General features: G+C 53.9%; 55 protein-coding genes, 5 tRNA genes, 1 other RNA gene, 4 pseudogenes and 1 riboswitch (1 of these 66 running past the window's edge). Of the genes and pseudogenes, 47 read left to right on the top strand and 18 right to left on the bottom strand.

Translation table 11 applies throughout. The features are described 5' to 3' along the window. The 18 genes from cydB to pnuC all read left to right on the top strand — a co-directional run. Positions 1–378, top strand: the 3' end of a protein-coding gene (gene cydB, locus J4685_RS10175; RefSeq protein ID WP_000568258.1) for a cytochrome d ubiquinol oxidase subunit II. 762 nt of this gene lie to the left of the window's left edge; only the last 378 of its 1140 coding nucleotides appear in the window; its start codon lies beyond the left edge, outside the window; its stop codon occupies positions 376–378. Between the two features lie 14 nt (positions 379–392). Continuing rightward, positions 393–506 carry a cytochrome bd-I oxidase subunit CydX gene (gene cydX / locus J4685_RS10170; protein ID WP_000270278.1) on the top strand — a complete coding sequence of 38 codons (114 nt, stop codon included), beginning with the start codon at positions 393–395 and terminating at the stop codon, positions 504–506. Between the two features lie 211 nt (positions 507–717). Then, positions 718–999 (top strand): cyd operon protein YbgE, encoded by a 282-nt coding sequence (gene ybgE / locus J4685_RS10165; protein ID WP_000875305.1) that lies wholly within the window; start codon positions 718–720, stop codon positions 997–999. Positions 1000–1227: 228 nt separating this feature from the next. Continuing rightward, positions 1228–1632 carry a tol-pal system-associated acyl-CoA thioesterase gene (gene ybgC, locus J4685_RS10160; RefSeq protein WP_001046240.1) on the top strand — a complete coding sequence of 135 codons (405 nt, stop codon included), beginning with the start codon at positions 1228–1230 and terminating at the stop codon, positions 1630–1632. Next, positions 1629–2321: a Tol-Pal system protein TolQ gene (tolQ, locus tag J4685_RS10155; protein WP_000131318.1), complete on the top strand. Its 693-nt coding sequence runs from the start codon at positions 1629–1631 to the stop codon at positions 2319–2321. Before ybgC ends, tolQ begins: the two co-directional genes overlap by 4 nt. A 3-nt stretch (positions 2322–2324) precedes the next feature. Beyond that, positions 2325–2753 (top strand): colicin uptake protein TolR, encoded by a 429-nt coding sequence (tolR, locus tag J4685_RS10150; RefSeq protein ID WP_000124676.1) that lies wholly within the window; start codon positions 2325–2327, stop codon positions 2751–2753. Between the two features lie 64 nt (positions 2754–2817). After that, positions 2818–3987: a cell envelope integrity protein TolA gene (tolA, locus tag J4685_RS10145; RefSeq protein WP_000030564.1), complete on the top strand. Its 1170-nt coding sequence runs from the start codon at positions 2818–2820 to the stop codon at positions 3985–3987. A 123-nt stretch (positions 3988–4110) separates the two neighbouring features. Continuing rightward, the gene (gene tolB / locus J4685_RS10140; protein ID WP_001562341.1) at positions 4111–5403 is read left to right on the top strand and encodes a Tol-Pal system beta propeller repeat protein TolB; all 1293 of its coding nucleotides are present in this window, start codon (positions 4111–4113) and stop codon (positions 5401–5403) included. Between the two features lie 34 nt (positions 5404–5437). Next, on the top strand, positions 5438–5962 hold the full coding sequence (pal, locus tag J4685_RS10135) for a peptidoglycan-associated lipoprotein Pal (RefSeq protein WP_001176621.1): 525 nt from the start codon (positions 5438–5440) through the stop codon (positions 5960–5962). Between the two features lie 9 nt (positions 5963–5971). Continuing rightward, on the top strand, positions 5972–6760 hold the full coding sequence (gene cpoB / locus J4685_RS10130) for a cell division protein CpoB (protein ID WP_000097553.1): 789 nt from the start codon (positions 5972–5974) through the stop codon (positions 6758–6760). A gap of 164 nt (positions 6761–6924) precedes the next feature. Further along, positions 6925–7000: transfer RNA gene (locus J4685_RS10125), tRNA-Lys, on the top strand. Between the two features lie 136 nt (positions 7001–7136). Beyond that, positions 7137–7212, top strand: a tRNA-Val gene (locus J4685_RS10120). 3 nt (positions 7213–7215) lie between these two features. After that, positions 7216–7291 (top strand) — tRNA-Lys (locus tag J4685_RS10115). Between the two features lie 142 nt (positions 7292–7433). Beyond that, positions 7434–7509: transfer RNA gene (locus J4685_RS10110), tRNA-Lys, on the top strand. 135 nt (positions 7510–7644) lie between these two features. Further along, positions 7645–7720: transfer RNA gene (locus J4685_RS10105), tRNA-Lys, on the top strand. Between the two features lie 128 nt (positions 7721–7848). Continuing rightward, positions 7849–7974, top strand: a non-coding RNA gene (locus J4685_RS10100) — RtT sRNA. A 294-nt stretch (positions 7975–8268) separates the two neighbouring features. Then, positions 8269–9312, top strand: coding sequence for a quinolinate synthase NadA (gene nadA / locus J4685_RS10095; protein ID WP_000115334.1), 1044 nt, complete (start codon positions 8269–8271; stop codon positions 9310–9312). 24 nt (positions 9313–9336) lie between these two features. Beyond that, complete coding sequence (gene pnuC / locus J4685_RS10090) at positions 9337–10056, top strand: nicotinamide riboside transporter PnuC (RefSeq protein ID WP_000345370.1); 720 nt, start codon at positions 9337–9339, stop codon at positions 10054–10056. On the opposite strand, the gene zitB is transcribed toward pnuC, so the two are convergent. Then, positions 10053–10991, bottom strand: coding sequence for a CDF family zinc transporter ZitB (gene zitB, locus J4685_RS10085; RefSeq protein ID WP_000951254.1), 939 nt, complete (start codon positions 10989–10991; stop codon positions 10053–10055). The two genes, pnuC and zitB, sit on opposite strands and share 4 nt — an antisense overlap. Positions 10992–11101: 110 nt before the next feature. Continuing rightward, positions 11102–11488, bottom strand: a complete 387-nt coding sequence (locus tag J4685_RS10080; RefSeq protein ID WP_000784380.1) for a YbgS-like family protein — start codon at positions 11486–11488, stop codon at positions 11102–11104. 319 nt (positions 11489–11807) lie between these two features. On the opposite strand from J4685_RS10080, the gene aroG reads away from it, so the two are divergent. The 3 genes from aroG (at position 11808) to J4685_RS10065 (ending at position 14868) form a co-directional block, all read left to right on the top strand. Next, a complete protein-coding gene (gene aroG / locus J4685_RS10075) occupies positions 11808–12860 on the top strand; it encodes a 3-deoxy-7-phosphoheptulonate synthase AroG (RefSeq protein ID WP_001109230.1) in 1053 nt (350 codons plus the stop codon). A 152-nt stretch (positions 12861–13012) separates the two neighbouring features. Further along, on the top strand, positions 13013–14092 hold the full coding sequence (locus J4685_RS10070; protein WP_000128342.1) for a FecCD family ABC transporter permease: 1080 nt from the start codon (positions 13013–13015) through the stop codon (positions 14090–14092). Then, on the top strand, positions 14092–14868 hold the full coding sequence (locus tag J4685_RS10065) for an ABC transporter ATP-binding protein (protein ID WP_001214712.1): 777 nt from the start codon (positions 14092–14094) through the stop codon (positions 14866–14868). Before J4685_RS10070 ends, J4685_RS10065 begins: the two co-directional genes overlap by 1 nt. A 90-nt stretch (positions 14869–14958) precedes the next feature. Here the strand turns inward: J4685_RS10065 and gpmA are convergent, their stop codons facing one another. The 8 genes from gpmA to modE form a co-directional block, all read right to left on the bottom strand. Beyond that, positions 14959–15711 (bottom strand): 2,3-diphosphoglycerate-dependent phosphoglycerate mutase, encoded by a 753-nt coding sequence (gene gpmA, locus J4685_RS10060; RefSeq protein ID WP_000301559.1) that lies wholly within the window; start codon positions 15709–15711, stop codon positions 14959–14961. Positions 15712–15934: 223 nt separating this feature from the next. After that, entirely contained in the window at positions 15935–16975 is a 1041-nt protein-coding gene (galM, locus tag J4685_RS10055) for a galactose-1-epimerase (protein WP_000931435.1), read from the bottom strand. Next, a complete protein-coding gene (gene galK / locus J4685_RS10050) occupies positions 16969–18117 on the bottom strand; it encodes a galactokinase (RefSeq protein ID WP_001049355.1) in 1149 nt (382 codons plus the stop codon). The genes galM and galK overlap by 7 nt, the downstream gene beginning before the upstream one ends. A 2-nt stretch (positions 18118–18119) precedes the next feature. Beyond that, on the bottom strand, positions 18120–19166 hold the full coding sequence (galT, locus tag J4685_RS10045) for a galactose-1-phosphate uridylyltransferase (protein WP_000187477.1): 1047 nt from the start codon (positions 19164–19166) through the stop codon (positions 18120–18122). A gap of 10 nt (positions 19167–19176) precedes the next feature. Next, positions 19177–20193, bottom strand: a complete 1017-nt coding sequence (galE, locus tag J4685_RS10040) for a UDP-glucose 4-epimerase GalE (RefSeq protein ID WP_001265459.1) — start codon at positions 20191–20193, stop codon at positions 19177–19179. A 222-nt stretch (positions 20194–20415) separates the two neighbouring features. After that, a complete protein-coding gene (locus J4685_RS10035; RefSeq protein ID WP_000885528.1) occupies positions 20416–21324 on the bottom strand; it encodes a DUF2167 domain-containing protein in 909 nt (302 codons plus the stop codon). A gap of 170 nt (positions 21325–21494) precedes the next feature. After that, positions 21495–22970: a molybdate ABC transporter ATP-binding protein ModF gene (gene modF / locus J4685_RS10030; protein WP_000096937.1), complete on the bottom strand. Its 1476-nt coding sequence runs from the start codon at positions 22968–22970 to the stop codon at positions 21495–21497. A gap of 67 nt (positions 22971–23037) precedes the next feature. Further along, positions 23038–23826, bottom strand: coding sequence for a molybdenum-dependent transcriptional regulator (modE, locus tag J4685_RS10025; protein ID WP_001147422.1), 789 nt, complete (start codon positions 23824–23826; stop codon positions 23038–23040). 128 nt (positions 23827–23954) lie between these two features. Between modE and J4685_RS10020 the strand changes: the two genes are divergently transcribed. The 4 genes from J4685_RS10020 to modC all read left to right on the top strand — a co-directional run bounded on the left by J4685_RS10020 (position 23955) and on the right by modC (position 26794). Then, the gene (locus tag J4685_RS10020) at positions 23955–24104 is read left to right on the top strand and encodes an AcrZ family multidrug efflux pump-associated protein (protein WP_000891513.1); all 150 of its coding nucleotides are present in this window, start codon (positions 23955–23957) and stop codon (positions 24102–24104) included. A 166-nt stretch (positions 24105–24270) separates the two neighbouring features. After that, entirely contained in the window at positions 24271–25044 is a 774-nt protein-coding gene (gene modA, locus J4685_RS10015) for a molybdate ABC transporter substrate-binding protein (protein ID WP_000951414.1), read from the top strand. Further along, positions 25044–25733 (top strand): molybdate ABC transporter permease subunit, encoded by a 690-nt coding sequence (modB, locus tag J4685_RS10010; protein WP_000604026.1) that lies wholly within the window; start codon positions 25044–25046, stop codon positions 25731–25733. The genes modA and modB overlap by 1 nt, the downstream gene beginning before the upstream one ends. Positions 25734–25735: 2 nt before the next feature. Beyond that, positions 25736–26794 carry a molybdenum ABC transporter ATP-binding protein ModC gene (gene modC, locus J4685_RS10005; RefSeq protein WP_000891710.1) on the top strand — a complete coding sequence of 353 codons (1059 nt, stop codon included), beginning with the start codon at positions 25736–25738 and terminating at the stop codon, positions 26792–26794. On the opposite strand, the gene J4685_RS10000 is transcribed toward modC, so the two are convergent. Beyond that, positions 26795–27613, bottom strand: coding sequence for a pyridoxal phosphatase (locus J4685_RS10000; protein WP_011233099.1), 819 nt, complete (start codon positions 27611–27613; stop codon positions 26795–26797). It abuts the gene before it with no gap. A 163-nt stretch (positions 27614–27776) separates the two neighbouring features. On the opposite strand from J4685_RS10000, the gene pgl reads away from it, so the two are divergent. Beyond that, entirely contained in the window at positions 27777–28772 is a 996-nt protein-coding gene (pgl, locus tag J4685_RS09995) for a 6-phosphogluconolactonase (protein ID WP_000815473.1), read from the top strand. Between the two features lie 143 nt (positions 28773–28915). Here the strand turns inward: pgl and J4685_RS09990 are convergent, their stop codons facing one another. Beyond that, entirely contained in the window at positions 28916–30199 is a 1284-nt protein-coding gene (locus tag J4685_RS09990; protein WP_001094776.1) for a putative acyl-CoA thioester hydrolase, read from the bottom strand. 237 nt (positions 30200–30436) lie between these two features. Here J4685_RS09990 and hutI point away from each other — a divergent pair, with 237 nt between their 5' ends. From hutI to hutH, 5 genes and pseudogenes are all read left to right on the top strand, one after another. Next, positions 30437–31660, top strand: coding sequence for an imidazolonepropionase (gene hutI / locus J4685_RS09985; protein WP_001249488.1), 1224 nt, complete (start codon positions 30437–30439; stop codon positions 31658–31660). Then, entirely contained in the window at positions 31657–32598 is a 942-nt protein-coding gene (hutG, locus tag J4685_RS09980) for a formimidoylglutamase (RefSeq protein WP_000195669.1), read from the top strand. The genes hutI and hutG overlap by 4 nt, the downstream gene beginning before the upstream one ends. A gap of 44 nt (positions 32599–32642) precedes the next feature. Continuing rightward, positions 32643–33368, top strand: coding sequence for a histidine utilization repressor (locus J4685_RS09975; protein ID WP_000287408.1), 726 nt, complete (start codon positions 32643–32645; stop codon positions 33366–33368). Positions 33369–33564: 196 nt separating this feature from the next. Beyond that, a pseudogene (gene hutU, locus J4685_RS09970) lies at positions 33565–35250 on the top strand (urocanate hydratase). 1 nt (position 35251) lies between these two features. Further along, the gene (gene hutH / locus J4685_RS09965) at positions 35252–36772 is read left to right on the top strand and encodes a histidine ammonia-lyase (protein ID WP_001095234.1); all 1521 of its coding nucleotides are present in this window, start codon (positions 35252–35254) and stop codon (positions 36770–36772) included. A gap of 84 nt (positions 36773–36856) precedes the next feature. On the opposite strand, the gene J4685_RS09960 is transcribed toward hutH, so the two are convergent. Beyond that, on the bottom strand, positions 36857–37333 hold the full coding sequence (locus tag J4685_RS09960; RefSeq protein ID WP_000767406.1) for a kinase inhibitor: 477 nt from the start codon (positions 37331–37333) through the stop codon (positions 36857–36859). 57 nt (positions 37334–37390) lie between these two features. Then, positions 37391–38680, bottom strand: a complete 1290-nt coding sequence (gene bioA, locus J4685_RS09955; RefSeq protein WP_000205501.1) for an adenosylmethionine--8-amino-7-oxononanoate transaminase — start codon at positions 38678–38680, stop codon at positions 37391–37393. A gap of 86 nt (positions 38681–38766) precedes the next feature. Between bioA and bioB the strand changes: the two genes are divergently transcribed. The 7 genes and pseudogenes from bioB (at position 38767) to slrP (ending at position 47805) form a co-directional block, all read left to right on the top strand. Next, positions 38767–39807 carry a biotin synthase BioB gene (bioB, locus tag J4685_RS09950; protein ID WP_000090727.1) on the top strand — a complete coding sequence of 347 codons (1041 nt, stop codon included), beginning with the start codon at positions 38767–38769 and terminating at the stop codon, positions 39805–39807. Next, entirely contained in the window at positions 39804–40961 is a 1158-nt protein-coding gene (bioF, locus tag J4685_RS09945; protein ID WP_000118932.1) for an 8-amino-7-oxononanoate synthase, read from the top strand. The genes bioB and bioF overlap by 4 nt, the downstream gene beginning before the upstream one ends. Further along, positions 40945–41700 carry a malonyl-ACP O-methyltransferase BioC gene (gene bioC / locus J4685_RS09940; RefSeq protein ID WP_000079919.1) on the top strand — a complete coding sequence of 252 codons (756 nt, stop codon included), beginning with the start codon at positions 40945–40947 and terminating at the stop codon, positions 41698–41700. The genes bioF and bioC overlap by 17 nt, the downstream gene beginning before the upstream one ends. Next, on the top strand, positions 41693–42379 hold the full coding sequence (gene bioD, locus J4685_RS09935) for a dethiobiotin synthase (RefSeq protein WP_000167216.1): 687 nt from the start codon (positions 41693–41695) through the stop codon (positions 42377–42379). Before bioC ends, bioD begins: the two co-directional genes overlap by 8 nt. Before the next feature lie 650 nt (positions 42380–43029). Continuing rightward, entirely contained in the window at positions 43030–45051 is a 2022-nt protein-coding gene (gene uvrB, locus J4685_RS09930; RefSeq protein ID WP_000042494.1) for an excinuclease ABC subunit UvrB, read from the top strand. A 307-nt stretch (positions 45052–45358) separates the two neighbouring features. Further along, the gene (locus tag J4685_RS09925; protein WP_011233098.1) at positions 45359–45532 is read left to right on the top strand and encodes a hypothetical protein; all 174 of its coding nucleotides are present in this window, start codon (positions 45359–45361) and stop codon (positions 45530–45532) included. A 7-nt stretch (positions 45533–45539) separates the two neighbouring features. Beyond that, positions 45540–47805 (top strand): annotated as a pseudogene (gene slrP / locus J4685_RS09920) (SPI-1 type III secretion system effector E3 ubiquitin transferase SlrP). A 94-nt stretch (positions 47806–47899) separates the two neighbouring features. On the opposite strand, the gene yvcK reads toward slrP, so the two are convergent. Further along, entirely contained in the window at positions 47900–48808 is a 909-nt protein-coding gene (yvcK, locus tag J4685_RS09915; RefSeq protein ID WP_001246033.1) for a uridine diphosphate-N-acetylglucosamine-binding protein YvcK, read from the bottom strand. Positions 48809–49072: 264 nt separating this feature from the next. Next, positions 49073–49217, top strand: a riboswitch (molybdenum cofactor riboswitch). On the opposite strand from yvcK, the gene moaA reads away from it, so the two are divergent. The 9 genes and pseudogenes from moaA to J4685_RS09875 form a co-directional block, all read left to right on the top strand. Continuing rightward, the gene (gene moaA / locus J4685_RS09910) at positions 49205–50194 is read left to right on the top strand and encodes a GTP 3',8-cyclase MoaA (RefSeq protein WP_000168180.1); all 990 of its coding nucleotides are present in this window, start codon (positions 49205–49207) and stop codon (positions 50192–50194) included. (Overlaps the previous riboswitch by 13 nt.) A gap of 21 nt (positions 50195–50215) precedes the next feature. Beyond that, a complete protein-coding gene (gene moaB, locus J4685_RS09905; RefSeq protein WP_000084599.1) occupies positions 50216–50728 on the top strand; it encodes a molybdenum cofactor biosynthesis protein B in 513 nt (170 codons plus the stop codon). 2 nt (positions 50729–50730) lie between these two features. Next, positions 50731–51216, top strand: coding sequence for a cyclic pyranopterin monophosphate synthase MoaC (gene moaC / locus J4685_RS09900; RefSeq protein WP_000080894.1), 486 nt, complete (start codon positions 50731–50733; stop codon positions 51214–51216). Next, on the top strand, positions 51209–51454 hold the full coding sequence (moaD, locus tag J4685_RS09895; RefSeq protein WP_000598583.1) for a molybdopterin synthase sulfur carrier subunit: 246 nt from the start codon (positions 51209–51211) through the stop codon (positions 51452–51454). Before moaC ends, moaD begins: the two co-directional genes overlap by 8 nt. A gap of 1 nt (position 51455) precedes the next feature. Beyond that, on the top strand, positions 51456–51908 hold the full coding sequence (gene moaE, locus J4685_RS09890; protein WP_000545200.1) for a molybdopterin synthase catalytic subunit MoaE: 453 nt from the start codon (positions 51456–51458) through the stop codon (positions 51906–51908). Positions 51909–51955: 47 nt separating this feature from the next. Then, entirely contained in the window at positions 51956–52660 is a 705-nt protein-coding gene (locus J4685_RS09885) for a Bax inhibitor-1 family protein (protein WP_000373608.1), read from the top strand. A 146-nt stretch (positions 52661–52806) separates the two neighbouring features. After that, positions 52807–53514 (top strand): Bax inhibitor-1 family protein, encoded by a 708-nt coding sequence (locus J4685_RS09880; protein WP_000529045.1) that lies wholly within the window; start codon positions 52807–52809, stop codon positions 53512–53514. Between the two features lie 23 nt (positions 53515–53537). Continuing rightward, a pseudogene (locus tag J4685_RS22540) lies at positions 53538–53771 on the top strand (hypothetical protein); the annotation flags it as partial. Then, positions 53698–53946: pseudogene (locus tag J4685_RS09875) on the top strand (hypothetical protein); the annotation flags it as partial. The pseudogenes J4685_RS22540 and J4685_RS09875, both read left to right, overlap by 74 nt. A 2-nt stretch (positions 53947–53948) precedes the next feature. Here the strand turns inward: J4685_RS09875 and J4685_RS09870 are convergent. Genes J4685_RS09870 through J4685_RS09860 form a run of 3 tightly spaced genes read right to left on the bottom strand, consistent with a single transcriptional unit; the run spans position 53949 to position 56907 of the window. Further along, positions 53949–54911, bottom strand: coding sequence for a YbhN family protein (locus J4685_RS09870; RefSeq protein WP_001129818.1), 963 nt, complete (start codon positions 54909–54911; stop codon positions 53949–53951). Next, positions 54911–56152, bottom strand: a complete 1242-nt coding sequence (gene clsB / locus J4685_RS09865) for a cardiolipin synthase ClsB (RefSeq protein ID WP_000649642.1) — start codon at positions 56150–56152, stop codon at positions 54911–54913. Before clsB ends, J4685_RS09870 begins: the two co-directional genes overlap by 1 nt. Further along, a complete protein-coding gene (locus J4685_RS09860) occupies positions 56149–56907 on the bottom strand; it encodes an endonuclease/exonuclease/phosphatase family protein (RefSeq protein ID WP_000192039.1) in 759 nt (252 codons plus the stop codon). The genes clsB and J4685_RS09860 overlap by 4 nt, the downstream gene beginning before the upstream one ends. Positions 56908–57016 lie beyond the last annotated feature (109 nt).

Here is a 57016-nt window from a genome sequence, read left to right as displayed (position 1 = left end):
TGGCTGGTGAACTTTAATAATGCTCCGATCCTGTGGTTGGTTCCGGCGCTGGGCGTGGTTCTGCCGCTGCTGACTATCCTGACTTCCCGTATGGAGAAAGGCGCGTGGGCATTCCTGTTCTCTTCGCTGACCCTGGCCTGCATTATTCTGACGGCGGGTATCGCTATGTTCCCATTTGTGATGCCGTCCAGCACGATGATGAATGCCAGCCTGACCATGTGGGATGCGACATCCAGCCAGATGACGCTGAATCTGATGACCTGGGTTGCGGCGGTGTTCGTACCGATCATTCTGATCTACACCAGCTGGTGTTACTGGAAAATGTTCGGTCGTATCACTAAAGAACATATTGAAAGCAACACCCACTCTCTGTACTAAGTAAGGAGCTTAAAATGTGGTATTTCGCATGGATTCTGGGAACGCTTCTTGCCTGTGCATTCGGGATCATTACCGCCCTGGCGCTTGAGCACGTTGAAGCGGGTAAAACCGGTCAAGAAGAAAGCTAATGATTCATATTGTCGCTATGCAATATACAAAATCATTTAAGTTGCATCGCGGCGGCAAGGCTGCGAATCCCCAGGAGCTTACATCAGTAAGTGACTGGGGTAACAAATCTGTCAGGAACAGATTTGAACGCTGCTTGCAGCGGCCCTGTAAGGGGGTGGCCCAGGGATGGGCCGACTAACAGCCGCAGCCAACAAAGAGGCAGCTTAGAGGATGAAGTATATTTATGCGGTAATGGACAAGCGCCCCTTAAGGGCGCTTTCCTTCGTGATGGCGATAGTGCTGGCAGGATGTATGTTCTGGGACCCGTCACGGTTTGCCGCCAGGACCAGCACGCTTGAAATCTGGCACGGATTATTGCTGATGTGGGCGGTTTGCGCAGGCATAATCCACGGCGTGGGTTTTCGCCCTGAATCCGTACACTGGCAAGGGATTTTTTGTCCGCTCCTTGCGGATATCGTCCTTATCGTCGGCCTGATTTTCTTCTTCTTGTGAATAAGAAACCTCCTTAAAAATATAGGGGCTTGCATAAGCCCATATATTTTTACTCTCCCTTAACTTCCCCCCATTCCCAAGCCTCATTCCCACGCGTATAGTAGCAACGTTTAAAAGCTCTACTTTTGTTGCATTACCGGGATGTAAAGTGAATACAAGGCGATATACAACGGCATTCTTGAGGCATTACGGCGGCAAGCGGATGACGCCAACAAAGAGGCTGCAGGGATGAATAAGTATATGTTTCGATGGCCAATTCGAGTTTATTACGAAGACACGGACGCCGGCGGTGTGGTTTATCACGCCAGCTATGTCGCTTTTTATGAAAGAGCGCGCACGGAGATGCTGCGTCACCATCACTTCAGCCAACAGGTGCTGCTGGCGGAGCGGGTCGCCTTTGTGGTGCGCAAGATGACGCTGGAATACTATGCGCCTGCGCGGCTCGACGATATGCTTGAAGTTCAAACAGAAATTACGTCAATGCGTGGCACCGCTTTGGTTTTCACGCAACGCATTGTCAACGCAGAGAACACGCTGCTAAATGAAGCAGAGGTTCTGATTGTTTGCGTTGATCCACTCAAAATGAAGCCTCGTGCGCTTCCTAAGTCTATTGTCGCGGAGTTTAAGCAGTGACTGACATGAATATCCTTGATTTGTTCCTGAAGGCAAGCCTTCTGGTTAAACTTATCATGTTGATTTTGATTGGTTTTTCAATAGCATCCTGGGCCATCATTATCCAGCGAACGCGTATCCTGAACGCCGCTGCGCGTGAGGCGGAAGCGTTTGAAGATAAATTCTGGTCCGGAATCGAACTATCGCGTCTGTACCAGGAAAGCCAGGGGAGACGCGATAGTCTGTCGGGCTCGGAACAAATCTTTTATAGCGGGTTCAAAGAGTTTGTCCGGCTCCATCGCGCCAACAGCCATGCGCCGGAGGCAGTGGTAGAGGGGGCGTCGCGTGCGATGCGCATCTCCATGAACCGAGAGCTGGAAACGCTGGAAACGCATATCCCGTTTCTTGGCACGGTAGGCTCTATCAGTCCTTATATCGGTCTGTTTGGCACCGTATGGGGGATTATGCATGCGTTTATCGCCCTGGGCGCGGTGAAACAGGCGACTCTGCAAATGGTTGCGCCGGGTATTGCCGAAGCATTGATTGCCACGGCGATTGGTCTGTTTGCCGCCATCCCTGCGGTTATGGCTTACAACCGACTGAATCAGCGCGTGAACAAGCTGGAACTGAATTACGACAACTTTATGGAAGAGTTCACCGCGATTCTGCACCGCCAGGCGTTTACCGTAAGCGAAAGCAACAAGGGGTAAGCCATGGCCAGAACGCGTGGACGAGGTCGTCGCGAACTTAAGTCCGAAATCAATATTGTACCGCTGCTCGACGTACTGTTGGTGCTGCTGCTGATCTTTATGGCAACCGCGCCGATCATTACCCAGAGCGTGGAAGTCGACTTGCCGGAGGCGAATCAGTCGCAGGCGGTCAGTAGTAACGACGATCCACCGGTCATTATTGAGGTTTCCGGAGTAGGGCAATACAGCGTAGTGGTTGATAAAGATCGAATGGATCAACTGCCGTCTGAACAGGTGATCGCAGAAGTAAAGCGTCATCTGCAGGCTAATCCGAAAACAGTCTTTTTAATCGGCGGCGCGAAAGAGGTGCCGTACGATGAAATAATTAAAGCGCTGAACTTGTTACACAGCGCGGGCGTAAAATCGGTTGGCTTAATGACGCAGCCAATCTGAAGTCTGCGTCCCGTTGGCTTGAAAGACGACGAGTAACAGGCGAACAGTTTTTTGGGAACCGAGAGTGTCAAAGGCAACCGAACAAAACGACAAGCTCAAACGGGCGATAATTATTTCAGCCGTGCTGCATATCATCTTATTTGCAGTGCTGATCTGGAGTTCGTTTGATGAGCATATAGAGGCTTCTGCCGGCGGCGGCGGCGGTTCCGCTATCGACGCGGTGATGGTCGATCCTGGCGCCGTTGTGCAGCAGTACAACCGTCAGCAGGATCAACAGGCCAGCGCCAGACGCGCGGAAGAAGAGCGTAAAAAGCTGCAACAGCAGCAAGCAGAGGAGCTGCAGCAGAAGCAGGCTGCCGAACAGGAGCGGTTGAAACAACTTGAGAAAGAACGTTTAGCGGCTCAGGAGCAGCAAAAGCAGGCTGAAGAAGCGGCAAAACTGGCGCAACAGCAGCAGCAACAGGCCGAAGAAGCGGCGGCAGACGCGAAGAAAAAAGCGGAGGCCGAGGCGGCGAAAGCGGCGGCGGACGCGAAGAAAAAAGCAGAGGCCGAGGCGGTAAAAGCGGCGGCGGACGCGAAGAAGAAAGCGGAAGCCGAAGCGGCGAAAGCGGCGGCGGACGCGAAGAAGAAAGCAGAGGCCGAAGCGGCGAAAGCAGCGGCGGAGGCGAAGAAGAAAGCGGAGGCCGAAGCGGCGAAAGCAGCGGCGGACGCTAAGAAGAAAGCGGATGCCGAGGCGGCGAAAGCGGCGGCGGAGGCGAAGAAGAAAGCGGATGCCGCGGCGGCGAAAGCAGCGGCGGACGCTAAGAAGAAAGCGGCTGCCGAAAAAGCGGCCGCCGCAGAAGGCGTCGACGATCTGCTTGGCGATCTCAGCTCGGGTAAGAATGCGCCGAAAACCGGCGGCGGCGCGAAAGGGAATGGTCAGCCATCGAAAGATAGCGGTACATCGGGCGCTAACGGTGGGACGGCAGGCGCTGATATCAGCGCCTACGCGAAACAGATTCAGGTCGCCATTCAGAGCCGTCTGTATGATGCGAGCCTGTATCAGGGCAAACAATGTGTCTTGCATATTAGCCTGGCGCCGGATGGCTCATTAAAAAGCATTACGTCTGAGGGCGGCGATCCGGCGCTTTGTCAGGCGGCGTTAATGGCGGCAAAAACCGCGAAAATTCCTAAACCGCCAAGCCAGGCTGTTTATGAGAAAATAAAGGATGCCAAACTAGACTTTAAACTGTAGATACTTTTCTTTATGGAAGTTGGAGCGGTTGAGTTGTTACTGGTCCTGGTGGTTTTGTGTATTTGAGTTTGTTAACATTCTGCTAAATTATCGTGGGTCGCAGGCCCAGGTATGGGAGATATGATGAAGCAGGCATTACGAGTAGCATTTGGTTTTCTGATGCTGTGGGCGGCAGTGCTGCACGCAGAAGTCCGTATCGAGATCACCCAGGGGGTGGACTCGGCGCGACCGATTGGCGTTGTGCCTTTTAAATGGGCCGGGCCGGGCGCTGCGCCTGAAGATATCGGCGGCATCGTGGCGGCAGATTTACGCAATAGCGGTAAATTTAATCCGTTAGACCGGTCCCGACTGCCGCAGCAGCCAGCCACCGCTCAGGAAGTTCAGCCTACCGCATGGTCTGCGCTGGGTATTGATGCCGTCGTCGTTGGGCAGGTAACGCCGAATCCGGACGGTTCCTACAATGTTGCTTATCAGCTGGTTGACACTGGCGGCGCGCCGGGGACTGTACTGGCGCAAAACTCTTATAAAGTGAACAAGCAGTGGCTGCGTTATGCAGGCCATACCGCCAGTGACGAAGTCTTTGAAAAACTGACGGGCATTAAGGGCGCGTTCCGTACTCGTATCGCCTATGTGGTACAGACTAACGGCGGTCAGTTCCCGTATGAACTGCGTGTGTCGGATTACGATGGTTACAATCAGTTTGTGGTGCACCGTTCTCCGCAGCCGTTGATGTCTCCGGCGTGGTCTCCGGACGGCTCAAAACTGGCTTACGTGACATTTGAAAGCGGTCGCTCCGCGCTGGTTATCCAGACGCTGGCAAACGGCGCAGTGCGTCAGGTTGCGTCCTTCCCGCGTCACAACGGCGCGCCGGCCTTCTCGCCGGATGGGACGAAACTGGCGTTCGCGTTATCGAAAACCGGAAGTCTGAACCTGTACGTCATGGATCTCGCCTCCGGCCAGATTCGTCAGATAACGGACGGGCGTAGCAACAATACGGAGCCGACCTGGTTCCCGGACAGCCAGACTCTGGCTTTTACCTCTGACCAGGCTGGACGTCCGCAAGTGTATAAAATGAACATTAACGGCGGTGCGGCGCAACGTATTACCTGGGAAGGTTCGCAAAACCAGGATGCGGATGTCAGCAGCGACGGTAAATTTATGGTAATGGTAAGCTCAAATAACGGGCAGCAGCACATTGCCAAACAAGATCTGGTGACGGGTGGCGTACAGGTTCTGTCGTCAACGTTCCTGGATGAAACGCCAAGTCTGGCACCTAACGGCACGATGGTAATCTACAGCTCTTCTCAGGGGATGGGATCTGTGCTGAATTTGGTTTCTACAGATGGGCGTTTCAAAGCGCGTCTTCCGGCAACTGATGGTCAGGTGAAATCGCCTGCCTGGTCGCCGTATCTGTGATAATAATTAATTGATTACTAAAGGAATTAAAGAAATGCAACTGAACAAAGTGCTGAAGGGCCTGATGATTGCTCTGCCTGTTATGGCAATCGCGGCATGTTCTTCCAACAAGAACGCCAGCAATGACGGTAGCGAAGGCGGCATGCTGAACGGCGCCGGCACTGGTATGGACGCTAACGGCAACGGCAACATGTCATCTGAAGAGCAAGCGCGTCTGCAGATGCAGCAGCTGCAGCAGAACAACATCGTTTACTTCGATCTCGACAAGTACGATATCCGCTCTGACTTCGCGGCAATGCTGGATGCGCACGCTAACTTCCTGCGTAGCAACCCGTCTTACAAAGTCACCGTAGAAGGTCACGCGGACGAACGCGGTACTCCGGAGTACAACATCTCCCTGGGCGAACGTCGTGCTAACGCCGTTAAAATGTACCTGCAGGGTAAAGGCGTTTCCGCTGACCAGATCTCCATCGTTTCTTACGGTAAAGAAAAACCTGCCGTACTGGGCCACGACGAAGCGGCTTACGCTAAGAACCGTCGCGCTGTACTGGTTTACTAAGAGAATTGCATGAGCAGTAACTTCAGACATCACCTGTTGAGTCTGTCGTTACTGGTTGGCATAGCGGCCCCCTGGGCCGCTTTTGCTCAGGCGCCAATCAGTAGTGTCGGCTCAGGCTCGGTCGAAGACCGCGTCACTCAACTTGAGCGTATCTCTAACGCTCACAGCCAGCTTTTAACCCAACTTCAGCAGCAGCTCTCCGATAATCAGTCCGATATCGATTCTTTGCGCGGCCAAATCCAGGAAAATCAGTATCAACTGAATCAGGTGATGGAGCGCCAGAAGCAAATTATGCTGCAGCTGGGGAGCTTGAATAATGGCGGCGCAGCGCAGCCAGCAGCTGGTGACCAGAGCGGGACGGCAACCACTGCGACCCCCGCCCCGGATGCCGGTACGGCAACCTCAGGGGCGCCGGTACAAAGTGGCGATGCGAATACCGATTACAATGCGGCAATTGCGCTGGTGCAGGATAAGTCTCGCCAGGATGATGCGATTGTGGCGTTTCAGAACTTCATCAAGAAATACCCTGATTCTACTTATCAGCCGAACGCCAATTATTGGCTGGGCCAGTTGAATTACAACAAGGGTAAAAAAGATGATGCCGCCTATTATTTCGCCTCGGTAGTAAAAAACTATCCTAAGTCGCCGAAGGCTGCGGACGCGATGTACAAAGTTGGCGTTATCATGCAGGACAAAGGTGATACGGCAAAAGCGAAAGCGGTTTATCAGCAGGTGATTAACAAATATCCTGGCACTGATGGCGCGAAACAGGCGCAAAAGCGTCTTAACGCGATGTAATGCGTACCATGCGACCAGAAAACGCCTTTTTTCTGGTCGCGTCGTGCGATTCCTAAGCAGTTGAGCCCTCTGCGTCGAAATTTTTGTTGCGCTCAAATCTGAAATCAGTAATATATGCCGCCGTTGCCACGGGATATTAAACAACTCGAAAGCAACGTAAAAGTGGGTCGTTAGCTCAGTTGGTAGAGCAGTTGACTTTTAATCAATTGGTCGCAGGTTCGAATCCTGCACGACCCACCAATCGTTCGGTGGAAACGAGAATAAAACGTGAAGGATAACGTTGCGTCAGCAACGGCCCGTAGGGCGAGGCAAAGCCGAGTCATCCTGCACAACCCACCACTAACTTCGGTTAGTCAGTAATATCCAGCGTAGTATCGGGTGATTAGCTCAGCTGGGAGAGCACCTCCCTTACAAGGAGGGGGTCGGCGGTTCGATCCCGTCATCACCCACCACTTGGGTCGTTAGCTCAATTGGTAGAGCAGTTGACTTTTAATCAATTGGTCGCAGGTTCGAATCCTGCACGACCCACCAATTTAACATCAAACTCAGATGTTGAACGTGAAGGATAACGTTGCGTCAGCAACGGCCCGCATGGCAAGGCGAAGCCGAGTTATCCTGCACGACCCACCATCTTTAGATGGTCCGAGTAAAATCTTTCAGGCAGCACCCGTATGGGTCGTTAGCTCAGTTGGTAGAGCAGTTGACTTTTAATCAATTGGTCGCAGGTTCGAATCCTGCACGACCCACCAATATACAAGGTGGTAACTGGTAGAGAACGTGAAGGATAACGTTGCTTTAGCAACGGCCCGAAGGGCGAGGCGAAGCCGAGTCATCCTGCACGACCCACCATCCTGAATGATTGAAGCAGTAACCCTTATCCAAGGGGGTCGTTAGCTCAGTTGGTAGAGCAGTTGACTTTTAATCAATTGGTCGCAGGTTCGAATCCTGCACGACCCACCAATTTAACATCAAACTCAGATGTTGAACGTGAAGGATAACGTTGCGTCAGCAACGGCCCGTAGGGCGAGGCGAAGCCGAGTCATCCTGCACGACCCACCAATGTAAAAAAGCGCCCTAAAGGCGCTTTTTTGCTATCTGCGATATGGAAGATTCGAACCTGCCGCAGGTTCGGGTCGAACGCAGTGAGACAACGGAGCCGTTTACGGCGACGGCCCGAAGGGCGAGCGAGGCGAGTCATCCTGCACGACCCACCAGTGTAAAAAGGCGCCTTAAAGGCGCCTTTTTGCTATCTGCAATATGGAAGATTCGAACCTGCCGCAGGTTCGGGTCTTGCCTGATGCGCTGCGCTTATCAGGCCTACAGACGGCACCGCTCACGTAGGCCAGATAAGACGTTACGCCGCCATCAGATACGGGGCTACGTAATTATTGTGACTTTCCTTATTGAATCAGCTATCTTGTTTAGCATATAAAACAAATTAACCGACTGTGGCGTTTATTACGCTTTCATTCGGTTGTTTCGTTAAGTCAGTAAAACGAGAAGCCACGATGAGCGTAATGTTTGACCCACAAGCCGCAATCTACCCGTTCCCGCCGAAACCAACGCCGTTGAACGACGACGAAAAGCAATTTTATCGTGAGAAAATCAAGCGGTTGCTCAAAGAGCGCAATGCCGTCATGGTGGCGCACTACTACACCGATCCGGAAATTCAACAGTTAGCAGAAGAAACCGGCGGCTGTATTTCCGACTCGCTGGAAATGGCCCGTTTCGGCGCGAAGCACGCCGCATCCACGTTACTGGTAGCGGGCGTACGGTTTATGGGGGAAACCGCCAAAATCCTCAGCCCGGAAAAAAACATTCTTATGCCTACGCTGGCGGCGGAATGTTCGCTGGATTTAGGCTGCCCAATAGACGAATTTAGCGCTTTTTGTGATGCGCACCCTGACAGAACCGTAGTGGTCTATGCTAACACCTCGGCTGCTGTTAAAGCGCGTGCGGACTGGGTTGTGACCTCCAGTATCGCCGTAGAACTGATTGAGCATCTGGATAGTTTGGGGGAAAAAATTATCTGGGCGCCGGACAGACACCTGGGGAATTACGTGCAAAAACAGACCGGGGCCGATGTACTGTGTTGGCAAGGGGCGTGTATCGTGCATGACGAGTTTAAAACCCAGGCGTTGACCCGTTTAAAAAAAATCTATCCCGATGCCGCTCTTCTGGTTCACCCTGAATCGCCGCAGTCCATTGTCGAGATGGCCGATGCGGTGGGCTCCACCAGTCAGCTTATTAAGGCGGCAAAAACGCTGCCGCACAGACAGCTTATCGTGGCGACCGATCGCGGCATCTTCTACAAAATGCAGCAGGCGGTGCCTGAAAAAGAGCTGCTTGAAGCGCCCACGGCTGGCGAGGGGGCGACCTGCCGTAGCTGCGCGCACTGTCCGTGGATGGCGATGAATGGCCTGAAAGCCATTGCTGAAGGGCTGGAGCAGGGAGGCGCGGCGCATGAAATACAGGTTGATGCGGCGCTACGCGAGGGCGCATTACTGCCCCTCAACCGGATGCTGGATTTTGCGGCTACACTTCGGGCGTAAAGACGGAAATCTTTGGGGGAGAGAATGGATTTTTTTAGTACGCACAACATACTGATTCATATTCCGATTGGTGCTGGCGGGTACGATCTCTCGTGGATCGAAGCGGTAGGAACCATCGCCGGCCTGCTCTGTATTTGGCTTGCCAGTCTGGAGAAGATCAGCAACTACTTTTTTGGGCTGGTTAACGTCACCCTGTTTGCGATTATTTTCTTTCAGATCCAGCTTTATGCCAGCCTGTTGCTGCAACTCTTTTTCTTTGCCGCCAATATTTATGGCTGGTATGCGTGGTCGCGGCAAACAAAGGATAATCAAGCCGAGCTTAAAATCCGCTGGCTGCCGTTGCCAAAAGCAATGGCATGGCTGGCGATATGTGTGATAGTTATCGGTTTGATGACGCGATATATCGATCCCGTATTCGCCGTCCTGACGCGCGTGGCCGTCGCCATTATGCAGATGCTGGGGTTACAGGTGACAATGCCTGTACTGCAACCGGACGCTTTCCCGTTCTGGGACTCTTGCATGATGGTGCTGTCTATCGCGGCGATGATTCTGATGACATGCAAATATGTCGAAAACTGGCTCCTGTGGGTGGTAATCAACGTGATCAGTGTGGTGATTTTTGCTTTGCAGGGCGTCTATGCGATGTCGCTGGAATATCTGATCCTGACATTTATCGCCGTGAACGGTAGCCGCCTGTGGATAAACAGCGCGCGGGAGCGAGGATCGCGCGCGCTTTCCCGTTAATGGTGATGAACATGCCCGGATGACGTCTGATTCAGATGACAGTCCGGGCCGTGACACACTTGATATTCCATCTGAATCGTAGCGTGCGCAATATGGTATTCGTGCATCAGGAAATCCTGGATACGTTCCAGCAGCGCATCATGGTCGTGTGGCGGAATGACCTGAGCGTGCAATGTCATGACCGGTTTTTCGCCGACCATCCAGACATGCACATGGTGTACGTTGCGGACTTCGGGGATTTCCCGGCTTAAATGGCGCTGTAAGTCATTAATATCCAGTGAAACCGGTGCGCCTTCCAGCAATTCGTTGACGCTATCTTTTAACAAACGCCAGGCGCTGCGTAGTACCAGTACCGAAACCAGAATAGAGAGAATCGGGTCCGCTGGCGTCCAGCCCGTCCAGATAATGATCAACGCGGCGACTATTGCGCCGACGGAACCCAGCAAATCGCCCATCACATGTAGCGCGGCAGCGCGCACGTTCAGGTTTTTTTCATCGCTTCCCCGATGGAGTATCCAGAACGCAAACAGGTTCGCCAGCAGACCCGCGACCGCAATCACCATCATCAGATTGCCCGCCACCGGACGTGGCGTGTAAAAGCGCTCTATCGCTTCCCAGACAATGAGAAGGGTAATGACCACCAACGCAATGGCATTCACAAAGGCCGCCAGTGTGGTGAGTCTTAGCCAGCCAAAAGTGTGGCGAACAGTCGGGGGGCGACGGGAAAATTGAACCGCCAGCAGCGCAAAGAGAAGAGCCGCCGCGTCGGTGAGCATATGTCCCGCATCCGCCAACAACGCCAGAGAGCCGGAGAGTATCCCGCCCACCACCTCAAGGAGCATAAATCCGGCAGTGACGATAAAGGCGAAAAGCAGGCGACGAGCATTATTATCTTTCGGCAGGTGTGAATCGGCATGAGAGTGTGAGTGCGCCATAACGTCATTCCTTTGTTATTCTCATCAATACTGTAGACATCATACTGATTTTTCGCTGACAAAATAAAAAGGAGAGCGAAAGCTCTCCCGTTATCAGACTTTTTTCTGAATTACTGCGTGGTACCGTCGGTTTTGGTATTCACGTCATTATTGACGCCATTACCGGTTTCCACTTTTTTATTAATATCCGGGCAGCGACCATCTTTACACATGGTATTTTTATGCTCTTCATCCTTGGTCATTCCGTCATGATTCATGGTTGAACCGTCTGGATGCTGCATCGTGCTGTTAGTATTGCCGTTGGTATTGATGTCGTTGTTATTCACATCATTCGGCGCCACATTCTGGCGGGCGTCCGGGGCAACCTGACCGGCATTTGCCGCCGAGTTCGCCTGGCCATTACTGGATTGCGCGTTAGATTCAGCAGCTAACGCTGCGCCGCTGGCAAGGCCGAGGGTAGCGGTGAGTAAAAGCGTAGTCAGTTTTGTCATTTTCATAAGATGCTCCTGTTATGGTGGATATGTCGGATAACCTCTTCCAACAGTGCACGTGTCAGTCAAATCCTCAAATAAGGGATAAAAAGCGTTCGCCGCCGCGGGTTAACGCAGCAGAGAATCTTGCAATAATTCATAAACAGAGTGGTTACCGTTAAAAAGTGTAGGTTAGATCCCATTTTTCGCTACATTTGTGCGTTTTTTTCCTTAATTCTAGGATTATTCCGTTCAAAGTGTAAAAGCTCGTTTACACTATTTAATTGAAGAGATAGATTGGAGGGATTGCATTCATTGGGATAAGTACGGCAACACTGGAATAAACATGAATTATCAGAACGACGATTTACGCATTAAAGAAATCAACGAGTTATTACCTCCGGTCGCGCTGCTGGAAAAGTTTCCCGCCACGGAAAATGCAGCAAATACCGTTGCTCACGCGCGCAAAGCCATCCATAAAATTCTCAAAGGCAATGACGATCGTCTGCTGGTGGTGATCGGTCCTTGTTCAATTCATGATCCGGCAGCGGCGAAAGAGTATGCCGCCCGTTTGCTGGCGCTACGCGATGAGCTTCAAGGCGAGCTTGAAATCGTCATGCGCGTCTATTTTGAGAAACCGCGTACTACCGTCGGCTGGAAAGGGCTGATTAACGATCCGCACATGGATAACAGCTTCCAGATTAACGACGGTCTGCGTATTGCGCGCAAACTGCTGCTGGATATTAACGACAGCGGTCTGCCTGCCGCCGGCGAATTCCTCGATATGATCACGCCGCAATATCTGGCCGATCTGATGAGCTGGGGCGCCATTGGCGCGCGGACTACTGAATCCCAGCTTCATCGCGAACTGGCGTCTGGCCTCTCTTGTCCGGTCGGTTTTAAAAATGGTACTGATGGCACGATTAAAGTCGCCATTGACGCCATTAACGCCGCCGGCGCGCCGCATTGCTTCCTCTCCGTCACTAAATGGGGTCATTCGGCGATTGTGAATACCAGCGGCAACGGCGACTGCCATATCATTCTGCGCGGCGGTAAAGCGCCAAACTATAGCGCGCAACATGTTGCTGAGGTAAAAGAAGGCCTCATCAAAGCGGGACTGACGCCGCAGGTCATGATCGATTTCAGCCATGCCAACTCCTGTAAGCAATTTCAAAAGCAGATGGAGGTTTGCGCCGATGTCTGTCAGCAGATAGCGGGCGGTGAAAAAGCGATTATTGGCGTGATGGTAGAGAGTCATCTGGTAGAAGGAAACCAGAGTCTGGAAAGCGGTCAGCCGCTGACCTACGGTAAAAGCATTACTGACGCCTGTATTGGCTGGGAAGATACCGATGCGCTGCTTCGTCAGTTGTCGGCAGCGGTAAAAGCCCGTCGAGGTTAATCTTCATTACGTCTTAAACCGGCCCGCAAGGCCGGTTTTTTACTGGAGACCGATGAGATAGCCCACCGTGTCATCAATCGAAATATAAATAAATATATAACGAAATAATTCGGCGCTATAATTCTCCTCTGATTAATAACGTAGCCCGAACCATGACCTGTCAGGACAAATCACTTTTAGCCCCCGGTCTCGCTTCCACGCCCGTCATTCCGCGCTATCGCCAGATCATACGCAAACGGGCCGTGCTCATGTTAGCTATTGCGCTGGCGATGATGGCTTCACTGATGGTGGATGTAACCTGTGGGTCTTCTGGTTTACCGCTCAGTGCGCTGTGGCAGGCGCTTTTCCAGCCGGAAAAGGTGAATGCGGGCATACACGTTATTGTCTGGGATATCCGCTTACCCTATGCCCTGATGGCGCTGCTGGTAGGCATGGCGTTAGGGTTAGCGGGCGCCGAAATGCAAACCATTTTAAATAATCCGCTGGCGACGCCGTTTACCCTCGGCGTATCGTCCGCGGCGGCTTTTGGCGCTGCGCTGGCGATTGTGTTGGGGATCGGTATTCCCGGTATTCCTGCCGCCTGGTTTATCCCGGCCAATGCGTTCATCTTTGCGCTTTTATCCGCGTTACTCCTGGACGGTATTACCCGTTGGACAGGCGTCGCCGCATCCGGAGTGGTGTTGTTTGGTATTGCGCTGGTATTCACCTTTAACGCGTTGGTCGCCATTATGCAGTTTGTGGCTGATGAAGATACGCTGCAGGGGCTGGTATTCTGGACGATGGGGAGCCTGGTCCGCGCGTCGTGGGAAAAATTGGGCGTACTGGCCGTGGTGTTTATTGCTGTGCTTTTTTGCGCGTTACGAAGCGCCTGGCAACTCACGGCATTACGTCTGGGCGAAGAGAGGGCGATGAGCTTTGGGATTCATGTCCGCCGTTTACGCCTGCTGTCATTGTTGCGTATCAGCTTGTTATCAGCGCTGACGGTAGCTTTCGTCGGGCCGATTGGTTTTATTGGTCTCGTTGCGCCGCACATTGCGCGAATACTTTTGGGGGAAGATCACCGTTTCTACCTTCCGGGCAGCGTGCTGATAGGCGGGCTGGTGTTATCGCTGGCCTCTATTGCGGCGAAAAATAGTGTTCCGGGTGTCATGGTGTCGGTGGGGATTGTCACCTCGCTGGTCGGGGTTCCGTTCTTTTTAAGCATTGTATTGCGACATCGGGGGAGTCTCTGATGCGCGGGTTAATGCTCCGGTCATTTAGCGCCGGCTATTCCACTCAGCCGGTTATTGCAGATCTCAACGTTCCCTTACTGCCGCGCGGGAAAATTACCATTTTGCTCGGGCCGAACGGCTGTGGTAAATCGACGTTACTACGTTCGCTGGCCGGGCTGAATAACGCCGATGGCGAGGCGCTGCTTGATGGCGAAGATCTCATGTCGTTATCGTTTGCCGAGCGGGCGCAGAAAGTTGTGTTTTTGCCGCAGTCATTACCGCAGGGCGTACATCTGCATGTACTGGAGTCGATTATCGTGGTACTGCGGGCATCAGGCGGCAGAGACAATGCGCAGGGCAGAGCGCAGATACTGGCTATCCTTGAGCAATTGGGCATAACGCATCTGGCGTTGCAGTATCTCGACCAGCTTTCCGGCGGTCAGCGGCAGTTAGTGGGTCTGGCGCAATCGCTGATTCGTCGCCCTGAACTTCTGTTGCTGGATGAGCCGCTCAGCGCGCTGGATTCAAACTATCAGTTTCACGTAATGGATCTCGTGCGTCGGGATACCCGGGCGCAAAATAGGGTGACGATAGTCGTGGCGCATGACATTAATATTGCACTGCGTCATGGTGACCATGTCCTGATGCTAAAAGACGGCAGGCTGGTCGCCAGCGGCGCGCCGGAGACGGTGATTACTGCGGAGCGTCTGGCTGAAGTGTACCGGGTACGAGGACGCGTGGAGCGCTGTTCGCAGGGGAAATTGCAGGTGGTGCTGGACGGCGTGATCGCTGTTTAAGACATATTGCCTGATGGCGCTGCGCTTATCCGGCCTACCCATTGCTCGTAGGCCGGATAAGGCAGTTATACCGCCATCCGGCAAAGGTGATTACTTCGCTTTACCCTGATTCGCCACGGCAGCCGCTTTCGCAGCGATTTCGTCAGCGTTGCCCAGATAGTAATGTTTGAGCGGCTTGAAGTTTTCGTCGAACTCATACACCAGCGGCACGCCGGTCGGGATGTTTAACTCAAGGATCTCATCTTCACTCATGTTATCAAGGTATTTCACCAGCGCACGCAATGAGTTACCGTGAGCGGCGATGATCACGCGCTCACCGCTCTTCATACGCGGCAGGATGGTGTCGGTCCAGTAAGGAATAACGCGGTCGATGGTCAGCGCCAGACTTTCGGTCAACGGCAGCTCTTTCTCGCTCAGTTTGGCATAACGTGGATCGTGACCCGGATAACGCTCATCATCTTTGGTCAGTTCCGGCGGCGTCACGGCAAAACCGCGGCGCCACTGCTTAACCTGCTCGTCACCATATTTTTCGGCCGTTTCCGCTTTATTCAGCCCCTGCAACGCGCCATAGTGACGTTCGTTGAGTTTCCAGGATTTTTCCACCGGCAGCCACGCCTGATCCAGTTCATCCAGTACGTTCCACAGCGTATGGATAGCGCGTTTCAGTACGGAAGTGTAGGCAAAATCAAAGCTGAAACCTTCTTCTTTTAGCAGTTTACCCGCTGCTTTTGCTTCGCTTACGCCTTTTTCAGACAGGTCAACATCATACCAGCCGGTGAAACGGTTCTCTTTGTTCCATTGACTTTCACCGTGACGTACCAGAACCAGCTTAGTTACAGCCATACTCTCACTCCTATAAATCATATGTAATGATAATAATTCTCATTATATTGCCGCGAGGTGTTGGCGGCAATGCTTACGCATAACCATAGCGAAAATAGTGGCGCAGTGTAAGGTTCTTGTGAACTCAGAGTTGCGATTTTGTCTTTAAGTGGTGGAGGTTTGAGCAGGGCAATGGCGCGTAGGCCCGATAAGCTTGCGTCATCGGGCATGTAGCGGCATATCGTTAGAACGGAATAAACTGATACTCGGTCAGGCTGGCGTATTCCTCGCCAGGACGAAGGATACAGTCAGGCTGCGGCCATTCAGGATGATTCGGGCTGTCCGGCAGCAGTTCGCTTTCCAGCGCCAGCCCCTGCCAGTCGGCATAAGGTTCCGGCCCGCGGGAAGGTGTACCCGCCAGATAATTGCCGGAATAAAACTGTAGCGCCGGGGCGGTGGTGTAAACCATCATTTGTAGCTTTCCATCCTGTGACCACAGACGGGCCGCCGGCTTTTTGCCATCACCCTGTGTCTGTAGCAGGAAAGCATGATCGTAGCCTTTAACCTTGCGCTGATCGTCATCGGCGAGAAACTCGCTGGCAATGACTTTTGGCATCCGGAAGTCAAACGAGGTATTGGCTACCGATTTTAGCCCCTGGCGTGGAATACCGGATTCATCTACCGGCAGATACTCATCCGCCAGAATTTGCAGCTTATGTTGGCGCACGTCGGTCCGATCGCCGTCCAGATTAAAATAGACGTGGTTGGTCAAATTCACCGGACAGGGTTTATCGACCGTCGCCCGGTAGGTGATGGAGATTCTATTGTCATCGGTCAGACGATATTGCGCCGTGGCGCACAGATGGCCAGGAAAGCCCTGGTCGCCGTCATCAGAGGTGAGCGCGAATAATACCTGGCGATCGTTCTGGTTCACAATTTGCCAGCGGCGCTTGTCAAAGCCTTCCGGTCCGCCGTGTAGCTGGTTCTCGCCCTGGCTTGGGCTTAACTGTACGGTTTCGCCGGCAAACGTATAGCGGCTATTGGCGATACGGTTCGCGTAACGGCCAATAGAGGCGCCGAGGAACGACGTCTGTTCAGGGTAGTGTTCCGGGCTGGCGCAGCCCAGTAATGCTTCCCGAACGCTGCTGTCAGACAGCGGAATACGGGCGGAAAGAAGAGTGGCTCCCCAGTCCATCAGCGTTACCACCATCCCTGCGCTGTTGCGCAGGGTTAGCAGGCGGTACGGTTGACCATCGGGGGCCAGTGCGGGCGTTTCATTTAGCACTGTCCTGCTCCTTGTGACGATTTGCATACATAAAAGGTTTCTTTGATTCCGGTTTTCGCTTCGTACTGTTGCGCAACGGCCTGCTGCACAGCGGGAACCAGATCTTCCGGGATCAGCGCGACAACACACCCGCCAAAGCCGCCGCCGGTCATGCGCACGCCGCCTTGATCGCCGATGGTCGCTTTGACAATGTCTACCAGCGTGTCTATCTGCGGGACGGTAATTTCGAAATCATCGCGCATTGAGGCATGGGACTCCGCCATCAGTTGGCCCATACGTTGCAAATCACCTTTCTCCAGCGCGCTTGCCGCTTCAACGGTGCGCGCATTTTCGCTCAATACATGGCGAACGCGTTTTGCGACTACCGGGTCCAGTTCGCTGGCAACGGCATTGAACGCCTCAAGGCTGACATCGCGCAGGGCCGGCTGCTGGAAGAAACGGGCGCCGGTTTCGCACTGTTCACGGCGGGTATTATACTCGCTGCCCACCAGCGTGCGCTTAAAGTTACTGTTGATGATCACCACGGCGACGCCTTTCGGCATGGAAACCGCTTTGGCGCCGAGCGTACGGCAATCAATCAGCAACGCATGATCTTTTTTGCCGAGCGCAGAGATGAGCTGATCCATAATGCCGCAGTTACAGCCAACAAACTGGTTCTCGGCCTCTTGTCCGTTGAGCGCAATTTGCGCGCCGTCCAGCGGCAGGTGATAAAGCTGCTGGAAGACGGTGCCCACCGCCACTTCCAGCGAGGCGGAGGAGCTTAACCCGGCGCCCTGCGGCACATTGCCGCTGATGACCATATCCACGCCGCCAAACGCGTTGTTACGCTGCTGCAGGTGTTTCACTACGCCGCGCACATAGTTAGACCACTGCTGGCTATCGTGGGTCACGATCGGCGCATCCAGTGAAAATTCGTCCGCCTGATTGTCGTAATCGGCGGCAATCACCCGTACGGTACGATCGTCGCGCGGCGCACAGCTAATGACGGTCTGGTAATCGATAGCGCAGGGCAGAACAAAACCATCATTGTAATCAGTGTGCTCGCCGATCAGATTGACGCGGCCTGGCGCCTGAATCGTGTGGGTGGCAGGGTAGCCGAAAATTTCAGCAAACAGCGCGCGCGTTTTCTCTTTCAGATTCATTTTTATACTCCGGATTCGCGAAAATGGATGTCGCTGACCGCGCGCAGGCGTTCAGCCGCTTGTTCTGCGGTTAAATCACGCTGGGTTTCCGCCAGCATTTCATAGCCGACCATAAATTTACGGACGGTCGCAGAGCGCAGCAGCGGCGGATAAAAGTGTGCGTGCAACTGCCAGTGTGCGTTTTCTTCACCGTTAAACGGCGCGCCGTGCCAGCCCATTGAGTAGGGGAAGGAACACTGAAACAGGTTGTCATAACGACTGGTCAGCTTTTTTAACGCCAGCGCCAGAGAGTCGCGCTGCTCGTCGCTTAAATCGGTAATGCGCAGGACATGCGTTTTGGGTAACAGTAACGTTTCGAACGGCCACGCCGCCCAGTAAGGCACCACCGCCAGCCAGTGTTCGGTTTCGACCACGGTGCGGCTGCCGTCCGCCAGTTCTCGCTGGACATAATCCACCAGCATTGGCGAGCGCTGCTCGGCGAAGTAGGCTTTTTGTAAACGATCTTCGCGTTCGGCCTCATTCGGCAGGAAGCTGTTGGCCCAGACCTGGCCATGCGGATGCGGGTTCGAACAGCCCATCGCCGCGCCTTTATTTTCAAAGACCTGCACCCACGGATAGGTTTTGCCTAACTCGGCGGTCTGTGTTTGCCAGGTTCTGACGATTTCCGTCAGCGCGGGCAGGCTCAACTCCGGCAGCGTTTTACTGTGATCGGGAGAAAAGCAGATCACGCGGCTGGTGCCGCGCGCGCTCTGACAGCGCATCAGCGGATCGTGGCTGCCCGGCGCATCCGGCGTATCGGCCATCAGCGCCGCGAAATCGTTAGTAAAGACGTAAGTCCCTTTGTAATCGGGATTTTTATCGCCGGTGACACGCGTATTGCCCGCACACAAGAAGCAGTCCGGATCGTGGGCCGGCAGCATTTGCTGAGACGGCGTTTCCTGCGCCCCCTGCCAGGGGCGTTTTGCGCGATGCGGCGAAACCAGAACCCACTGGCCGGTAAGCGGGTTATAACGGCGATGCGGATGATCGATGGGATTAAATGGGGTCATAACAACGTCCTTAATCTGGGTATCCCTGCGGATGGCGTGACTGCCAGTGCCAGGTGTCCTGCGCCATTTCGTCAAGCGTGCGGGTGACGCGCCAGTTCAGCTCGCGATCGGCTTTGCTGGCATCCGCCCAATACGCCGGGAGATCGCCGTCGCGACGCGGCGCGAAGTGGTAATTAATGGGTTTACCGCAGGCTTTACTAAAGGCGTTGACCACATCCAGGACGCTACTGCCGACACCCGCGCCGAGGTTATAAATATGTACGCCGGATTTGTCCGCCAGTTTTTCCATCGCCACGACGTGCCCGTCGGCTAAGTCCATAACGTGAATGTAATCGCGTACGCCGGTGCCATCCTCGGTCGGGTAATCGTTGCCGAAAACGGCGAGCGATTCGCGACGACCCACGGCGACCTGGGCGATATAGGGCATCAGGTTATTCGGAATACCTTGCGGATCTTCTCCCATGTCGCCCGACGGGTGCGCGCCGGCCGGATTGAAATAACGCAGCAGCGCAATACTCCACTCCGGCTGGGCTTTTTGCAGATCGGTGAGGATCTGTTCTACCATCAATTTACTTTTGCCGTAGGGGCCTTGCGGCGTGCCGGTAGGAAAACTTTCGACGTAAGGAATTTTGGGCTGATCGCCATAAACGGTGGCGGAGGAGCTAAAAATAAGGTTTTTAACGTTGGCCGCACGCATGGCGCTGACCAACCGCAGCGTACCGTTGACGTTGTTGTCATAGTACTCCAGCGGCCTGGCGACCGATTCGCCGACGGCTTTCAGGCCGGCAAAGTGAATCACGGTATCAATCGCGTGATCGTGCAGAATTTCGGTTATAAGCGCTTCGTTGCGAATATCGCCTTCGACAAAGGTCGGGTGCTTACCGCCCAGACGTTCAATAACGGGCAGCACGCTGCGCTTGCTGTTGCAGAGGTTATCGAGGATGACGACGTCATGACCATTTTGCAGCAATTGTACGCAGGTATGACTCCCAATGTAACCGCTACCACCTGTAACCAATACTCTCATAATTCGCTCCGTTAAGCCTATGGTATGGAATAACCATAGCATAACAAAGATGCGAAAAGTGTGACATGTAATAAATTAGTGGAATCGTTTACACACTGGTGATTTTACGCATTTGTATCAATTAAATGATTACAAATCATCTTGTTTGAGAATGCTTCTGCTTTTTATCCGAAAAAGAGGCGCTTTACGCGCCTGGGAATGAAACGGACGGGGCAGGGGCTGTCAGTCTTTTTTACGCGAGAGTAGCTTCCTGGCGAGCGCACCGACGGCAACGACGCCGATAGCGGTCACTTTCCAGAATTTAAGTAACGCGATACCGAGCATAGCAAGCAGTCCTACTTTTTTGGCCGCGATACCGCCAATCAGCGCGGCGAGCCCATACTCCGCTATTTTGTCCGTTGATTCGTTGAAGTCAGCGTAGCGTTGTCCAGAGTTGAACTTGACGGCACTGAGAATTCTTTTCGCCAGCGGGATTTCATGGTCAACAGAACCTCTGTCAGTCACCAGATTTAAAGAAAAATAGCCTTCACGTCCCAGCAGATAGGTGTTGTAGTTCACGCCTTGTTCATTCAGTGGTTCGTTGGTGCCGATATCCTGGATGGCGGCGGACCAGATCAGACGATGATTGGTTGCATCGTAGGTAGGCTTCTCGATCCAGCCAATAATTTCTATCGGCTCAATGCCTTTTGCAATACGATCTTTATTTGCTTCTTTTGTGCCTTTGCGCAGGTTATCCATTAATTCATCGGCATCCCAATTTTTTGCATCATCATCTTTTACATAACCAGAATCATCATATTCGATAGAAATAAATCCATTCATTTCCTTTTTAAATACGAGACCGTAAAAATATTCATCGTCAACATAGTTACCAATTTCACGCATAAATACCGCCGCTTCTTTTGCGGGTATCCAGGTAAATCCTTCCGGCAGATTAAGCGTGGCTTTATCACCTAAACTAATCTTTGTCGGACCCGCAACGGCGGCGCGACTCATGCCTTCAACAGCGACCTCAACGGCGGTTTTACGCGCTTCCTGCGCAGCGGTCGGCTTTTGCTCAGCATAACTGCTGGGGCAAAATAACATGGCTGCCAGTAAAAATAGTATTATTTGTGGAAAACGAAAAGCCATAATGAATCCCTTATATTCACATACGACATCATTGTCGAAAATTTCAGGATTATTATGACAATGAGGCGGTCAGCGATTCAAGAGATAGTAAACTGATCGACCGTTATTATTATTCTTAATAAAAGGAGAGTGGTTCCAGAATGGCGCGCGGCGCCATTCTGATAATACATTTAATTATTGCATCGTCCGGAAACGTACTTATAACGTTCGCCCTCTGGTACAAATTCCAGCCGGTGGGTAATACAGGTAGGCGCATCCTCTGCATGATGGGAAACGAACAGCAGTTGAGTCTCTCCCTGGCGAATTAATACATCCACAAAACGACGTACCAGTTGGCGGTTCAGCGGGTCCAACCCTTGCAGCGGCTCATCCAGAATCAACACTGTCGGATGCTTAACCAGCGCGCGCACGATCAGCGCTAGCCGCTGCTGTCCCCAGGAGAGACTGTGGAAGGGGGCATCCGCCGTACGCTTATCGATTCCCAGAATATCCAGCCACTGTTGCGCCAGTTTTCGTTGCCTGTCTGAAACGGCCTGGTAAATGCCGATAGAATCGAAATAGCCGGAGAGAATGACATTGCGCACCGTGGTACTGACGCGGTAATCCAGATGTAAACTGCTGCTGACGTAGCCGATATGTTTTTTGATATCCCAGATTGTTTCGCCGCTTCCTCGCCGCCGCCCGAACAGCGTGAGATCGTTGCTGTAGCCTTGCGGATGATCGCCAGTAATAAGGCTAAGCAGCGTAGACTTACCCGCCCCGTTAGGACCGACGATCTGCCAGTGTTCGCCTGGATTTACTCGCCAGCTTAGGTGGTGGAGGATAGGGCGATCGTTATACGAGACTACGCCATCGTTAAGTACGATCCGTGGTTCGCCATCGGGCAACGCATGGCGGGCGGAAGGTTCGTCCGGTTCGGGTAATTGTACGTCGGCCAGACGCTCGCTGTGCGCGAGTTGAGCGACCAACGCCCGTTGCAGCAACTCTGCCGTCGTTCCGGTCTCCGCCAGCGTACAGTTGGCAAGCACGCCGGCAAACTGCACGAAGTCCGGGATTTCATCAAAACGGTTGAGTACCAGCGCCAAGGTAATGCCCGCCTGGTTCAACGCCGTCAGGCGTTGCGCCAGTTGGTGACGGGCGGCCACGTCAAGCCCGTCGAACGGTTCATCAAGGATCAATAACTCCGGCTCAGACATCAGCGCCTGACACAGCAGCGCTTTTCGCGTCTCGCCGGTAGAAAGGTATTTAAAACGCCTGTCGAGTAAAGCGGAAATGCCGAACTGCTGCGCCAGCATCGCACAGCGGGCAGGATGGTGAACTTCATCCTGAATAATTTCCGCGGTAGTGCGCCCGGTATCGTCTTCGCCAGGACTGAGCATATCGGTGTTATTACGTTGCCACTCATCGCTGACCAGCTTTTGCAATTGTTCAAAGGACAGACGAGTAATGCGGGTAAACCGACACTGGCGCTCGCCTGTTAATAACGGCAGTTCACCCGCCAGCGCGCGGGCGAGCGCCGACTTCCCGCTCCCGTTAGCCCCAACGAATGCCCAGCTATCGCCCGCATTGAGCGTCAGCGAATCCAGATGAAGTGTTTTTGTATCGCTCAGACGAAACGTGCCTTGCGAAATTTGCAACGATGACATTTTGCATCCCATTTTTTGCAGCGATAAATGACAGGGATACGTCTTTCGGCAACGGATGTCAATGTGCTTAGCACAACGTTGCAATAATCACTCTGTCCGCATTAAACCAGGCAATCACGTCATCGCCTTCCTTTAACGTGGCGGCATCCGCAGTCGGTATCGTGGCGCACAGCGTCTGGCCGTCCGGCAGCGCCATCAACACTTCACACTGTTCCGCGCCGCGCTCGATATGGCTGATCGTTCCCGACAACTGATTGTCAGCGGCGCGTGCAACGGCTGCATCCCGGGTAATGCCAACCCATGGCGCTTTTAGCAGGATCAGCACTTCTTTACCTTCCTCCAGGCCGAGACGCTCGCCGCTTTGCGCCGTCAGCGCGACTTTGAGCCGCGTTTTGCCGTCGGCCAGCAGCACGTCGACATGCTGTTGCACCTGATTGCGATCGCGGGCGGTAATGGTGCCGAACCACTGATTTCGGGCGCTGGTTTGCAGTGAAAAGCGGGAGATAGCGGCCAGCAGACTGTCAAGCGGCAGGGCGTCATCGTCGCTTAACACATCGAATGCTTTTTGCTGAATTTGGCCCAGCAAATCGTAAAGCTGGATCAGACGCTGGCCATAGCGGGTTAATACCGCGCCGCCGCCGCCTTTGCCGCCCGTTGCGCGTTCAACCAGCATATGTTCGCTAAGCTGGTTCATGTCGTTTATCGCATCCCAGGCGCTCTTATAGCTGATTCCCGCGTCTTTCGCGCCCTGACTAATCGAGCCGGAAAGCGCAATGTGTTTCAGCAGAGAGATACGTCGGGGATCGGCAAAAAGCTTTTGCTGAAGTTTCAGGGTAAGAAGGATTTCGGCCTGCATAACCAGCTCCTGGTAAAAAGACTATTGTGACTGAAAAGTGCGTCAGCGCAAAGCCGACCGCACAAAAGGGGAGTGCTTTTCTGTGTGATGCGGTTAAAATACAAAAAGGACTATATCTGGAGTTGCCCATGTTAGAGTTATTAAAAAGTCTGGTATTCGCCGTCATCATGGTACCGGTAGTGATGGCCATCATCCTCGGTCTGATTTACGGTCTGGGTGAGGTGTTCAACATTTTTTCCGGTATCGGTCAGAAAGACCAGTCCAGACAGAACCGCTGATTTCCCCAAACGCCCGCTCAGTCGGGCGTTTTTGTTACTCAAGATCCTGCTTTTCCTGCCGATATTTTCTGTGTTTAATCGTTAATGGGTATGAATAACCGCTGGGAAACCCCTGAGATTATCGTTATATTGTCGTTTACATAACGAAACGCACAAGGAGTTACAGATGGCGCATTCCTGGTTACGCCTGGTCGCAGGGGCGACATTATCTTTCGTCATCGCTGGTCATGCGCTGGCGGATGAAGGCAAGATCACCGTATTTGCCGCCGCGTCGCTAACGAACGCGATGCAAGACATTGCGGCAGAATATAAAAAAGAGAAAAATGTGGATGTGGTCTCCTCATTCGCCTCCTCTTCAACGCTGGCGCGCCAGATAGAAGCGGGCGCGCCGGCGGACCTGTTCATCTCTGCTGATCAGAAATGGATGGATTACGCAGCCGATAAAAAAGCGGTGGATACCACGACGCGCGAAACATTGCTTGGCAATAGCCTGGTAGTGGTAGCGCCGAAAGCCAGCGAGCAGAAACCGTTTACCATCGACAACAAAACGGACTGGATTCATCTGCTGAACGGCGGGCGTCTGGCGGTGGGCGATCCGCAACACGTACCGGCGGGAATTTATGCCAAAGAAGCGCTGCAAAAGCTGGGCGCATGGCAAACGCTTGAACCGAAACTGGCGCCGGGCGAGGATGTGCGCGGCGCGTTGGCGCTGGTCGAACGTAACGAAGCGCCTTTAGGCATTGTATACGGTTCTGATGCGGTCGCCAGCAAGGGGGTCAACGTGGTGGCGACGTTCCCGGAAGATTCACATAAAAAAGTGGAATACCCCATCGCTATCGTGGAGGGGCATAAAAATGCGACCGTCAGCGCGTTCTATGATTACCTGAAAGGACCGCAGGCCTCGGCAATCTTTAAACGTTATGGATTTACGACGAAGTAATGATACTGACCGATCCAGAATGGCAGGCTGTCCTTCTTAGCCTGAAAGTGTCTTCCCTGGCCGTGCTGTTTAGCCTGCCGTTTGGGATCTTTTTTGCCTGGTTACTGGTGCGATGCCGGTTTCCGGGCAAAGCCTTACTTGATAGCGTCCTGCATCTGCCGCTGGTGCTGCCGCCGGTGGTGGTCGGCTATCTGCTGCTGGTGTCGATGGGGCGACGCGGGTTTATTGGCCAGTGGCTGTATGACTGGTTCGGTCTCACGTTTGCCTTTAGCTGGCGCGGCGCCGTGCTGGCGGCGGCGGTGATGTCCTTCCCGCTGATGGTGCGGGCCATTCGGCTGGCGCTGGAGGGGGTGGATATCAAGCTTGAACAGGCCGCCAGAACGCTGGGCGCCGGGCGCTGGCGCGTTTTTCTGACTATCACCTTACCGCTTACCTTGCCGGGTATTATTGTCGGTACGGTGCTGGCGTTTGCCCGTTCGCTTGGCGAATTTGGCGCGACCATTACCTTTGTTTCCAATATTCCGGGCGAAACCCGCACCATACCTTCCGCCATGTATACCTTGATCCAGACGCCGGGCGGGGAGAGCGCGGCGGCGAGGCTGTGCGTGATTTCGATTGTATTAGCGCTGATTTCGCTGTTGATTTCTGAATGGCTGGCGCGGATTAGCCGTGAACGGACGGGGCGCTAACCATGCTGGAGCTTAATTTTTCCCAGACGCTGGGAACGCACTGTTTAACCCTCAACGAAACGCTGCCAGCCAGTGGGATCACGGCTATCTTTGGTGTCTCCGGCGCGGGAAAAACCTCGCTGATTAATGCCATCAGCGGTTTGACTCGCCCGCAAAAAGGACGCATCGCGCTGAATGGCCGGGTGTTGCATGACGCGGAAAACGGTATCTGTTTAACGCCGGAAAAGCGCCGCATCGGTTATGTTTTCCAGGATGCGCGCCTGTTCCCCCATTACAAAGTACGCGGCAATTTGCGCTACGGCATGGCGAAAAGCATGACCGGCCAGTTTGATAAGCTGGTGTCGCTGCTGGGAATTGAAGCGTTGCTTGATCGCCTGCCGGGGAGCCTGTCCGGAGGAGAAAAACAGCGCGTAGCGATAGGCCGGGCATTGCTCACCGCCCCGGAGTTGCTGCTGTTGGACGAACCGTTGGCCTCGCTGGATATCCCGCGAAAACGCGAATTACTGCCGTACCTGCAACGGCTGGCGCGGGAAATCAATATTCCCATGCTGTATGTCAGCCATTCTCTCGATGAAATTCTCCACCTGGCGGATAAAGTCATGGTGCTGGAGGATGGACAGGTTAAAGCGTTTGGCCCGCTGGAGGAGGTCTGGGGAAGCAGCGTTATGCACCCGTGGCTGCCGAAAGAGCAACAGAGCAGTATTCTGAAAGTCAGCGTGCTGGAGCATCACCCGCATTATGCCATGACCGCCCTGGCGCTTGGCGACCAGCACCTGTGGGTAAATAAACTCAATCAGCCGCTGCAATCCACACTGCGTATTCGTATACAGGCGTCGGATGTCTCGCTGGTACTACAGCCGCCGCAGCAGACCAGTATCCGCAACGTATTGCGGGCAAAAGTGGCGAATTGTTATGACGATAACGGGCAGGTGGAAGTTCAGCTTGAGATAGGCGGCAGAACTCTGTGGGCGCGAATAAGCCCGTGGGCCAGGGATGAGCTGAATATCAAGCCTGGCCTGTGGCTTTACGCGCAGGTGAAAAGCGTTTCTATCACCGCCTGACTATAGCAGGTGGGTGTAAATAAATTTGGCGATGCTATCGGTAGTGTTATCGCCGATCACAACGTCAGCGCGCGCTTTCACCGCCTCATCGGCGTTGCCCATCGCAACGCCGGTGCCTGCCGCCTCCAGCATACTGATGTCGTTGTAGTTATCGCCGAAAGCGATCACATTTTTCATTGACCCTCCCTGCGCTTCTATCCACTGGGTAAGGCGCTTGCCTTTACTGTTGCCTTTGCGCGCGATATCCACCTGATCGTGCCATGACCATTCGCACTCCAGGCCAAGCGCCTGTTCAACATGCTGACCGAACCGCTGTAGCTTGGGAATATCTTCATCGGTAAGCGCAAACTTCCACACGGCATTCACGTCGCGCGCCGCCTGCGCCAACGAAGAGACCTGTGCAAAGGTCGGACGTTGCTCCGGCGGCAAGGTCTGCGCCCACCGGGAGGTACGCACGACGTGACCGGTTGGGTGCTCGTAAAGCATAGCGTCATCAACATACATCAGGCCGTGAATCTGATGCTCATCCAGTAAATCAATCAACTGCAACGCCTTATCCACGGGCATAGGATCGGCATCCAGGACAGTTTTAGCTTGATAATCATACAAATAGGTGCCGTTGCAGCAAATAGCAGGTGTTTCCAGCGCCAGCGCCTGATAAAAAGGATGAATAGCAACGTGATGGCGACCCGTGACAATGATAAGTTGAAAGCCCGCCTCTTTAGCGCGTGATAGCGCGTCAAGCGAGGAGGGGAGTAAGGTTTTATGCGGGGTTAATAACGTTCCGTCTAAATCGAGGGCAATCACGCGTGCAGTCATAATTTTTTCCAGATTAAGAGTAATAATTCCGTCTGTCGGCATGGTACACCGGGACGGTAAGCAGACAAAATTCTGCGTCTGAATTCAGCATTCGCCGTCAAAAGCGACTACGTTAAGCTGTGTCCTGTTATTGCAGCTACATGCCATATGCAAAGGAGTATTCATGAAACAAACAGTCTATACCGCCAGCCCTGAGAGTCAGCAAATTCACGTCTGGAGCCTGAACCACGAAGGGACGCTGACGCTGGTGCAGGTCGTGGATGTGCCCGGTCAGGTTCAGCCGATGGTGGTCAGTCCGGATAAACGCTACCTCTATGTCGGCGTGCGCCCGGAGTTTCGTGTCCTGGCGTATCGTATTGCGCCGGATGATGGCGCGCTGACGTTTGCCGCCGAATCCGCCCTGCCGGGTAGCCCGACCCATATTTCTACCGATCATCATGGTCGTTTTGTCTTTGTCGGATCGTATAACGCCGGTAATGTCAGCGTGACGCGCTTACAGGATGGCCTGCCGGTTGAGCTGGTGGATGTGGTGGAGGGGCTGGACGGCTGCCACTCGGCAAATATTACGCCGGATAACCGTACCCTGTGGGTGCCTGCGCTAAAACAGGAGCGCATTTGTCTGTTTACGCTAAGCGATGACGGCCATCTGGTGGCCCAGGAGCCGGCGGAAGTAAATACAGTTGAAGGGGCAGGCCCGCGTCATATGGTCTTCCACCCGAATCGACAATATGCGTATTGCGTCAATGAACTGAACAGTTCGGTGGATGTCTGGCAGCTTAAAAATCCGCATGGCGAGATAGAGTGCGTACAAACCCTGGATATGATGCCCGCCGATTTTTCCGATACCCGCTGGGCGGCGGATATTCATATTACGCCGGATGGACGGCATCTGTATGCCTGTGACCGCACCGCCAGTCTGATTACCGTCTTTAGTGTCTCCGAAGATGGCAGCGTACTGAGCGTTGAAGGCTTCCAGCCGACGGAAGCCCAACCGCGCGGCTTTAATATCGACAATAGCGGAAAATACCTGATTGCTGCGGGTCAAAAATCACATCATATCGCGGTCTATGAAATTACGGGCACTCAGGGGTTGCTGACGGAAAAAGGCCGTTATGCCGTCGGCCAGGGGCCAATGTGGGTTGTGGTGAACGCGTACTAAAGCGCTGTGTGCCGAAGGGCGGCGGGCTGGAGCTCATCAAGGCGGGATGCCTGATTAATTTCAATAAACATCGCTTGCAGTAAAACCACGGGCCGCCACATCTGCTGCGGCGGCCCGTTTATAAGCCTGAACCGGAACGGCGATTACTGCTTAGGTTCCGCCACCACTTTACTGCCTACACCGCGGTTGTTGTATTCCCACATGCGGTTGTAGTTAGTGTCGTTCAGATTACGCTGCACCTCGTCTTTGTCATCCACGGTTCCCGTATTTCCGGCAAACGGACGTTTCGAGATGACCGCGTCGGCCCATGGTTTGGCAACGTTGAAGCCCTCGTTAATCACGCTGTCGCGGATCACGACCTGACCGTTGGTGTTAGCGTCGACATCCAGCGAGCGGCCAAGCTGCGCAACGCCATCGCCGGAGGCGTTAAAGCGGCTGTTGATCGCCAAAAAGCCATAGTAAATATTGGACAGCGTCGCCGGGGCGAAGACGTAGGCTTCCTGCTGTGTGCGGGAGTTGACGACCTGGAAGTTGGTGTTATCGAACACCACGGCGCCGCGTCCGGAAACCATATCCACATCGCCTTCAATATAGCTGTTCGTCACCAGCGTACGCGGCTGACGATCGGTTTGCAGACGGTTCTGCACGCCGCTGTTGGTCACAAAGAAGGTGTTCTGGCGGCCAAGGATATTGACCTTGTTAATCTGGACTTTGTCGCCATCGGTACGCAGCGCCACCGCCGGATGGTTTCCGGCATCGACGCTGTCGCCCAGCGTGTTCTCGATGGTCAGATTTTGTAGCTGCAGACCGTTATTCTGCGACCAGAACGCGGCAGAACACATCACACCGATCGTCGCGGCGTGTTTGCTTTGGCAGTTATCGAACATATACCAGGCGGGTTTACCAGGCATATATTTCCCGCCGGGATTCACCGCGCGGCGCCAGTCAGCGACACTCATTTCACCATCAATCGCCATCCCAATTTTCACATCGATCGGTTTTTCACCGGTCCCGTACAGGGTCAGACTTCCCGGCGCGGCGGGAACATACACGGTCCCCTGATAGTCGCCCGGCATAATAGCAATGTACTGACGTTTGTTCGTGCGTTTAACCATTGCCGCATCGACCGCGGCCTGAATTGAGGTGTGCGTAACGCCTGGCGTACCTGCCGGCCCCACCACAAAGTCAGGCTGTGCGGGCAGGGTAATCGGCGACGGCGACCACGGGGCGGTATTCGGTGTCAGGGAGGCAAAATAGCGCGCCGCAACGAAGTTTTTCGCTTCATTTGCCGACAGAATTGGGCGCGAGGCGGTGCCAGGCGCGGTTTGATCGGAAGGGATCTGATCGGGTGGCGTAGAGCTACAGGCGCTCAGCGTCACGCCAAAAGCCAGTGCCAGCGCCAGACGGGAAACCGATAATGTATTCACAGGTTGCTCCGGGCTTGAAAAAGTTAAATGACATCCATTGAAGCCTGCTTTTTTATACTAAGTTGAACGAAACGGGAAGGCGAAAAGGTAAAAAGTTCCTTTTCAGGCTGGAAACACCTGTAGCATCAGATAGTTTTATCACAATTAAGCAACAACTTTCGCGCTTTGAGTTGACAATCCGGAGCAGAAAGAAAATAAATGTCTATACAACTCATGACAGGCAAGAGAGCGACAGGAATGCGGCAACTTTTACCGGGCGATACTGTCTGGCGAAACATCAGGCTGGCGACAATGGACCCGCAGCGGCAAGCCCCGTATGGGCTGGTGGATAACCAGGCGCTGATTGTACGTGAAGGGCATATTTGCGATATCGTGCCAGAGACGCAGCTTCCTGTCAGCGGGGACAATATCCATGATATGCAGGGACGACTGGTAACCCCGGGACTTATCGATTGCCACACGCATCTGGTGTTTGCCGGTAACCGCGCCGCAGAGTGGGAACAGCGGCTTAACGGCGCGTCATACCAGCATATTAGCGCTCAGGGCGGCGGCATTAACGCGACGGTATCAGCGACCCGCGCCTGTGCGGAAGAGACACTCTACCAGCTTGCGCGCGAACGCATGATGCGCCTTGCCAGCGAAGGCGTTACGCTGCTGGAGATTAAATCCGGCTATGGTCTGGAGCTGGCGACAGAAGAAAAGCTGTTGCGCGTCGCTGCAAAACTTGCCGCCGAAAACGCTATCGACATTAGCCCCACGCTATTGGCCGCTCATGCTACGCCAGCGGAGTATCGTGACGACCCGGACGGCTACATCACTCTGGTCTGCGAGACGATGATTCCGCAGCTCTGGAAAAAAGGGTTATTTGATGCGGTAGACCTCTTTTGCGAGAGCGTCGGTTTTAATGTGGCGCAGAGTGAGCGCGTATTGCAGACGGCGAAGGCGTTAGGTATTCCCGTTAAAGGCCATGTTGAGCAGCTTTCGCTGTTGGGCGGCGCGCAGTTGGTGAGTCGTTATCAGGGTTTATCGGCGGATCATATCGAATATCTTGATGAAGCGGGCGTCGCGGCGATGCGTGACGGCGGTACTGTCGGCGTATTATTGCCCGGCGCGTTTTATTTTCTGCGCGAGACGCAGCACCCGCCGGTAGAACTGCTGCGCCGCTATCAGGTACCTGTCGCCGTCGCCAGCGATTTCAATCCCGGCACCAGCCCGTTTTGCAGTTTGCATCTGGCGATGAATATGGCCTGCGTACAGTTTGGTCTGACGCCGGAAGAGGCATGGGCGGGCGTTACGCGCCATGCCGCTCGCGCGCTGGGAAGACAGGCGACGCATGGGCAGCTCAGGGCCGGCTACCGGGCGGATTTTGTGGTGTGGGATGCTGAACAGCCGGTAGAGATTGTGTATGAGCCGGGGCGTAACCCTTTATATCAGCGGGTATACAGAGGAAAAATCTCATGACGCAATGGTATCCGGCTTCTCCGGCGCTCTGGCAGGGGCGCGATGACAGTATAGAAGCGCCGGATGCGCGGCGTCTGTTTCAGGCCATCACGCGCAGCGAGGCCTTTTCCCCCGAAAACTGGCAGCAAAAGATCGCGTTAATGGGATTTGCCTGCGACGAGGGGGTAAAACGCAATGCAGGTCGTCCCGGCGCGGCAGGCGGCCCGGACGCGTTGCGTAAAGCGCTGGCGAATATGGCCAGCCACCAGGGACATGAACGGCTGGTGGATTTAGGCAATTGGGTTGCGCCGACGCCCGATCTGGAAGGCGCGCAGCAGGCCTTGCGCGATGCGGTAAGCCGCTGTCTGCGGGCCGGGATGCGCACGCTGGTGCTGGGCGGCGGGCATGAAACCGCATTTGGACACGGCGCGGGGGTGCTGGACGCGTTTGCGCAGGAAAGCGTAGGGATCATTAATCTTGATGCGCATCTGGATCTCCGTCAGACCGACCGGGCAACATCCGGGACGCCGTTTCGTCAACTGGCGCAGCTATGCGACGCGCAGAGCCGCGCGTTTCATTATGCCTGTTTCGGCGTGAGCCGTGCGGCGAATACGCAGGCGTTGTGGCGGGAAGCGCAGTGGCGGAATGTTACCGTGGTGGAGGATCTTGACTGCCATGACGCGCTGGCGCAGATGACGCAGTTTATCGACAAGGTGGATAAAATTTATCTGACTATCGATCTTGACGTATTGCCTGTCTGGGAAATGCCGGCCGTCTCCGCTCCCGCGGCGCTGGGCGTGCCGCTGATACAAGTTCTGCGTTTAATTGATCCGGTTTGCCGCAGCGGAAAATTACAGGCGGCGGATCTGGTTGAGTTTAATCCACGCTTTGATGAAGATGGCGCAGCGGCGCGCGTGGCGGCGCGGCTTGGCTGGCAAATCGCGCACTGGTGGCGTTAATCTGTCATCCGGAAAACACTCTCCGCATAAGGAAGGCTTCACGCATGTATTCATCCCGCTCCCGTTCTGCACCTGCGCCTTTTTACGAAACGGTGAAACAGGACATCTGTAAAAAAATAGCCGGCGGCGTCTGGCAGCCGCACGATCGCATTCCGTCGGAAGCAGAACTGGTCGCCCAGTATGGCTTTAGTCGAATGACCATCAACCGGGCGCTGCGTGAGCTGACGGATGAAGGGTGGCTGGTGCGTTTACAGGGCGTGGGGTCGTTTGTCGCCGAACCGAAAGGCCAGTCCGCGCTGTTTGAAGTCCGCAGTATCGCCGAGGAGATTGCCGCCCGCCGCCATCAGCATCGTTGTGAGGTGCTCACGCTGGAGCGCGTGCGGGCAAACGCCATCCAGGCCAGCGCTCTCAACGTCAATGAGAGCGATGTCATTTTCCATTCCATCATGGTGCATTATGAAAACGATCTGCCGGTACAAATTGAAGATCGCAGCGTGAATGCGGATATTGCCGTGGATTACCTGACGCAGGATTACCGTCAGACCACGCCGCACGCTTATTTGTCGCGGAACGCGCCGCTAACGGAAGGGGAACATATTGTGGAGGCGGTGCGCGCCACGGCGCAAGAGTGCGCGTGGTTAACTATCAAAGAGCATGAGCCTTGTCTGCTCATTCGTCGTACGACCTGGTCCGCGTCGCGGATTGTTTCTCACGCCCGTTTACTTTTCCCCGGGTCGCGCTACCGGCTACAGGGACGATTTATCTCCTGAGCGGGCCGCTGCCGGAAAACGTGATTGCTGACACAATATAACAAAATTGTATCATTTTTGTTAATTCTATTCTTGTGCTTACTTGTATAGATAAGTATATGTCTGATTCTTATCTGTGGGTCTGCGGCGGTGCCTGATAGTGGCGTTTTAGCGTTATTTGGCGATGGCAGACCGATAATAATGAGGAGTCATTGCTATGCCTGAAAGCAAGTATCGTCAGCAGACTATCCGCGCGCCCAGAGGCACGGTATTAACGGCGAAAAGCTGGCTGACAGAAGCCCCGCTGCGGATGTTAATGAATAATCTCGATCCTGACGTGGCGGAAAATCCGCATGAGCTGGTGGTCTACGGCGGGATTGGTCGCGCCGCGCGCAACTGGGAATGCTATGACGCTATTGTTGATGCGCTCACCCGGCTGGAGGCGGACGAAACGTTGCTTATTCAGTCTGGCAAACCGGTCGGCGTATTTAAAACGCACGACAACGCGCCGCGGGTATTAATCGCCAACTCCAACCTGGTTCCCCACTGGGCGACATGAGAACACTTTAACGAACTGGATGCGAAAGGGCTGGCGATGTACGGTCAAATGACGGCCGGAAGCTGGATCTATATCGGCAGTCAGGGAATCGTGCAGGGAACATACGAAACCTTTGTCGAGGCGGGGCGTCAGCACTATAACGGCACGCTGGCGGGACGCTGGGTGCTGACCGCCGGGCTGGGCGGCATGGGCGGCGCGCAACCGCTAGCCGCGACGCTGGCCGGAGCGTGTTCGCTGACGATTGAATGCCAGCAAAGCCGTATCGATTTTCGTCTGCGTACTCGCTACGTGGATGAGCAGGCCGCCACGCTGGATGACGCGCTGGCCCGCATTACGCGCTACACCCGCGAGGGGAAAGCCGTGTCCGTCGCCCTGTGCGCGAACGCGGCGGATATCCTGCCGGAACTGGTTAATCGCGGCGTGCGCCCGGACCTGGTGACCGATCAGACCAGCGCCCACGATCCGCTACATGGCTATTTGCCCTCCGGCTGGTGCTGGGAGGAGTATCAGAAAAACGCGCAATCCGATCCCCACGGGACGATGCAGGCAGCGAAACGTTCCATGGCGGTGCATGTTCGGGCGATGCTGGCGTTCAGTCAAATGGGCGTGCCGACCTTTGACTATGGCAACAATATTCGCCAGATGGCGAAAGAGATGGGGGTGGAAAACGCCTTTGATTTTCCGGGATTTGTGCCAGCCTATATTCGTCCGCTGTTCTGTCGTGGCATCGGGCCGTTTCGCTGGGTGGCGCTGTCCGGCGATCCGCAGGATATCTATAAAACCGATGCCAAAGTCAAAGAGATAGTGGCTGAGGATAAACATCTGCATCACTGGCTGGATATGGCGCGTGAGCGCATTCATTTTCAGGGGCTACCGGCGCGTATCTGCTGGGTAGGCCTGGAGTGGCGGCAAAAACTGGGGCTGGCGTTCAACGAAATGGTGCGTTGCGGCGAGGTATCCGCGCCCATTGTGATTGGCCGCGATCACCTGGATTCCGGTTCTGTCGCCAGCCCTAACCGTGAAACCGAAGCGATGCGCGACGGTTCCGACGCGGTTTCCGACTGGCCGCTGTTAAATGCGTTGCTGAATACCACCAGCGGGGCGACATGGGTATCGCTCCATCATGGCGGCGGGGTGGGGATGGGTTTTTCGCAACACGCCGGTATGGTGATTGTCTGTGATGGCACTGACGAGGCCGCCGCGCGTATTCGCCGCGTGTTACACAACGATCCGGCGACGGGCGTCATGCGTCATGCCGATGCCGGATATGATCTCGCGGTGGAATGCGCTGTTGAGCAAGGTCTGAATTTACCGATGGTTGCGGCGACGCAGGGGAAAGGCTGATATGAACACCATGACACTCACTCCGGGGCAGTTAAGCCTCTCTCAACTGTACGATGTCTGGCGTCATCCGGTACAGCTTCGGCTGGACGCCAGCGCCATTGACGGCATTAACGCCAGTGTCGCGTGCGTCAATGATATTGTTGCCGAAGGGCGTACCGCCTACGGCATCAACACCGGTTTCGGCCTGCTGGCGCAGACGCGCATCGCTGATGAAGACTTGCAAAATCTACAGCGATCGTTGGTGCTGTCTCACGCCGCGGGCGTAGGCGACCCACTGGATGACGCGATGGTGCGTCTGATCATGGTATTGAAAATCAATAGCCTGGCGCGCGGGTTTTCCGGGATTCGGTTGAGCGTGATAGAGGCGCTCATCGCTCTGGTGAATGCCGGCGTGTATCCGCTGATTCCGGCAAAAGGGTCGGTTGGCGCGTCAGGCGACTTAGCGCCTCTGGCGCATCTGTCGCTGACGCTACTTGGCGAAGGAAAAGCGCGCTGGCAGGGCGAATGGCTTCCGGCGCAGGCGGCGCTAAAAAAGGCCGGACTGGAACCTGTCGCGCTGGCGGCCAAAGAGGGGCTAGCGCTGCTTAACGGCACCCAGGCGTCGACGGCCTTCGCGCTGCGCGGTTTGTTTGAGGCACAGGAATTATTTGCCTCCGCCGTCGTCTGCGGCGCGCTGACTACCGAAGCCGTACTGGGATCGCGCCGTCCTTTTGATGCGCGCATTCATGCCGCGCGCGGACAACAGGGGCAAATTGACGCCGCGCGGTTGTTCCGGCATCTGTTGACCGATACCAGTGCTATTGCTGAATCACATCACCACTGTCATAAAGTTCAGGACCCGTATTCCCTTCGCTGCCAGCCGCAGGTAATGGGCGCTTGTCTGACCCAGTTACGTCAGACGAAAGAGGTACTGCTGGCTGAGGCCAACGCGGTATCCGATAATCCGCTGGTCTTTGCCGATGCGGGGGAGGTGATCTCCGGCGGTAACTTCCATGCTGAACCGGTTGCCATGGCGGCGGATAATCTGGCGCTGGCGATAGCGGAAATCGGCGCGCTATCGGAGCGGCGCATCGCGCTGATGATGGATAAACATATGTCGCAGTTACCGCCGTTCCTGGTAAAAAATGGCGGCGTTAATTCCGGTTTTATGATTGCCCAGGTCACCGCCGCGGCGCTCGCCAGCGAGAATAAAGCGCTGGCGCACCCGCACAGCGTGGATAGCCTGCCGACCTCGGCGAATCAGGAAGATCATGTCTCAATGGCCCCGGCGGCAGGGCGGCGACTCTGGGAAATGGCGGCGAATACCCGCGGCATCATTGCCGTGGAGTGGCTGGCTGCCTGTCAGGGGATAGATTTACGGGAAGGGTTAACCTCCAGCCCGTTACTGGAACAGGCGCGGCAGACACTGCGCGAGCGGGTGGCGCACTATACGCAGGATCGTTTTTTCGCGCCCGATATTGAGTGTGCGACGACGCTGCTGGCGCAAGGCGCGTTACAGCGTCTGCTGCCGGACTTTATGTGAATGCTGCCGGATGGCGCGGCGCGTATTCGGCTTACCCAACCCGTTGGCAGGGTAAGACGTTTACGCCGCCATCCGGCACAGCGTTTAACTGAACATCGCCGTGATCGAGGCGCTGGCGAGCGAATGGAAATGCACGTTAAAGCCGACCATCGCGCCGCTGGCGTCTTTATCAACGTCAAGACGCTCGACGTCCAGCGCGTGAACCGTAAAGATATAGCGGTGCGTTTCCCCTTTAGGCGGCGCCGCGCCGCCGTAGCCCGCTTTACCGAAATCGGTACGCGTCTGAATGACGCCGTCTGGTACGGCCACCAGGCCTGAGCCGAACCCCTGGGTCAGTACGCGCGTATCCGCCGGGAGGTTCACCACCACCCAATGCCACCAGCCGGAGCCGGTCGGCGCGTCGGGATCGTAACAGGTCACGACAAAACTTTTGGTGCCCATCGGCACGTCGTCCCAGGCCAGATGCGGCGAAATATTATCGCCATCATAGCCCATACCGTTAAAAACGTGGCGATGAGGAAGTTTATCTCCATCGCGCAAATCGTTGCTGATAAGTTTCATGCGCTCTCCTTTTGACTCACCAGAAGTGTAGCCAGAAGCAGCATCGCTTACCGCTGATTAATGGCTAAAAAATGTTTCATTGTGTACCGCGTCATTGACCGCCTGGGTCAAACGGCGCAGTTGATCCGGACGAATAATGTAGGGCGGCATCAGGTAGATTAGCTTGCCGAACGGCCTGATCCAGACGCCTTGCCCGACGAAGAAGCGTTGAAGCGCCGCCATATTGACCGTGTGCGTGGTTTCAACCACCCCAATCGCGCCCAACACCCGCACATCCGCCACCCAGGGCGAACTTTGCGCGGGGGCTAACTCAGCGCGTAACTGAGACTCGATAGACGCCACCTGCTGACGCCATTCGCCGCTTTCCAGCAGCGTCAGGCTGGCGCAAGCGACGGCGCAGGCCAGCGGATTCCCCATAAACGTCGGGCCATGCATAAAACACCCCGCCTCGCCGTTGCTAATAGTCTCTGCAACCTGGCGTGTCGTGAGCGTTGCCGAGAGGGTCATGGTGCCGCCGGTTAAGGCTTTGCCGAGACACAGAATATCCGGCGCGATCCCGGCGTGCTCGCAGGCGAACAGTTTGCCGGTACGGCCAAACCCGGTGGCTATTTCATCGGCAATCAGCAGAATGCCTTCGCGATCGCACATGTTACGAATACGCCTGAGCCATTGTGGATGATATATGCGCATCTCGCCCGCGCCCTGAACGATAGGTTCCAGAATCACGGCGGCTATTTCATGGCGATGCGCGGCCATCAGGCGGGCAAATGGCGCGATGTCGCTTTCATCCCATTCGCCATCCATCCGGCTTTGCGGCGCCGGCGCGAACAGATTTTCCGGCAGATAGCCTTTCCACAAGCTGTGCATGGAGTTATCCGGATCGCACACCGACATCGCGCCGAACGTGTCGCCATGATAACCGTGGCGAAACGTCAGAAAACGCTGACGCGATTCGCCCCGCGCCTGCCAGTATTGCAGCGCCATCTTCATGGCCACTTCTACCGACACCGAACCAGAGTCGGCCAGAAAGACACACTCCAGCGGCTCAGGCGTTATCGCGACCAGCTTACGGCACAGATTCACCGCAGGTTGATGGGTTATGCCGCCGAACATGACATGCGACATGGCGTCAATTTGCGCTTTCATCGCCGCGTTCAATTGCGGGTGGTTATAACCATGAATGGCCGCCCACCAGGAGGACATCCCCTCAATCAGGCGTTCGCCCGAGGCGAGAACCAGCTCGCAGCCTTCGGCCCGCTCAACGGGATATACCGGCAGCGGCGAGGTCATGGAAGTGTAAGGATGCCAAATATGGCGTTTATCGAAGGCCAGATCGTCCGTTGTCATAATCGACTTGTAAACCAAATTAAAAAGATTTAGGTTTACGAGTCTACACCATATCAAAAACAAACAACATATTTTGGAGAGGCCCGATGGCTCGCCACCCACGCTGGACACTGTCGCAAGTAACCGAATTATTTGAAAAACCACTGCTGGAATTGCTGTTTGAAGCGCAGCAAATTCATCGCCAGCATTTCGATCCGCAGCAGGTACAGGTTAGTACGCTGTTGTCGATCAAAACCGGCGCCTGCCCGGAGGATTGTAAATACTGCCCGCAGAGCTCGCGCTATAAAACCGGGCTGGAAGCCGAGCGTTTAATGGAGGTAGAGCAGGTACTGGACTCCGCCCGTAAAGCGAAAAACGCTGGTTCGACCCGCTTCTGTATGGGGGCGGCCTGGAAGAATCCGCATGAACGCGATATGCCTTATCTGGAGCAGATTGTACAGGGCGTCAAAGCGATGGGGCTGGAAACCTGTATGACGCTCGGCATGTTGAACGAGAGCCAGGCGCAGCGTCTGGCTAACGCCGGGCTGGATTACTACAACCACAACCTCGATACCTCGCCGGAGTTTTACGGCAATATCATCACTACCCGTACCTATCAGGAGCGCCTCGACACGCTGGAAAAAGTCCGTGAAGCAGGGATTAAAGTGTGCTCCGGCGGCATTGTGGGTCTGGGCGAAACGGTTACCGATCGCGCCGGACTGTTGTTGCAGTTGGCGAACCTGCCGACGCCGCCGGAAAGCGTGCCAATCAACATGCTGGTGAAGGTGAAAGGCACACCGCTTGCGGATAACGATGACGTGGATGCGTTTGATTTTATTCGTACTATCGCCGTGGCGCGCATCATGATGCCGACCTCATACGTGCGTCTTTCCGCAGGGCGTGAACAGATGAACGAGCAGACCCAGGCGATGTGCTTTATGGCCGGGGCGAACTCGATTTTCTATGGCTGCAAATTGTTAACTACGCCAAATCCGGCAGAGGACAAGGATCTGCAGTTATTCCGTAAGCTGGGGCTGAATCCGCAGCAGACTAGGGTGCTGGCGGGCGATAACGAGCAGCAGCAACGTCTGGAGCAGACGCTGATGACGCCTGACACCGATGATTATTACAACGCGGCAGCCTTATGAGTTGGCAACAACGCGTCGACGATGCGCTGACGGCGCGTCGGGCGACGGATACGTTGCGCCGCCGCTATGTGGTGTCGCAGGGCGCCGGACGCTGGCTGGTAGCGAACGGGCGACAGTATCTTAACTTCTCCAGCAATGATTACCTCGGCTTAAGTCAACACCCGCAGATTATTCGCGCCTGGCAACAGGCAGCGATACGTTTTGGCGTCGGCAGCGGCGGGTCGGGTCATATCAGCGGTTATTCCGTGGCGCACCAGGCGTTAGAGGAGGAACTGGCGCAATGGTTAGGATATCCACGCGCGCTGCTGTTTATCTCTGGCTTTGCGGCGAATCAGGCGGTCATTACCGCCTTAATGAAAAAAAATGACCGGATTGTGGCCGACAGGTTGAGTCATGCTTCCCTGCTGGAGGCCGCCAATCTGAGTCCGGCGCAGCTTCGCCGCTTTATCCATAACGATACGCAGCATCTGTCGCGTTTACTGCAATCGCCCTGCGTGGGCCAGCAACTGGTGGTGACAGAAGGTGTATACAGCATGGACGGCGACAGCGCGCCGCTGGCGGAAATCCAGCACATTGCCCGCAGGCATCATGCCTGGCTGTTGGTTGATGATGCGCACGGCATCGGCGTGACTGGCGATGAGGGGCGGGGCACCTGCTGGCAACGGGGGGTGAAGCCTGAGTTGCTGGTGGTGACTTTCGGTAAGGGGTTTGGCGTCAGCGGCGCAGCGGTGCTCTGCTCGGAAAGCGTCGCGGATTATCTGCTGCAATTTGCCCGTCATCTGGTTTACAGCACCAGTATGCCGCCCGCCCAGGCGCAGGCGTTAAGCGCCTCGCTGGCGGTGATCCGTAGCGATGAAGGTCGTGAACGGCGCGAAAAACTCGCCGCTCTGGTTCAGCGCTTTCGGGCCGGCGTTAACGCGTCCCGATTTACGCTACTGAATGCCCATAGCGCCATCCAGCCGTTAATCGTGGGCGATAACAGCCGTGCATTGCGCCTGGCGGAGGCGCTGCGTCAACAAGGATGCTGGGCGACGGCGATTCGTCCGCCGACGGTGCCTGTCGGTACGGCGCGCCTGCGCTTAACGTTAACGCAGGCGCATGAAGCGTGCGATATAGACCGTCTGCTGGAGGTGCTGCATGGCGCAGGTGAATAAGCAGGCTATTGCGGCGGCGTTTGGCCGGGCCGCATCGCAATATGAACAGCACGCCTCTTTACAGCAACACAGCGCGGATGCGCTGCTGACGCTGTTGACAGGCCGCCAGTTTACCAGTGTGTTGGACGCAGGCTGCGGCCCCGGACGTATGAGTCGTTACTGGCGAGAGCGGGGGAGCGAAGTGACCGCCCTGGATCTTTCGCTGCCGATGCTGCAACAGGCTCGCGATCGTCAGGCGGCGCATCACTATTTGCTGGCGGATATCGAAGCGATTCCCCATGACGCCGAAGTTTTTGACCTGGCCTGGAGCAATCTGGCGGTCCAGTGGTGCGGCGATTTACGCGATGCGTTGAGCGAGTTGTATCGGGTTGTACGGCCCGGCGGCGTGGTGGCGTTTACCACCTTGTGCCAGGGGTCGTTGCCGGAGCTGCGTCAGGCATGGCAGGCCGTCGATAATCGCGCTCACGCGAATAGCTTTTTGCCGGAAGAGGCCATTGACCACGCGCTACGCGGCTGGCGGGCGTCTCGTCATACTCAGGCGATGACATTGTGGTTTGAGGATGCCCTGAGCGCGATGCGTTCGCTCAAAAGCATTGGCGCCACCCATCTTCATGAAGGGCGGGAGTCGGATGTGTTAACCCGCGCCCGGCTTAGACAGATTCAACTGGCATGGCCGCAGCGGCAGGGGAAATATCCGCTGACGTACCATCTTTTTATGGGAGTGATTGAACGTGACTAAACGCTATTTTGTGACCGGTACTGATACTGAAGTCGGTAAAACGGTTGCCAGTTGCGCCTTATTGCAGGCCGCAACGCAGTTAGGTTATCAAACCGTAGGCTATAAGCCCGTCGCTTCCGGCAGCGAAATGACAACCGACGGGCTACGCAATAGCGATGCCCTGGCCTTGCAGCGTAACAGCAGCCTGCCGCAACCTTATTCCGCTATCAATCCTTATACTTTTGCCGAGCCTACTTCTCCCCACATCGCTAGCGCCGACGAAGGCCGGGCGATAGACGCGGCGGTGTTATCACGCGGATTACGAACGCTGGAGGCGCAGGCAGACTGGGTGTTGACAGAAGGGGCGGGCGGCTGGTTTACACCGCTCTCTGCCACGCTGACGTTTGCCGACTGGGTACAGACGGAGCAGCTGCCGGTGATTCTGGTTGTTGGCGTCAAGCTGGGCTGTATTAATCACGCCATGCTGACGGCGCTGGCGGTAGAACAGGCCGGATTACCACTTGTCGGATGGATAGCCAACGACATACAGCTGCCGGGCGCGCGTCATGGTGAATATCTCGCGACGCTTCGCCGCGTCATACCGGCCCCGCTGTTAGGGGAAATCCCGTGGCTGGGCGTTTCTCCATCGCAGGCGGCGACAGGACAGTATCTGGACCTTAGCCCCCTGGAACGCGCCTGACCGCGCTTAAAAACCGCCTTCTTGCAGGATCAGACGATCCTGCTGCTCTTTCGCCAGCCCCTCCTGACGTCGCCATGCTAAGAATGTGCAAAATGTGAGCGTCTACGCCTCAATTTTTGCCTTCTCGTTAGCCAATAATCTGCCAAAAATAGCGATAATTTTTTTTTATCGCCCGGCGAAAACGTCAGGGGCTGATTTTGCCAGGCGGCAGGGGATACGGGCTGGAAGCAGTTATCCACTATTCCTGTGGATAACCTTGTGTATTAGAGTTAGAAAACACAACGTAAGCGAGAGGCGACGCGGCCTGCGACTAAATTGGCGCGAAAGACGGCTTGAGAAAATATCCCTTTTTAGACAGCAAGTTATATAAAATCAATGGTTGTAAAGGAAGGGGGATACGTTGACATAAAACTTTCATCATCCGACTTGACAAATGTTAAAAAAGACTCTGGTCTGGGGATAACCAGCACACTGCTGGAATTTTACCCCGCGACTGTCTATGTTTTACCTCTAAATAGCGTGGGGTATCTGCCGATAGCCATTATACAATGGAGTGTTACTGTTTTTTCATCCAGTATTTTTTATTGGCAATATTCACCGTCGAGAGTAAAATTACACCCCTGCCCGCTCACTCCTTCAGGTAGCCGCTCATGAGTAAACCGTTCAAACTGAATTCCGCTTTTAAACCTTCTGGCGATCAGCCGGACGCTATACGTCGTCTGGAAGAGGGGCTGGAGGACGGGCTGGCGCATCAGACGTTATTGGGCGTGACCGGCTCCGGGAAGACATTCACCATTGCCAACGTCATTGCGGACTTGCAGCGGCCAACGATGGTGCTTGCGCCCAATAAAACCCTGGCGGCGCAGCTCTACGGCGAAATGAAAGAGTTTTTCCCGGAAAACGCGGTGGAGTATTTCGTCTCCTACTATGACTACTATCAGCCGGAAGCGTATGTGCCAAGTTCGGATACGTTTATCGAAAAAGACGCTTCGATAAACGAGCATATTGAGCAGATGCGGTTGTCGGCAACGAAAGCGTTGCTAGAGCGACGCGATGTCGTGGTGGTGGCTTCCGTGTCCGCGATTTACGGTCTGGGCGATCCGGATCTCTACCTGAAAATGATGCTGCATCTGACGGTGGGAATGCTGATTGACCAGCGCGCGATTTTGCGTCGGCTGGCAGAATTGCAATACACCCGTAACGATCAAGCTTTTCAGCGTGGTACTTTTCGCGTGCGCGGCGAAGTGATCGACATCTTCCCGGCTGAATCTGACGACATCGCGCTACGCGTTGAGCTGTTTGATGAAGAAGTGGAACGCCTGTCGCTGTTCGACCCGTTAACCGGGCAGGTAGAGTCAACGGTGCCACGTTATACTATCTATCCCAAAACGCACTACGTGACGCCGCGCGAGCGTATTCTGCAGGCGATGGAAGAGATAAAAGATGAGCTGGCGGACAGGCGTAAGGTCTTGCTGGCAAATAATAAGCTGCTTGAAGAGCAGCGATTAAGCCAGCGCACGCAGTTCGATTTAGAGATGATGAACGAGCTGGGCTACTGCTCAGGCATTGAAAACTATTCCCGCTTTCTGTCGGGCCGCGGGCCGGGCGAACCGCCGCCAACCTTGTTCGATTATCTGCCCGCCGACGGACTGCTGGTGGTGGATGAGTCTCATGTCACCATCCCGCAGATAGGCGGTATGTACCGCGGCGACCGGGCGCGCAAAGAGACGCTGGTCGAGTATGGCTTCCGTCTGCCTTCGGCGCTGGATAACCGTCCGCTGAAGTTTGAAGAGTTTGAAGCCTTAGCGCCGCAAACTATCTATGTTTCCGCCACGCCCGGCAACTATGAGCTGGAAAAATCTGGTGATGAGGTGGTGGATCAGGTCGTGCGACCGACCGGGCTGCTGGACCCGATTATTGAAGTGCGTCCGGTGGCGACCCAGGTGGACGATCTGCTGTCCGAAATTCGTCAGCGTGCGGCCATTAATGAGCGTGTCCTTGTCACTACGCTCACCAAACGGATGGCGGAAGATTTGACCGAATATCTGGAAGAGCACGGCGAGCGCGTGCGTTACCTGCACTCAGATATTGATACCGTGGAGCGCATGGAAATCATCCGCGATTTGCGTCTGGGCGAGTTTGACGTTCTGGTGGGGATTAACCTGCTGCGCGAAGGGCTGGATATGCCGGAAGTCTCGCTGGTGGCGATTCTGGACGCTGATAAAGAGGGGTTCCTGCGCTCCGAGCGCTCCCTGATTCAGACCATAGGACGCGCGGCGCGTAACGTTAACGGTAAAGCGATTCTGTATGGCGATAAAATCACGCCGTCGATGGCGAAGGCGATTGGCGAAACCGAGCGACGTCGCGAGAAGCAGCAGAAGTACAACGAAGAGCACGGTATCACTCCGCAGGGGCTGAACAAAAAAGTGGTCGACATCCTGGCGCTGGGGCAGAACATTGCGAAAACCAAAGCGAAGGGGAAAGGCAAGGGCCGTTCTACGGCGAAAGCCGGAATTGTCGAACTGGATATGACGCCGAAAGCGTTGCAGCAGAAAATTCATGAACTGGAAGGGCAAATGATGCAGCACGCGCAAAATCTGGAGTTTGAAGAAGCCGCGCAAATTCGTGACCAGTTGCACCAGTTACGTGAGTTGTTTATCGCGGCGTCCTGACAATGTGTCGATCGCCAGCGAGTTATCGTTACCATGGCTTGCTTTTAAGAATTTCAGTGCAATAGTAAGGGCTAAGTCAGTCAGGAATGAAAAATAGTGACAGGCTTTGACTAATGAGATTGTCGAAAAAGTCAAAACATCAATGGGGTAGCTAGTTTAATCACAACTGAAGAAAATTAGCGTTGAGGCTGAACCCAACGCTAATTTTCCCTCTCTCCTTGGCTATGAAAAAAACGCCCCGTATTATCGGTATAGCTATCCTTATGATCGTCATTTTAATTTTATGTGAGTTCGTTGAAAGCGTGTCATGGCAACAGATAACATCATCCTACGTAAAAAAGAGGTGATGGAAGCGCGAGCATTTATAAGTCAAGCGCTGCAAATACTGAATGATTTGTCCGAAATAATGACGACTATGACCTCTTGTTTAAAGTTGAGAATATCCTTATCTGTTACTTTAAGTTACGTTCAGATCAGGTAGGGAAAATATGTTTAATATTACTAATATACACTCTACGGCAAGGCATCAAAGTATTAGCAATGAGGCCTCAACAGAGGTGCCTTTAAAAGAAGAGATATAGAATAAAATAAGTGCCTTTTTCTCTTCAGAACATCAGGTTGAAGCACAAAGCTGCATCGCTTATCTTTGTCATCCACCTGAAACCGCCTCGCCAGAAGAGATCAAAAGCAAGTTTGAATGTTTAAGGATGTTAGCTTTCCCGGCGTATGCGGATAATATTCAGAGTAATAGAGGGGGGACAGACCAATACTGTATTTTGAATGAAAATAGTCAGGAAATTCTGTCTATAATTTTTAATACAGAGGGTTATACCGTTGAGGGAGGGGGAAAGTCAGTCACCTATACCCGTGTGACAGAAAGCGAGCAGGCGAGTAGCGCTTCTGGCTCCAAAGATACTGTGAATTATGAGTTAATCTGGTCTGAGTGGGTAAAAGAGGCGCCAGCGGAAGAGGCAGCAAATCGTGAAGAAGCCGTACAACGGATGCGTGACTGCCTGAAAAATAATAAGACGGAACTCCGTCTGAAAATATTAGGACTTACCACTATACCTGCCTATATTCCTGAGCAGATAACTACTCTGATACTCGATAACAATGAACTGAAAAGTTTGCCGGAAAATTTACAGGGAAATATACAGACCCTGTATGCCAGAAGTAATCAGCTAACCAGTATCCCTGCCACGTTACCGGATACCATACAGAAAATGGAGCTGAGCATTAACCGTATTACTGAATTGCCGGAACGTTTGCCTTCAGCGCTTCAATTGCTGGATCTTTTCCATAATAAAATTAGTTGTTTACCTGAAAATCTACCTGAGGAACTTCGGTACCTGAGCGTTTATGATAACAGCATAAGGACACTGCCAGCACATCTTCCGTCAGGGATTACCCATTTGAATGTGCAGAGTAATTCGTTAACCGCTTTGCCTGAAACATTGCCGCCGGGCCTGAAGACTCTGGAGGCCGGCGAAAATGCCTTAACCAGTCTGCCCGCATCGTTACCACCAGAATTACAGGTCCTGGATGTAAGTAAAAATCAGATTACGGTTCTGCCTGAAACACTACATCCCACGATAACAACGCTGGACGTTTCCCGTAACGCATTGAGTAATCTACCGGAAAACCTCCCGGCGGCATTACAGATAATGCAGGCCTCTCGCAATCACCTGGTCCGTCTCCCGGAGTCGTTACCCCATTTTCGTGGTGAAGGACCTCAATCTACAAGAATAATCGTAGAATATAATCCTTTTTCAGAACGAACAATACAGAATATGCAGCGGCTAATGTCCTCTGTAGATTATCAGGGACCCCGGGTATTGTTTGCCATGGGCGACTTTTCAATTGTTCGGGTAACTCGACCACTGCATCAAGCTGTCCAGGGGTGGCTAACCAATCTCGAGGAGGAAGACGTCAACCAATGGCGGGCGTTTGAGACGGAAGTAAACGCGGCAGCCTTCAGCATGTTTCTGGATCGTCTTAGCGATACGCAGAACACCCGACATTCGGATTTTAAGGAACAAGTTCTCCGCCTGGCTAATGCGCCTGGCTGATGATAGCGCACTAAGAGAAACCGCATTTATTATAGCGATGGATGCAACGATAAGCTGTGAAGATCGGGTCACACTGGCATACCATCAAATGCAGGAAGCGACGTTGGTTCATGATGCTGAAAGAGGCGCCTTTGATAGCCACTTAGCGGAACTGATTATGGCGGGGCGTGAAATCTTTCGGCTGGAGCAAATAGAATCGCTCGCCAGAGAAAAGGTAAAACGGCTGTTTTTTATTGACGAAATCGAAGTATATCTGGGTTTTCAGAATCAGTTACGAGAGTCGCTGTCGCTGACAACAATGACCCAGGATATGCGATTTTATAACGTTTCGGGTATCACTGAGTCTGACCTGGACGAGGCGGAAATAAGGATAAAAATTGCTGAAAATAGGGATTTTCACAAATGGTTTGCGCTGTGGGGGCCGTGGCATAAAGTGCTGGAGCGTATAGCGCCAGAAGAGTGGCGTGAAATGATGGCCAAAAGGGCTGAGTGTATTGAAACGGATGAGTATCAGAGCCGGGTCAATGCTGAACTGGAAGCGTTAGGAATAGCAGGTGATCCTGACGCAGAGCGCATGGCTGGAATGCGGATAATGGAAGAGATCAATCAGACCCTCTTTACTGAGATCATGGAGAATATATTGCTGAAAAAAGAGGTGAGCTCGCTCATGAGCGCCTACTGGTGATAGCTGAACGCAGTTTATCAGAAGAGGGAGAGAGCCTGTTTACCCTTCGGTGTAAACAGGCTTCTGATAAGCGCAGCGTCGTCGGTAAACAGGCTTAACCCAACGCCTGTAGCGCTTTTTCCAGCGCATTGTGTAATAACTGACGATCGTGGCGATAGGGGATATCGCTGGCCTCCAGCACTTCCTGAATCACCAGCCGATCGTTCACCGCACTGACGTCAACTCGCGGCCCAACCACTACTGCGTCAATGACTTTTTTGCCAATATATTGCTCCATCATCGCCAGCTTATCGACCAGCGTTAAACTGGCGGCGGGCAGACTCAGTTCGCGACCCAGATTGCCGATATACACCATTGGCGCTGGGGTGCGCCGCAGCGCCTGCGCCAGTTCATCCAGCAGCAGGCAAGGCATCAGGCTGGTATAAAAACTGCCAGGGCCAATCAGAATCAGATCCGCGTCATTAATGGCCTGTACCGCTTCCCGCGTCGCCGGAACGTTTGGCGTTAACATGATCTCCTGCGGCGGCGTCGCTAACTGATCGATATTCACCTCGCCATAAATCTCATGCCCCTGATCGTCAATCGCCATCAGATCTACCGGTAGCTCCGACATCGGGATCAGCTGCGCGTCCACTTTAAGCAGATTACGAATTAAATTAATCGCTTCCAGAGGCCGCACGCTCAGGTGATCTAACGCCTTTAACATCAAATTTCCGAGGTTATGACCAGAAAGTTCGCCATTACCGCCAAAACGGTACTCAAACATAGCGGATGCGACGCTGGGTTCGGTAATTAACTGATTCAGACAGTTGCGCATATCGCCCCAGGCGATCCCGCCTTCCGAGCGGCGAATACGGCCAGTTGACCCCCCGTTATCTGTGGTAGTCACAATGCCGGTCAGGCGCGAACCTAATGAAGAAAGCGAGGAGAGGACGCGTCCTAATCCATGCCCTCCGCCGAGGGCAACGACACGATCAAGGTCAGCCAGCGTACGATTGCGCATAAAAATTCCTGAAGTCAAATAAGCAGCGCTACAGTAGCGCAAGTCGCGGGTTTTCAGCAATTAGCCGACCGGCTAAAAGACAATTAATTATTCCCGACTACCCCTTTATAGCGAGGGCGTTACCACGGCTAAATGATATATATCAATATAAAAGTGTGATTTTCACGTATTCTGTCGCTAAATAGCACGATCATATCGCTATGTATATGTTTATATAGCGAAAGCGTGATGGCGAAATTGTCATTTACACGCTAGTATCGGCGTAACCACAATAAACACTCTAGCCTCTGCACTTGGGTCATTTTTGATATGGTGCTTTGGCCGTGACAACGTTTAACGTTTGCCACCAGGGCGCAGGAAGAAATGACTCCGCCTCCCGTATTTGGAAAGGTGTACATGGCTTCACAACTTACCGATGCTTTCGCGCGTAAGTTTTACTACTTGCGTTTGTCGATTACCGATGTGTGTAACTTTCGTTGCACCTACTGTCTGCCGGATGGCTACAAACCTGGCGGCGTCACTAACAACGGTTTCCTTACCGTCGATGAAATTCGTCGCGTTACGCGCGCTTTTGCCAGTCTTGGCACGGAAAAGGTGCGTCTTACCGGCGGCGAGCCTTCATTACGCCGCGATTTTACCGACATCATTGCCGCCGTGGGTGAAAATGATGCTATTCGCCAGATCGCGGTGACCACTAACGGTTATCGACTGGCGCGCGATGCCGCGAACTGGCGCGAAGCGGGGCTGACGGGCGTCAATGTTAGCGTGGATAGTCTGGATGCGCGTCAGTTCCATGCGATTACCGGTCAGGACAAATTCCGCCAGGTGATGGCGGGCATCGATGCCGCCTTTGACGCCGGTTTCGAAAAGGTGAAAGTCAACACCGTGCTGATGCGCGACGTGAATCACCATCAGTTGGATACCTTCCTTGCCTGGATTCAGCCTCGCCCCATTCAGCTACGCTTCATTGAACTTATGGAGACGGGCGAGGGGAGCGATCTCTTCCGCAAACATCATATTTCGGGTCAGGTATTACGTGACGAGCTGATTAAGCGCGGTTGGATCCACCAGCTCCGCCAGCGTAGCGATGGTCCGGCGCAGGTTTTTTGTCACCCCGATTACGCCGGTGAGATCGGTCTCATTATGCCGTACGAAAAAGATTTCTGCGCCACCTGTAACCGCCTGCGTGTTTCGTCCGTCGGTAAGCTGCATTTATGTCTGTTTGGCGACGGCGGCGTGAGTTTACGCGACCTGTTACAGGATGATGCGCAGCAATACGCGCTTGAGGAACGTATTTCCGACGCGTTGCGGGAGAAAAAGCAGACCCATTTCCTTCACCAGAGCAATACTGGTATTACGCAAAATTTATCTTACATTGGCGGTTAATCCTTAATAAGGAGATTTCAGATGAGTCAGGTCAGCGCTGAATTTATCCCGACCCGCATCGCTATTCTTACTGTTTCCAGCCGACGCGGCGAAGAAGACGACACCTCCGGTCATTATCTGCGTGATTCGGCGCAGGAGGCCGGGCATGAAGTGGTGGCGAAAGCCATCGTTAAAGAGAACCGTTACGCGATTCGCGCCCAGGTTTCCGCCTGGATCGCCAGTGATGAGGTGCAGGTCGTATTGATAACTGGCGGGACCGGTTTGACCGAAGGCGATCAGGCGCCGGAAGCGCTGTTGCCGCTGTTCGATTGTGAAGTGGAAGGATTTGGCGAAGTGTTTCGCATGCTCTCGTTTGAAGAGATCGGCACCGCAACTCTGCAGTCGCGCGCGGTAGCTGGCGTGGCGAATAACACCTTGATTTTCGCCATGCCGGGCTCCACAAAAGCGTGCAGAACCGCATGGGAGAATATCATTGCGCCGCAGCTGGATGCCCGTACACGCCCATGTAATTTTCACCCTCATTTAAAGAAATAACGATGTCGCAATTAACCCATATAAACGCCGCAGGCGAAGCGCACATGGTGGACGTTTCCGCGAAAGCGGAAACCGTTCGTGAAGCACGGGCGGAAGCATTCGTTACCATGCGTAGTGAAACGCTGGCGATGATTGTTGATGGCAAACACCACAAGGGCGATGTTTTCGCGACTGCTCGTATTGCCGGTATTCAGGCCGCTAAACGCACCTGGGAGCTGATCCCGCTGTGCCACCCGCTACTGCTAAGTAAAGTGGAGATTCAGCTTCAGGCCGAGCCGGAGCATAACCGTGTACGTATTGAGTCTCTGTGCCGTCTGACCGGTAAAACCGGCGTCGAAATGGAAGCATTAACCGCGGCGTCCGTCGCGGCGTTAACCATCTATGACATGTGCAAAGCGGTACAAAAAGATATGGTAATTGGTCCGGTGCGTCTGCTGGCGAAAAGCGGCGGCAAATCGGGGGATTTTAAGGTGGATGCGCATGATTAAAGTGCTTTTCTTCGCCCACGTTCGCGAGCTTACAGGAACTGATGCGCTGGATCTTCCAGCAGATTTTTCCACCGTTGAGTCGCTGCGACAGCATCTGGCGACAAAGAGCGATCGTTGGGCGCTGGCGCTGGAAGACGGCAAGCTGTTGGCGGCGGTCAACCAGACGCTGGTAAGTTTTGACCATCCGCTGACGGCGGGCGATGAAGTGGCGTTTTTCCCGCCAGTCACGGGGGGCTAACATGCACGAAACGCGAATTGTAGTCGGCCCTGCGCCGTTTAGCGTCGGGGAGGAATATTCCTGGCTGGCGGCGCGCGACGAAGACGGCGCGGTCGTCACCTTTACCGGAAAAGTGCGCAATCATAACCTGGGCGATAGCGTTAAGGCGCTGACGCTGGAGCATTATCCCGGCATGACTGAGAAAGCTCTGGCGGAGATCGTCGCGAAGGCGCGTTCCCGCTGGCCGCTGGGGCAGGTCACGGTGATTCATCGCGTTGGCGAATTATGGCCGGGCGATGAGATTGTGTTTGTCGGCGTCACCAGCGCGCACCGCAGTAGCGCGTTCGACGCCGGTCAGTTCATTATGGATTATCTGAAAACCCGTGCGCCGTTCTGGAAGCGTGAAGCCACGCCGGAAGGCGATCGCTGGGTCGAAGCGCGCGACAGCGACCAGCAGTTGGCGAAACGTTGGTAGCAGAATGTGATACGCTTTAGGGTATCATTTCCACACAGGAGTTCATCATGGACAGATTTCCACGATCTGATTCAATAGTGCAGGCGCGGTCTGGCCTGCAGACCTATATGGCGCAAGTGTATGGCTGGATGACGGTCGGACTGTTACTGACCGCGTTTATCGCGTGGTATGCGGCTAATACGCCAGCCGTCATGATGTTTGTCTTTTCCAGTAAGATCACCTTCTTTGGCTTAATCATTGCTCAGCTTGCGCTGGTATTTGTTCTGTCGGGACTGGTGCATAAACTTAGCGCCGGAATGGCGACGACGCTGTTTATGCTCTATTCGGCGCTAACCGGATTGACGTTATCCAGTATTTTTATCGTTTACACCTATTCCTCCATCGCCAGCACGTTTGTGGTGACGGGGGAAATGTTTGGCGCCATGAGCCTGTATGGGTACACCACTAAACGCGATCTTAGCGGTTTCGGCAATATGCTGTTTATGGCGCTTATTGGTATCGTTCTGGCCTCGCTGGTCAATTTCTGGCTGAAGAGTGAAGCGCTGATGTGGGCGGTAACCTATATCGGGGTGATGGTGTTTGTCGGTCTGACCGCCTATGACACGCAGAAACTGAAAAATATCGGCGAGCAAATAGATACCCGCGATAGCGCTAATCTGCGTAAGTATTCGATTCTCGGCGCGTTAACGCTGTACCTGGACTTTATCAACTTGTTCCTGATGTTACTGCGTATTTTTGGCAATCGCCGCTAATCATATTGATCTCTTAAAATCCTGGCCCTGCGCCAGGATTTTTTTTAGGACTATATTTAGGGCAAAACAGCATAAACATCTTAGAAATATTTTCCTGCGCTTGCCATTCTTATTACGGTGATAATAAGAAGAGTGATAAATGACAAGTGGGACCTCTGGCTGCAATACGTATACGGCAAATAGCATTTATTCCCGCGACAATGTTATCCCTTACCTATTGGTATACTGCGCTGGGACTATGGTGTACCGCCGGTATTATATGGTTAACGTTGTATAGTCATTTTTTGATAACTCACGTTCAACCTGTTGTTGTTTTGTGGATATCAGCACTTTTGCTTGGCCTGGGGTATGGGGCCGTTACCTGTCTTTCCCGCTTTGGCACTGTTGTCGCAACGTTGATATATATTGCCATCATTACGCTTACCGGCGTGTCATTAGCTTACCTTTTCTCAGGTGGCGCGACCATTTTCGTGATTGTTGGAATCATGTTTAGTCTTAATGCCTTATTTATTTTCTACCTGAATATCAGTTCTGGTCTATTCAGGCCGTTAATTTTTATGGCGGTAAGCGGGATCATCGCTGCGATAGTTGTCAATAGCCTGGTGGCCAGTAGCACTCTGGTCTGGATAGTCAGTGTGCTGACGGTATTGGTATGGACATTGATTACAGCACTAGAAAAATCGACACTTCATGGTTATGCCCGCATGTTATACCACAACGAGTTTTCATCCCTGCCTCGTTGCGCTTTATTTGGCGCGCTGACGCTTTACCTTGGCATTATTAATGCTGTGGTTACGCTGTGTCGTTATATCATTTTGATGATTCTGGAAATACTATTATCTTTCAGGCCGTAGGTGTTGCAGGTTTTTTATTCAGGTTGGTGATGATGGGTATAATGAGTAAATTATGTGGCAAACAATTTTGGTTAGCGTTTTGTGAAGCTAAAGACGTCACTCGCGCCATTAAAAATGGCGGTGAGGATTTTAATAAGAAATGCCCGCCAGCGCTGATTTCTCATTTCATTACCGGATTGTCATGGGAACATGAGCGGGGTCATTATTTACCGCTATGCGTTATTGCTGGCCATTATTTCCGTTACGTTGGCAACGTTCTGTACCCTGTCATCAGTATTCATGGGCGAGTTTCACGAAGTGCTCCTGCTGCTGTTTAGCTGGTCATTGCTGCTTTTTTCCCGCTTACAGATGAATACGTCTTTTTTCTCAGCATATGTTTATTTTTACCGGATAAAACGCGTTGTGCTGGAAAGCGAAAACGCGTCTGCTTAAATTTATTTCGCCATCGCCCGCTCGTTTTTCGCCCGCAGCTTCTTCGCCCGGCTCTCCAGGATCAGATAGCACACCAGCGCCAGCAACAGGGGAATAAAATAGTAAAGCACGCGGTATGCGAGCAGGGCGGCGATAATCGTGCCTTGCGACGTATGTTCGCCCGCCAGCAACGCAAGGAATACGGCCTCCAGCACGCCGATGCCTGCCGGAATATGCACGATGACGCCCGCGATACTGCTCACCAGCAGTACGCCCAGTACAAAGAAATAGTTCACATCCTGACCCATCAGCAGCCAGATGATGGCGCCCATCGCCATCCAGTTCGCGCTGGAGATCGCCATCTGCGCCAGCGCGAATTTCCATGACGGCAGCACCAGTTTCTGCCCTTTAATCGTCATATGCCGCCGCTTCGCAAAGGCGCAAAACCACAGATAGATCGCGATAACCAACAATAAAACGATACCGAGAATACGTAGCGTGCCTTCATCGATATACCAGTGGTCGGGAAGCTGGACAATGCCGAAGGTAAAAATGATGCCACCAAGCAGAATATAGCCCAGCCAGTTAGTGGTAATGCTGAGTGAGAAAATGCGCGTAATAGTACTGCCGGGCAACCCGAGGCGAGAGTACAGTCGGTAACGCATCCCGATCCCGCCGACCCAGGTGCTGAGCGTCAGGTTAAAGGCATAGCAGACGAACGATACCAACATCACCTGTCGCTTCGCCAGCTTATGGCCGCAATAAAGCCGTCCAAGCAGGTCGTAGCAACCGTACAGAAGATAGCTAACGATCACCAGTCCTACAGCGCTTAAAAGCGCCGTGCGGTTATAGTCGCGGATGACGGTCCAGACATCGCCCCAGTCGACCTTTTTAGCATAAACCACCAGCAGAACGACGACCGCAATAAAAAACAGCCAGGTCAGCACTTTTTTAGCCAGCCGCCAGCGCGGATGCGATTTAGCCATTAGGGCTTCACTCCTGTATTTTCTGGATCAACGCGATCCTGGGTTTCCATTTCCGGCTGGGCAGGCGGGGGAACCTGCGCCAGATGCGGGGTATGCGCCGGTAGCCAGCCGACCAGCGCCGGGAAATGGCGTAAAAAGTGGAACACCAGCACGCTTTTGGTCAGGTTCCACCAGGTGCGTTTCGGCAGCATAGACTCATCGACCTGCTTACAATCATTCACGATGATGCCTTGTAAGTTATCGCGCAGGGTCTGGTTAAAAGTACGATCGTGAATGATCAGGTTAGCTTCAAGGTTAAGCGACAGGCTGAGCGGATCGAGATTACTCGACCCCACCGTAGCCCAGTGATCGTCCATCAGCGCCACTTTGCCATGCAGCGGACGGCGTCGGTATTCATAAACCTGCACGCCGCCCTTCACCAGATAGTTATAGAGCAACCGCGCGCCGACTTTGACTATCGGCATGTCTGGTTCCCCCTGGACAATCAGTTTTACGCTCACGCCACGGCGGGCGGCTTTACGCATTGCGTGGAGCAAGCGATAGCCGGGGAAAAAATAGGCGTTAGCGATAATCACTTCACGCTTTGCCTGGGTCAGCATTTTCAGATAATGACGTTCGATATCGTCGCGGTGCTCTTCATTATCCCGCCAGACAAACAGCGCCTGCGCTTCGCCGGGGTGGCGATTTTCTTCAGCCTGATGATGGCGCTTCCACCAGCGGCGCGCGGGGCTTTGCCCCGGCAGATTCTCGACTTCGAATTGCAGGATATCGGCCACTACAGGCCCTTCGACCCGTACCGCGTAGTCTTGTTTCGCCTGCGGGCCGTAATCCGACATATGTTCGGCGGAGTAGTTAATGCCGCCGACAAAAGCAATACGATCATCAATCACCACAATTTTGCGGTGCATTCGGCGGAAGATATTGGTTCGCAATCCCAGTAGACGCGGGCGGGGGTCGTAATAGCGGAAAATCACGCCCGCCGAGGTTAATTCGCCGACAAACGCGTCGCTGAGATCGGGAGAGCCGTAGCCGTCGAGTAATACTTCGGCTTTTACGCCGCGCTGTGCGGCTTTTAGCAGAGCGGCATGGAGTTTTTTACCCACCTCATCTTCAAACAAGATAAAGGTTTCCAGAATGATTTTTTGCTGTGCCTGAGCGATAGCCTCAAACACGGCAGGATAGAACTGGTCGCCGTTTTCCAGTAGCTGAATTTGATTACCTTCACGCCAGCCGCATTTCATAGATGGATCTCCGCGCTAAGGGGGGCATGGTCTGATAAATGTCGCCAGTTCCGCAGCGGCAGCGCCGTAGGAGAACTGGCGTTCGCATTCTTGACGTAAATGCGATCGAGTCGCAGCAGCGGCATACTCACCGGGAATGTGCGCGCCGGTCGGCCATGGGCACGGGTGAATATCTCCTCCAGCCCGGCCGCGTTTAACGGCGGGCCGGCCTTTTGCCGCCAGTCATTAAAGTCTCCGGCCACCAGCACCGGTTCTGATTCCGGCAAGGCATTCACCCATCCCGCCAGCATGGTTAACTGTGCCTGGCGGTGGCTCTCCCGCAGGCCGAGATGTACGCACATGACGTGGATAGGGCGGTTGAGCATGGGCGGCGTAATGCGGCAATAGAGCACGCCGCGTTTTTCGCTACCGCCGACCGAGACGTCGCGATTTTCATAATGTTCAATGGGATAGCGAGAAAGAACCGCGTTACCGTGGTGGCCTTCCGGATAGACCGCATTGCGGCCATAGGCGAAATCGCTCCACATGGTGTCGGCCAAAAATTCATAGTGGGTAGTGTCCGGCCAGTTTTCGATATGCAGCGGATGTACTTCATGCGCGCCCATCACTTCTTGCAGACAGACGATATCGGCGCCGACCGTTCTGACGGCGTCGCGCAGCTCCGGCAGGATGAAGCGTTTATTAAAGGCGGTAAAACCTTTGTGCGTATTAATTGTGAGCACTTTGAATGAAAAATTTCGCGTGTGTTGAGTCATTTTCTTCCTGTCCGCGTCACTATCCTGATTGAAATAGTGTAGTCGTCGTCACAAAAAGATGCGGTCTTACGGAATTTTCCGTAAAGTTCGGTACTCTGAATAATGAGAG

It is taken from the genome of Salmonella sp. 32100201201700099SM (genome assembly GCF_017572645.1).
Classification (GTDB): Bacteria; Pseudomonadota; Gammaproteobacteria; order Enterobacterales; family Enterobacteriaceae; genus Salmonella; species Salmonella enterica.
Note: the sequence above shows the minus strand (reverse complement) of the source record. Positions and strands in the feature narration are given on the sequence as shown.

Excerpts from the sequence above, each read along its gene's own strand:
- moaA (WP_000168180.1), top strand. The coding sequence starts at position 49,205 with ATGGCTTCACAACTTACCGATGCTTTCGCGCGTAAGTTTTACTACTTG.
- yvcK (WP_001246033.1), bottom strand. The coding sequence starts at position 48,808 with ATGCGCAATCGTACGCTGGCTGACCTTGATCGTGTCGTTGCCCTCGGC.
- bioA (WP_000205501.1), bottom strand. The coding sequence starts at position 38,680 with ATGACAACGGACGATCTGGCCTTCGATAAACGCCATATTTGGCATCCT.
- hutI (WP_001249488.1), top strand. The coding sequence starts at position 30,437 with ATGCGGCAACTTTTACCGGGCGATACTGTCTGGCGAAACATCAGGCTG.
- modF (WP_000096937.1), bottom strand. The coding sequence starts at position 22,970 with ATGTCATCGTTGCAAATTTCGCAAGGCACGTTTCGTCTGAGCGATACA.
- bioF (WP_000118932.1), top strand. The coding sequence starts at position 39,804 with ATGAGTTGGCAACAACGCGTCGACGATGCGCTGACGGCGCGTCGGGCG.
- ybgE (WP_000875305.1), top strand. The coding sequence starts at position 718 with ATGAAGTATATTTATGCGGTAATGGACAAGCGCCCCTTAAGGGCGCTT.
- modC (WP_000891710.1), top strand. The coding sequence starts at position 25,736 with ATGCTGGAGCTTAATTTTTCCCAGACGCTGGGAACGCACTGTTTAACC.
- uvrB (WP_000042494.1), top strand. The coding sequence starts at position 43,030 with ATGAGTAAACCGTTCAAACTGAATTCCGCTTTTAAACCTTCTGGCGAT.
- moaC (WP_000080894.1), top strand. The coding sequence starts at position 50,731 with ATGTCGCAATTAACCCATATAAACGCCGCAGGCGAAGCGCACATGGTG.
- hutG (WP_000195669.1), top strand. The coding sequence starts at position 31,657 with ATGACGCAATGGTATCCGGCTTCTCCGGCGCTCTGGCAGGGGCGCGAT.
- zitB (WP_000951254.1), bottom strand. The coding sequence starts at position 10,991 with ATGGCGCACTCACACTCTCATGCCGATTCACACCTGCCGAAAGATAAT.
- cpoB (WP_000097553.1), top strand. The coding sequence starts at position 5,972 with ATGAGCAGTAACTTCAGACATCACCTGTTGAGTCTGTCGTTACTGGTT.
- J4685_RS10035 (WP_000885528.1), bottom strand. The coding sequence starts at position 21,324 with ATGGCTTTTCGTTTTCCACAAATAATACTATTTTTACTGGCAGCCATG.
- J4685_RS09860 (WP_000192039.1), bottom strand. The coding sequence starts at position 56,907 with ATGACTCAACACACGCGAAATTTTTCATTCAAAGTGCTCACAATTAAT.
- modB (WP_000604026.1), top strand. The coding sequence starts at position 25,044 with ATGATACTGACCGATCCAGAATGGCAGGCTGTCCTTCTTAGCCTGAAA.
- gpmA (WP_000301559.1), bottom strand. The coding sequence starts at position 15,711 with ATGGCTGTAACTAAGCTGGTTCTGGTACGTCACGGTGAAAGTCAATGG.
- J4685_RS09870 (WP_001129818.1), bottom strand. The coding sequence starts at position 54,911 with ATGGCTAAATCGCATCCGCGCTGGCGGCTGGCTAAAAAAGTGCTGACC.
- clsB (WP_000649642.1), bottom strand. The coding sequence starts at position 56,152 with ATGAAATGCGGCTGGCGTGAAGGTAATCAAATTCAGCTACTGGAAAAC.
- galE (WP_001265459.1), bottom strand. The coding sequence starts at position 20,193 with ATGAGAGTATTGGTTACAGGTGGTAGCGGTTACATTGGGAGTCATACC.
- galT (WP_000187477.1), bottom strand. The coding sequence starts at position 19,166 with ATGACCCCATTTAATCCCATCGATCATCCGCATCGCCGTTATAACCCG.
- J4685_RS10065 (WP_001214712.1), top strand. The coding sequence starts at position 14,092 with ATGCGCGGGTTAATGCTCCGGTCATTTAGCGCCGGCTATTCCACTCAG.
- J4685_RS09925 (WP_011233098.1), top strand. The coding sequence starts at position 45,359 with ATGGCAACAGATAACATCATCCTACGTAAAAAAGAGGTGATGGAAGCG.
- J4685_RS10000 (WP_011233099.1), bottom strand. The coding sequence starts at position 27,613 with ATGACTGCACGCGTGATTGCCCTCGATTTAGACGGAACGTTATTAACC.
- cydX (WP_000270278.1), top strand. The coding sequence starts at position 393 with ATGTGGTATTTCGCATGGATTCTGGGAACGCTTCTTGCCTGTGCATTC.
- nadA (WP_000115334.1), top strand. The coding sequence starts at position 8,269 with ATGAGCGTAATGTTTGACCCACAAGCCGCAATCTACCCGTTCCCGCCG.
- moaD (WP_000598583.1), top strand. The coding sequence starts at position 51,209 with ATGATTAAAGTGCTTTTCTTCGCCCACGTTCGCGAGCTTACAGGAACT.
- hutH (WP_001095234.1), top strand. The coding sequence starts at position 35,252 with ATGAACACCATGACACTCACTCCGGGGCAGTTAAGCCTCTCTCAACTG.
- bioC (WP_000079919.1), top strand. The coding sequence starts at position 40,945 with ATGGCGCAGGTGAATAAGCAGGCTATTGCGGCGGCGTTTGGCCGGGCC.
- moaB (WP_000084599.1), top strand. The coding sequence starts at position 50,216 with ATGAGTCAGGTCAGCGCTGAATTTATCCCGACCCGCATCGCTATTCTT.
- bioB (WP_000090727.1), top strand. The coding sequence starts at position 38,767 with ATGGCTCGCCACCCACGCTGGACACTGTCGCAAGTAACCGAATTATTT.
- tolB (WP_001562341.1), top strand. The coding sequence starts at position 4,111 with ATGAAGCAGGCATTACGAGTAGCATTTGGTTTTCTGATGCTGTGGGCG.
- J4685_RS10080 (WP_000784380.1), bottom strand. The coding sequence starts at position 11,488 with ATGAAAATGACAAAACTGACTACGCTTTTACTCACCGCTACCCTCGGC.
- modE (WP_001147422.1), bottom strand. The coding sequence starts at position 23,826 with ATGCAGGCCGAAATCCTTCTTACCCTGAAACTTCAGCAAAAGCTTTTT.
- moaE (WP_000545200.1), top strand. The coding sequence starts at position 51,456 with ATGCACGAAACGCGAATTGTAGTCGGCCCTGCGCCGTTTAGCGTCGGG.
- tolR (WP_000124676.1), top strand. The coding sequence starts at position 2,325 with ATGGCCAGAACGCGTGGACGAGGTCGTCGCGAACTTAAGTCCGAAATC.
- pgl (WP_000815473.1), top strand. The coding sequence starts at position 27,777 with ATGAAACAAACAGTCTATACCGCCAGCCCTGAGAGTCAGCAAATTCAC.
- aroG (WP_001109230.1), top strand. The coding sequence starts at position 11,808 with ATGAATTATCAGAACGACGATTTACGCATTAAAGAAATCAACGAGTTA.
- ybgC (WP_001046240.1), top strand. The coding sequence starts at position 1,228 with ATGAATAAGTATATGTTTCGATGGCCAATTCGAGTTTATTACGAAGAC.
- J4685_RS10020 (WP_000891513.1), top strand. The coding sequence starts at position 23,955 with ATGTTAGAGTTATTAAAAAGTCTGGTATTCGCCGTCATCATGGTACCG.
- J4685_RS09885 (WP_000373608.1), top strand. The coding sequence starts at position 51,956 with ATGGACAGATTTCCACGATCTGATTCAATAGTGCAGGCGCGGTCTGGC.
- pal (WP_001176621.1), top strand. The coding sequence starts at position 5,438 with ATGCAACTGAACAAAGTGCTGAAGGGCCTGATGATTGCTCTGCCTGTT.
- J4685_RS10070 (WP_000128342.1), top strand. The coding sequence starts at position 13,013 with ATGACCTGTCAGGACAAATCACTTTTAGCCCCCGGTCTCGCTTCCACG.
- modA (WP_000951414.1), top strand. The coding sequence starts at position 24,271 with ATGGCGCATTCCTGGTTACGCCTGGTCGCAGGGGCGACATTATCTTTC.
- galK (WP_001049355.1), bottom strand. The coding sequence starts at position 18,117 with ATGAATCTGAAAGAGAAAACGCGCGCGCTGTTTGCTGAAATTTTCGGC.
- J4685_RS09975 (WP_000287408.1), top strand. The coding sequence starts at position 32,643 with ATGTATTCATCCCGCTCCCGTTCTGCACCTGCGCCTTTTTACGAAACG.
- J4685_RS09960 (WP_000767406.1), bottom strand. The coding sequence starts at position 37,333 with ATGAAACTTATCAGCAACGATTTGCGCGATGGAGATAAACTTCCTCAT.
- pnuC (WP_000345370.1), top strand. The coding sequence starts at position 9,337 with ATGGATTTTTTTAGTACGCACAACATACTGATTCATATTCCGATTGGT.